The 57,671-nt window shown below is 48.7% G+C and carries 60 protein-coding genes (2 of these 60 running past the window's edge); all 60 read right to left on the bottom strand.

Annotated elements, in window-relative coordinates; translation table 11 throughout:
- Window positions 1-1,465, bottom strand: the 5' portion of a protein-coding gene (gene infB, locus AB4124_RS20520; RefSeq protein WP_441974017.1) for a translation initiation factor IF-2. 1,205 nt of this gene lie to the left of the window's left edge; 1,465 of the gene's 2,670 nt are visible here — the first part of the coding sequence; its start codon is at window positions 1,463-1,465; its stop codon lies off the left edge, out of view.
- Entirely contained in the window at window positions 1,458-1,781 is a 324-nt protein-coding gene (locus AB4124_RS20515) for a YlxQ family RNA-binding protein (RefSeq protein ID WP_179090708.1), read from the bottom strand. The genes infB and AB4124_RS20515 overlap by 8 nt, the downstream gene beginning before the upstream one ends.
- Window positions 1,774-2,085 (bottom strand): RNase P modulator RnpM, encoded by a 312-nt coding sequence (gene rnpM / locus AB4124_RS20510; protein WP_053492673.1) that lies wholly within the window; start codon window positions 2,083-2,085, stop codon window positions 1,774-1,776. The genes AB4124_RS20515 and rnpM overlap by 8 nt, the downstream gene beginning before the upstream one ends.
- Window positions 2,086-2,110: 25 nt before the next feature.
- On the bottom strand, window positions 2,111-3,208 hold the full coding sequence (nusA, locus tag AB4124_RS20505) for a transcription termination factor NusA (RefSeq protein WP_076324961.1): 1,098 nt from the start codon (window positions 3,206-3,208) through the stop codon (window positions 2,111-2,113).
- Window positions 3,209-3,240: 32 nt separating this feature from the next.
- Window positions 3,241-3,702 (bottom strand): ribosome maturation factor RimP, encoded by a 462-nt coding sequence (rimP, locus tag AB4124_RS20500; RefSeq protein ID WP_076324962.1) that lies wholly within the window; start codon window positions 3,700-3,702, stop codon window positions 3,241-3,243.
- Window positions 3,703-3,881: 179 nt separating this feature from the next.
- Window positions 3,882-8,198 carry a PolC-type DNA polymerase III gene (locus AB4124_RS20495; protein WP_441974016.1) on the bottom strand — a complete coding sequence of 1,439 codons (4,317 nt, stop codon included), beginning with the start codon at window positions 8,196-8,198 and terminating at the stop codon, window positions 3,882-3,884.
- A 42-nt stretch (window positions 8,199-8,240) separates the two neighbouring features.
- Window positions 8,241-8,363 (bottom strand): hypothetical protein, encoded by a 123-nt coding sequence (locus AB4124_RS20490; RefSeq protein ID WP_272914374.1) that lies wholly within the window; start codon window positions 8,361-8,363, stop codon window positions 8,241-8,243.
- Between the two features lie 90 nt (window positions 8,364-8,453).
- Window positions 8,454-9,911: a proline--tRNA ligase gene (gene proS / locus AB4124_RS20485; RefSeq protein WP_441974015.1), complete on the bottom strand. Its 1,458-nt coding sequence runs from the start codon at window positions 9,909-9,911 to the stop codon at window positions 8,454-8,456.
- 215 nt (window positions 9,912-10,126) lie between these two features.
- Entirely contained in the window at window positions 10,127-11,395 is a 1,269-nt protein-coding gene (rseP, locus tag AB4124_RS20480) for an RIP metalloprotease RseP (RefSeq protein WP_372238818.1), read from the bottom strand.
- A 137-nt stretch (window positions 11,396-11,532) separates the two neighbouring features.
- Entirely contained in the window at window positions 11,533-12,672 is a 1,140-nt protein-coding gene (locus AB4124_RS20475) for a 1-deoxy-D-xylulose-5-phosphate reductoisomerase (RefSeq protein WP_441974014.1), read from the bottom strand.
- A gap of 17 nt (window positions 12,673-12,689) precedes the next feature.
- Window positions 12,690-13,490 carry a phosphatidate cytidylyltransferase gene (locus tag AB4124_RS20470; RefSeq protein ID WP_098747006.1) on the bottom strand — a complete coding sequence of 267 codons (801 nt, stop codon included), beginning with the start codon at window positions 13,488-13,490 and terminating at the stop codon, window positions 12,690-12,692.
- 20 nt (window positions 13,491-13,510) lie between these two features.
- Window positions 13,511-14,278, bottom strand: a complete 768-nt coding sequence (locus tag AB4124_RS20465; protein WP_339266204.1) for an isoprenyl transferase — start codon at window positions 14,276-14,278, stop codon at window positions 13,511-13,513.
- 73 nt (window positions 14,279-14,351) lie between these two features.
- Complete coding sequence (frr, locus tag AB4124_RS20460; protein WP_071220110.1) at window positions 14,352-14,906, bottom strand: ribosome recycling factor; 555 nt, start codon at window positions 14,904-14,906, stop codon at window positions 14,352-14,354.
- Window positions 14,906-15,634: a UMP kinase gene (pyrH, locus tag AB4124_RS20455; protein WP_006211297.1), complete on the bottom strand. Its 729-nt coding sequence runs from the start codon at window positions 15,632-15,634 to the stop codon at window positions 14,906-14,908. Before pyrH ends, frr begins: the two co-directional genes overlap by 1 nt.
- A 297-nt stretch (window positions 15,635-15,931) precedes the next feature.
- Window positions 15,932-16,582, bottom strand: coding sequence for a translation elongation factor Ts (tsf, locus tag AB4124_RS20450; protein WP_076325251.1), 651 nt, complete (start codon window positions 16,580-16,582; stop codon window positions 15,932-15,934).
- A gap of 246 nt (window positions 16,583-16,828) precedes the next feature.
- Entirely contained in the window at window positions 16,829-17,527 is a 699-nt protein-coding gene (gene rpsB, locus AB4124_RS20445; RefSeq protein WP_036642081.1) for a 30S ribosomal protein S2, read from the bottom strand.
- A gap of 239 nt (window positions 17,528-17,766) precedes the next feature.
- A complete protein-coding gene (locus AB4124_RS20440) occupies window positions 17,767-18,375 on the bottom strand; it encodes an endolytic transglycosylase MltG (protein ID WP_441974013.1) in 609 nt (202 codons plus the stop codon).
- Window positions 18,372-18,917 (bottom strand): DUF6115 domain-containing protein, encoded by a 546-nt coding sequence (locus tag AB4124_RS20435; RefSeq protein ID WP_441974012.1) that lies wholly within the window; start codon window positions 18,915-18,917, stop codon window positions 18,372-18,374. The genes AB4124_RS20440 and AB4124_RS20435 overlap by 4 nt, the downstream gene beginning before the upstream one ends.
- A 25-nt stretch (window positions 18,918-18,942) precedes the next feature.
- A complete protein-coding gene (locus AB4124_RS20430; protein ID WP_441974011.1) occupies window positions 18,943-19,254 on the bottom strand; it encodes a hypothetical protein in 312 nt (103 codons plus the stop codon).
- A gap of 58 nt (window positions 19,255-19,312) precedes the next feature.
- Window positions 19,313-20,722, bottom strand: a complete 1,410-nt coding sequence (locus tag AB4124_RS20425) for a DUF342 domain-containing protein (protein ID WP_076324972.1) — start codon at window positions 20,720-20,722, stop codon at window positions 19,313-19,315.
- A gap of 30 nt (window positions 20,723-20,752) precedes the next feature.
- Window positions 20,753-21,541, bottom strand: coding sequence for a FliA/WhiG family RNA polymerase sigma factor (locus tag AB4124_RS20420; RefSeq protein WP_071220103.1), 789 nt, complete (start codon window positions 21,539-21,541; stop codon window positions 20,753-20,755).
- A gap of 15 nt (window positions 21,542-21,556) precedes the next feature.
- On the bottom strand, window positions 21,557-21,958 hold the full coding sequence (locus AB4124_RS20415; RefSeq protein ID WP_215156483.1) for a hypothetical protein: 402 nt from the start codon (window positions 21,956-21,958) through the stop codon (window positions 21,557-21,559).
- 3 nt (window positions 21,959-21,961) lie between these two features.
- Window positions 21,962-22,459, bottom strand: a complete 498-nt coding sequence (locus AB4124_RS20410; protein WP_006211305.1) for a chemotaxis protein CheD — start codon at window positions 22,457-22,459, stop codon at window positions 21,962-21,964.
- Window positions 22,452-23,045 (bottom strand): chemotaxis protein CheC, encoded by a 594-nt coding sequence (locus AB4124_RS20405; RefSeq protein WP_251035541.1) that lies wholly within the window; start codon window positions 23,043-23,045, stop codon window positions 22,452-22,454. Before AB4124_RS20405 ends, AB4124_RS20410 begins: the two co-directional genes overlap by 8 nt.
- 36 nt (window positions 23,046-23,081) lie before the next feature.
- The gene (locus AB4124_RS20400) at window positions 23,082-23,543 is read right to left on the bottom strand and encodes a chemotaxis protein CheW (protein WP_076324974.1); all 462 of its coding nucleotides are present in this window, start codon (window positions 23,541-23,543) and stop codon (window positions 23,082-23,084) included.
- Window positions 23,544-23,596: 53 nt separating this feature from the next.
- A complete protein-coding gene (locus AB4124_RS20395; RefSeq protein ID WP_441974010.1) occupies window positions 23,597-25,666 on the bottom strand; it encodes a chemotaxis protein CheW in 2,070 nt (689 codons plus the stop codon).
- 23 nt (window positions 25,667-25,689) lie between these two features.
- On the bottom strand, window positions 25,690-27,027 hold the full coding sequence (locus tag AB4124_RS20390; RefSeq protein ID WP_441974009.1) for a protein-glutamate methylesterase/protein-glutamine glutaminase: 1,338 nt from the start codon (window positions 27,025-27,027) through the stop codon (window positions 25,690-25,692).
- A 38-nt stretch (window positions 27,028-27,065) separates the two neighbouring features.
- A complete protein-coding gene (locus AB4124_RS20385) occupies window positions 27,066-27,956 on the bottom strand; it encodes a MinD/ParA family protein (protein WP_430105056.1) in 891 nt (296 codons plus the stop codon).
- Complete coding sequence (gene flhF, locus AB4124_RS20380) at window positions 27,953-29,401, bottom strand: flagellar biosynthesis protein FlhF (RefSeq protein WP_441974008.1); 1,449 nt, start codon at window positions 29,399-29,401, stop codon at window positions 27,953-27,955. Before flhF ends, AB4124_RS20385 begins: the two co-directional genes overlap by 4 nt.
- Entirely contained in the window at window positions 29,398-31,431 is a 2,034-nt protein-coding gene (flhA, locus tag AB4124_RS20375; protein WP_076324979.1) for a flagellar biosynthesis protein FlhA, read from the bottom strand. Before flhA ends, flhF begins: the two co-directional genes overlap by 4 nt.
- A 24-nt stretch (window positions 31,432-31,455) precedes the next feature.
- On the bottom strand, window positions 31,456-32,544 hold the full coding sequence (gene flhB / locus AB4124_RS20370) for a flagellar biosynthesis protein FlhB (RefSeq protein WP_441974194.1): 1,089 nt from the start codon (window positions 32,542-32,544) through the stop codon (window positions 31,456-31,458).
- Between the two features lie 20 nt (window positions 32,545-32,564).
- A complete protein-coding gene (fliR, locus tag AB4124_RS20365) occupies window positions 32,565-33,353 on the bottom strand; it encodes a flagellar biosynthetic protein FliR (RefSeq protein WP_441974007.1) in 789 nt (262 codons plus the stop codon).
- An 11-nt stretch (window positions 33,354-33,364) separates the two neighbouring features.
- Window positions 33,365-33,634: a flagellar biosynthesis protein FliQ gene (fliQ, locus tag AB4124_RS20360; RefSeq protein WP_009594725.1), complete on the bottom strand. Its 270-nt coding sequence runs from the start codon at window positions 33,632-33,634 to the stop codon at window positions 33,365-33,367.
- A gap of 39 nt (window positions 33,635-33,673) precedes the next feature.
- Complete coding sequence (gene fliP, locus AB4124_RS20355) at window positions 33,674-34,426, bottom strand: flagellar type III secretion system pore protein FliP (protein WP_076324981.1); 753 nt, start codon at window positions 34,424-34,426, stop codon at window positions 33,674-33,676.
- Entirely contained in the window at window positions 34,423-34,947 is a 525-nt protein-coding gene (locus AB4124_RS20350) for a FliO/MopB family protein (RefSeq protein ID WP_076324982.1), read from the bottom strand. Before AB4124_RS20350 ends, fliP begins: the two co-directional genes overlap by 4 nt.
- Window positions 34,948-34,958: 11 nt before the next feature.
- Entirely contained in the window at window positions 34,959-35,324 is a 366-nt protein-coding gene (locus AB4124_RS20345; protein ID WP_006211317.1) for a response regulator, read from the bottom strand.
- 29 nt (window positions 35,325-35,353) lie between these two features.
- A complete protein-coding gene (gene fliY, locus AB4124_RS20340) occupies window positions 35,354-36,613 on the bottom strand; it encodes a flagellar motor switch phosphatase FliY (RefSeq protein WP_441974006.1) in 1,260 nt (419 codons plus the stop codon).
- Complete coding sequence (gene fliM / locus AB4124_RS20335; RefSeq protein WP_076324984.1) at window positions 36,603-37,601, bottom strand: flagellar motor switch protein FliM; 999 nt, start codon at window positions 37,599-37,601, stop codon at window positions 36,603-36,605. The genes fliY and fliM overlap by 11 nt, the downstream gene beginning before the upstream one ends.
- 35 nt (window positions 37,602-37,636) lie before the next feature.
- Entirely contained in the window at window positions 37,637-38,095 is a 459-nt protein-coding gene (locus AB4124_RS20330; RefSeq protein ID WP_076324985.1) for a flagellar basal body-associated FliL family protein, read from the bottom strand.
- The gene (locus AB4124_RS20325; protein WP_009594749.1) at window positions 38,092-38,316 is read right to left on the bottom strand and encodes a flagellar FlbD family protein; all 225 of its coding nucleotides are present in this window, start codon (window positions 38,314-38,316) and stop codon (window positions 38,092-38,094) included. Before AB4124_RS20325 ends, AB4124_RS20330 begins: the two co-directional genes overlap by 4 nt.
- A gap of 51 nt (window positions 38,317-38,367) precedes the next feature.
- Window positions 38,368-39,192 carry a flagellar basal body rod protein FlgG gene (gene flgG, locus AB4124_RS20320; RefSeq protein WP_076324986.1) on the bottom strand — a complete coding sequence of 275 codons (825 nt, stop codon included), beginning with the start codon at window positions 39,190-39,192 and terminating at the stop codon, window positions 38,368-38,370.
- 74 nt (window positions 39,193-39,266) lie between these two features.
- Entirely contained in the window at window positions 39,267-39,656 is a 390-nt protein-coding gene (locus tag AB4124_RS20315) for a TIGR02530 family flagellar biosynthesis protein (protein ID WP_076324987.1), read from the bottom strand.
- On the bottom strand, window positions 39,653-40,306 hold the full coding sequence (locus tag AB4124_RS20310; protein ID WP_098747047.1) for a flagellar hook capping FlgD N-terminal domain-containing protein: 654 nt from the start codon (window positions 40,304-40,306) through the stop codon (window positions 39,653-39,655). Before AB4124_RS20310 ends, AB4124_RS20315 begins: the two co-directional genes overlap by 4 nt.
- A 20-nt stretch (window positions 40,307-40,326) precedes the next feature.
- Window positions 40,327-41,670: a flagellar hook-length control protein FliK gene (locus AB4124_RS20305; protein ID WP_441974005.1), complete on the bottom strand. Its 1,344-nt coding sequence runs from the start codon at window positions 41,668-41,670 to the stop codon at window positions 40,327-40,329.
- A gap of 47 nt (window positions 41,671-41,717) precedes the next feature.
- On the bottom strand, window positions 41,718-42,650 hold the full coding sequence (locus AB4124_RS20300) for a kinesin (protein ID WP_339266230.1): 933 nt from the start codon (window positions 42,648-42,650) through the stop codon (window positions 41,718-41,720).
- A gap of 39 nt (window positions 42,651-42,689) precedes the next feature.
- A complete protein-coding gene (fliJ, locus tag AB4124_RS20295) occupies window positions 42,690-43,133 on the bottom strand; it encodes a flagellar export protein FliJ (protein ID WP_098747053.1) in 444 nt (147 codons plus the stop codon).
- A gap of 9 nt (window positions 43,134-43,142) precedes the next feature.
- Window positions 43,143-44,462 (bottom strand): flagellar protein export ATPase FliI, encoded by a 1,320-nt coding sequence (fliI, locus tag AB4124_RS20290; RefSeq protein WP_379404699.1) that lies wholly within the window; start codon window positions 44,460-44,462, stop codon window positions 43,143-43,145.
- Window positions 44,446-45,300 carry a FliH/SctL family protein gene (locus tag AB4124_RS20285; RefSeq protein WP_441974004.1) on the bottom strand — a complete coding sequence of 285 codons (855 nt, stop codon included), beginning with the start codon at window positions 45,298-45,300 and terminating at the stop codon, window positions 44,446-44,448. Before AB4124_RS20285 ends, fliI begins: the two co-directional genes overlap by 17 nt.
- The gene (gene fliG, locus AB4124_RS20280) at window positions 45,293-46,309 is read right to left on the bottom strand and encodes a flagellar motor switch protein FliG (protein ID WP_071220479.1); all 1,017 of its coding nucleotides are present in this window, start codon (window positions 46,307-46,309) and stop codon (window positions 45,293-45,295) included. The genes AB4124_RS20285 and fliG overlap by 8 nt, the downstream gene beginning before the upstream one ends.
- Window positions 46,310-46,320: 11 nt before the next feature.
- A complete protein-coding gene (gene fliF, locus AB4124_RS20275) occupies window positions 46,321-47,901 on the bottom strand; it encodes a flagellar basal-body MS-ring/collar protein FliF (protein ID WP_379404704.1) in 1,581 nt (526 codons plus the stop codon).
- Between the two features lie 34 nt (window positions 47,902-47,935).
- On the bottom strand, window positions 47,936-48,244 hold the full coding sequence (gene fliE / locus AB4124_RS20270) for a flagellar hook-basal body complex protein FliE (protein WP_076324995.1): 309 nt from the start codon (window positions 48,242-48,244) through the stop codon (window positions 47,936-47,938).
- A 44-nt stretch (window positions 48,245-48,288) separates the two neighbouring features.
- On the bottom strand, window positions 48,289-48,738 hold the full coding sequence (gene flgC / locus AB4124_RS20265; protein ID WP_076324996.1) for a flagellar basal body rod protein FlgC: 450 nt from the start codon (window positions 48,736-48,738) through the stop codon (window positions 48,289-48,291).
- A gap of 5 nt (window positions 48,739-48,743) precedes the next feature.
- On the bottom strand, window positions 48,744-49,151 hold the full coding sequence (gene flgB, locus AB4124_RS20260; protein ID WP_076324997.1) for a flagellar basal body rod protein FlgB: 408 nt from the start codon (window positions 49,149-49,151) through the stop codon (window positions 48,744-48,746).
- 456 nt (window positions 49,152-49,607) lie between these two features.
- Window positions 49,608-51,014 (bottom strand): ATP-dependent protease ATPase subunit HslU, encoded by a 1,407-nt coding sequence (hslU, locus tag AB4124_RS20255; RefSeq protein WP_076324998.1) that lies wholly within the window; start codon window positions 51,012-51,014, stop codon window positions 49,608-49,610.
- Between the two features lie 49 nt (window positions 51,015-51,063).
- Window positions 51,064-51,606, bottom strand: a complete 543-nt coding sequence (hslV, locus tag AB4124_RS20250) for an ATP-dependent protease subunit HslV (protein ID WP_006211334.1) — start codon at window positions 51,604-51,606, stop codon at window positions 51,064-51,066.
- A 29-nt stretch (window positions 51,607-51,635) separates the two neighbouring features.
- Window positions 51,636-52,970 (bottom strand): FADH(2)-oxidizing methylenetetrahydrofolate--tRNA-(uracil(54)-C(5))-methyltransferase TrmFO, encoded by a 1,335-nt coding sequence (gene trmFO / locus AB4124_RS20245; protein WP_441974003.1) that lies wholly within the window; start codon window positions 52,968-52,970, stop codon window positions 51,636-51,638.
- Window positions 52,971-52,985: 15 nt separating this feature from the next.
- Window positions 52,986-55,085 carry a type I DNA topoisomerase gene (gene topA / locus AB4124_RS20240; protein ID WP_441974002.1) on the bottom strand — a complete coding sequence of 700 codons (2,100 nt, stop codon included), beginning with the start codon at window positions 55,083-55,085 and terminating at the stop codon, window positions 52,986-52,988.
- Between the two features lie 36 nt (window positions 55,086-55,121).
- Entirely contained in the window at window positions 55,122-56,297 is a 1,176-nt protein-coding gene (gene dprA / locus AB4124_RS20235; protein ID WP_441974001.1) for a DNA-processing protein DprA, read from the bottom strand.
- 131 nt (window positions 56,298-56,428) lie between these two features.
- Window positions 56,429-57,358 carry a succinate--CoA ligase subunit alpha gene (sucD, locus tag AB4124_RS20230; protein WP_071220478.1) on the bottom strand — a complete coding sequence of 310 codons (930 nt, stop codon included), beginning with the start codon at window positions 57,356-57,358 and terminating at the stop codon, window positions 56,429-56,431.
- Between the two features lie 97 nt (window positions 57,359-57,455).
- Window positions 57,456-57,671 carry the 3' portion of an ADP-forming succinate--CoA ligase subunit beta gene (sucC, locus tag AB4124_RS20225; RefSeq protein ID WP_441974000.1) on the bottom strand. The gene runs 945 nt beyond the window's last position, so 216 of the gene's 1,161 nt are visible here — the last part of the coding sequence; its start codon lies beyond the right edge, outside the window; it ends in the stop codon at window positions 57,456-57,458.

Below are 57,671 nucleotides of genomic sequence, written 5' to 3'. Positions count from 1 at the left end.
TCGCATGGTTAATCGCTTCGACTGTCTGTGGCATTACGCCGTCGTCAGCCGCAACCACGATGATCGTCATGTCCGTTACTTGTGCACCACGGGCACGCATAGCTGTAAACGCTTCGTGACCCGGTGTATCCAGGAACGTAATCTTCTTGTTATTGATCTCGACTTGGTAAGCACCGATATGCTGCGTAATACCGCCAGCTTCGCCACTTGATACGTTCGCGGAACGGATCGCATCAAGCAGCGTCGTTTTACCGTGGTCGACGTGACCCATAATAGTAACAACTGGTGGACGCTCTTTCAGTTCTTCAGGAGCATCGTTTTCTTCAACGGTCTCAAAACGATCTTCCTCTACCGGAATTTTCACTTCGACTTCTACACCGAATTCGCCAGCGAGCAATAGAATCGTATCGATATCCAGCTCCTGGTTGATGGTGGCCATCACGCCGAGGAAAATCAGCTTCTTGATGACTTCGGAAGCGTCCTTATGAAGCAGCTTCGCCGTTTCACCGACGGTCATGTTGCCACGGACGATAATTTTCTTCGGCGTGTTGTCGATTTTCTCGCGAGGCGGCTGCTGATTATATTGATTCCGGCCGCGGTTGTTCTTTCCACCGCGATTGTTGCCACGGAATCCTCCCTGACGGTTGTCATCAAAACGTTTGGAGTCTGAACGATTGTTATTGTTGTTTCTGGAATTGCGGTTCTGGCCATTGCTGTTATTGTTATTGTTATTGTTGGATCCTGAGAAACCGCCTCCGGTTCCACCCGGCTTGCTCTGTGGACGTGCTCCGCCTTGGTTGTTGCTGCCCTGCGGACGCGTTCCACCACCTTGATTATTGCCTTGCGGACGTGCGCCGCCTTGACCTCCGCCCTGAGGACGTGATCCGGTCTGCGTGCTGCCGCCTGGTCTGGATGATTGGCTACGATTGTTCTGCTGGCTTCCTTGTGTGGAGCCAGACTGAGTTCTTCGGGTATCCTGCCCTCCTTGGGGACGCTGGGAACCTGAAGTGTTCTGAGTGTTTTGATTCGTTCTACTATTCATACCTACCTGCTTTTCCTGTTGTTTTTTGGGCTGGCTTTGACCTTGTTGTCCTGGTGCTCTCTGTCCTGAATTACGCATACCGTCCTGCCCATTACGGTTGCCTTCGGCACTTACACTAACGGAAGTGCCTTCTGTTTTTGCATTGGATACAGTCGCAGCCGCATTGGCTCCGGAACCCGCTGGTTTACGGTTCTCGGTTCGGGAAGCGTCACCACTATCCCGCTTGGCTGCTGCATTGGATTTGATATCTTTGAAAAACTGCTCTACCTTGGACACCGTATCGTTTTCCATTACGCTCATATGGTTATTGACCGGAATGTTCAAACGTTTGAGGATCGTGATGATTTCTTTACTGCTCATGTTCAACGATTTAGCATATTCGTATACTCGAAGTTTATTGTCTTTGTTTTCCTGTTTACTCAATATACTCCACCTCCGACATTGTCTCCATTTTCTTGGAGATCATTTCTGCGAATCCTTGATCCGTAACTGCCAGCACAACCCGCTCGGGTTTACCTACACTTGTGCCCAGACTTTCCCGGTCAAATCCGATTACCAGAGGGATATTGTAAGTACCGCATTTATCGCGGAACTTCTTTGTTGTATTAACTGAGGCGTCACCCGCCAGAATAACCAATTTTGCATCAGAAGACCGGATGGCTTTGAGCACGATCTCATCCCCGGTAACCACCTTACCTGCCCTCATGGCCAGGCCGAGCTGAGAAAGCGCCCTATTCATCATCGGCAGCACTCTCTTTTGCAGCCAGGAATTCATCTTCCACCTTGATGAAATCCTGTGCCAACTGTTCATAGATCTCAGGTTTCACATGTTGTTTCAACGCTCGATCCAGTGCTTTATTTTTGTGTGCCAGCTTGAAGCAGGAAACTTTGCCGCATAAATACGCTCCCCGTCCCGATTTTTTGCCGGTGAGATCGATCAGGACAGCATCCTCGGGCGTCCTAACAATCCGGATAAGCTCTTTCTTCGGCATCATTTCCTGACACGCTACACATTTACGCAGCGGTATCTTTCTCTGTTTCAAGACGACAACCCCCTGTCATTTGGAATTAATCGACAGAGACGGAATCCTGGTGCATTTCACCTGATTGGGACTTCGGTCTGCCAAATTCCTGCTCCGCCTGACTTTCGCTCTTAATATCAATCTTCCAGCCTGTCAGCTTCGCCGCGAGACGAGCATTCTGGCCTTTGATCCCAATCGCAAGCGAGAGTTGATAATCCGGAACAATTACACGCGCCATCTTCTCATCTTCAAATACTTGAACTTCAAGTACTTTGGATGGGCTGAGCGCATTGGCCACGTATTCTTCAACCTGATCGGAATAACGCACGATGTCAATTTTTTCGCCGCGAAGCTCATTGACAATCGTCTGTACGCGCATACCCTTAGGTCCTACGCAAGAACCAACCGGATCGACTTCATCGTTGCGGGAAAACACCGCAATTTTGGAGCGGAATCCAGCTTCGCGCGCAACCGAGCGAATTTCAACGACGCCATCAAAGATTTCCGGCACTTCAAGCTCGAACAGGCGCTTCAAGAGGCCCGGATGCGTACGGGACAGCATAATCTGCGGCCCCTTGGTTGTGTTCTCAACCTTGGTAATGTAAGCTTTGATCCGGTCGCCATGCTTGAACTTCTCGTTAGGCATAAGCTCGGTAAGCGGCAAGGCCGCCTCGATCTTGCCAAGGTCGATATAGATGTTGCGTAAATCTTGGCGCTGCAGCGTACCCGTTACGATATCATCTTCCTTGTCAATAAAAGCGCTGTAGATCAGGCCTCGTTCGGCTTCTCTAATGCGCTGGGTAACAACTTGCTTTGCCGTTTGAGCTGCGATCCGTCCGAAATCACGCGGCGTAACCTCGATTTCCGCTATATCTTCAATCTGAAAATGCGGATTGATTTCCCGGGCCGCATGCAGCGAAATTTCAGTCCGCGGATCCAGCACCTCGTCCACAATCAGCTTCCGCGCGAACACCTTGATGACACCCGTATTGCGATTCATGTCTACCCGTACATTTTGCGCCGTGTTAAAATTGCGCTTGTAACTCGAGATCAGTGCCGCTTCAATGGCTTCAAACAGCACATCTTTGCTGATGCCCTTTTCTCTTTCCAACTCATTCATCGCTTCAATAAAATCCATACTCATTGAAAATCGGTTCCCCCTTTCAAAACTTCCGTTTAAAAAATGATGGCCAATCTGGCACTGGCTACTTTTGCATATGGAATCACGTGCTGCTTCTTGACGGTTTGAATGACTAGCTCCTCGTTATCGAAGGATTCCAGCTTGCCTTCAAACTCTTTCAACCCGTTAATCGGCTCGTATACCGTAACAAACACGTTCTTGCCGACTGACTTCGCAACATCCTCTTTTTTCTTCAGGGGACGTTCCGCGCCAGGAGAAGAGACTTCAAGAAAATAAGCTGTCGGAATCGGATCGTTCTCGTCCAGCTTCTGGCTCAGGTATTCACTGATTAAACCGCAATCGTCAATGTCAATGCCGCCGTCTTTATCAACAAACACGCGCAAGAACCAGTTGCTTCCTTCCTTAACGTATTCCACATCTACCAGTTCAAAGCCGTGTTCGTCCAAATACGGCTGCACCATTTCTTCCACAGTCGTTTTAATCTTTGATGTGCTCAAAGAACATAACCTCCAAGTTGATTTCCTATATACCAAAGAGTAAAGAGTGGGTTGCCCCACTCTTTACACAACGGTTTTATCTCCATGATTACCAAAAAAATTATAACATAGTCTGGTAATAGTGACAAGTATGACTCCTTGACTGTCAAGGCGTCACGGCCATGAAAGGATGACAAGAATCAGAACAATGACAACTGATTGCTCTCCGGCAGACCGCGGAAGCATCCCATTTGGGTCAACAGTTCCACGGCGGTTTTGCTTGCCTTCGATTTTTGCTGGAAATCCTCTATGGAGAGGAATTCACCGAATTCACGTGCGGCAGCAATATTGCGGGCGGCATTATCACCGATGCCCTGCAGTGCAGAGAACGGCGGAATGAGCGAATTTCCATCCACCTTAAATCGGAGCGCATCCGATTCATACAGATCGATGTTCTTAAACGAGAAGCCCCTTGCCGTCATCTCCAGCGCCATCTCCAGAATTGGCAGCATCCCTTTTTCCTTCGGGCTTGCTCCGAAGCCCAGCTGCTCAATCTCTTCAATTCGGCGATAAATCGCCTCATAGCCCTGACAGCATAATTCGATATCGAAGTCCTCGGCTCGAACCGAGAAGTACGTTGCATAATATTCTATCGGATAATAAAGCTTGAAGTAAGCCGTCCGCACCGCTGAGATAACATACGCAGCGGCGTGGGCTTTCGGGAACATGTACTGGATTTTGAGACAGGAATCAATGTACCACTGCGGCACTTTGCATTTCTTCATCTCGTCAATCCATTCCTGTGACAACCCCCGGCCTTTACGCACACTTTCTGTTATCTTAAATGCGAGGCTAGCATCCATGCCTGCCTTATAAATCAGGAACAACATGATATCGTCGCGGCAACCAATAACGGTTTTGATGTTGCATGTACCATTCTTGATGAGCTCTTGAGCATTGCCGAGCCAAACGCCGGTTCCATGTGACAGACCTGAGATTTGCAACAAGTCGGCAAAACTCGACGGCTGCGATTCCACCAGCATCTGGCGTACAAATTTGGTTCCCATCTCCGGAACGCCGAAGGTGGCCACCGGTGAGCGTATTTGCTCCGGCTTGACGCCCAGCGCTTCCGTTGAGTTAAACATGCTCATCACTTTCGGATCGTTCATCGGAATGGTCGTTGGATCCACGCCGGTCAAATCCTGAAGCATTCTCATCATGGTTGGATCATCGTGCCCGAGTATATCAAGCTTGAGCAAATTCGCTTCAAAGGCATGATAATCGAAATGTGTCGTTTTCCACTCGGCGTTGACATCGTCCGCAGGGAATTGTACCGGCGTAATCTCTTCTACTTCGATGTAATCCGGCACAACGACAATACCGCCGGGATGCTGGCCCGTGCTTCGCTTGACGCCGGTACAGCCTGACGCAAGCCGGTTCAACTCCGCGCCCCGCCAACGCTTGTTGTTGTGTTCCTCGTATTTTTTAGCGAAACCAAACGCCGTCTTCTCTGCCACGGTACCGATGGTTCCGGCACGGAATACATTCTCCTCGCCAAACATCTCTTTGGTGAAATTATGGGCATGCGGCTGATATTCACCGGAGAAGTTCAAGTCAATATCGGGAACCTTATCCCCTTTAAAACCCAGGAAGGTTTCAAAAGGTATATCCTGCCCCTCGCCTTTCATCATGTTTCCGCATTCCGGACAAGCTTTGTCCGGCAAGTCAAATCCACTCGGCACGCTGCCGTCCAGGAACCATTCGCTGTGCTTGCAGTCGCTGTTCAAGCAAATGTAATGGGCGGGAAGCGGGTTAACCTCGGATATGCCGAGGAATGTGGCAACGACGGATGAGCCTACGGAACCCCGTGAACCAACCAAATAGCCGTCCCGGTTCGATTTCTTCACCAGTTTCTCGGAAATCAAATAGTTCGCTGAGAAACCGTATTTAATGATCGGCTCAAGCTCTTTCTCCAACCGGGCCACTACGACTTCCGGCAAGTTCTCGCCATAAATGGACTTGGCCGTGTCGTAGCAGGTGTTGCGGATTTCTTCATCCGCGCCATCCAGAATCGGAGTAAACAGCTTATCCGGGAACAATTCCAACTCTTCAAAGCGGTCGGCCAGCTCGCTAGTGTTCGTTACAACAACTTCATAACATTTGTTTTGTCCCAAAAACTCGAACTCTTCGAGCATTTCTTCCGTAGTCCGAAAATGTGCGTCAGGCTTGCGCATATCCTTGAGCGGGCTGAAACCGGTAATCCCATGGATGGTAATGTCCCGGAACAGCTTATCCCGCGGTTCAAGATAGTGCACGTTTCCTGTGGCGATGACCGGCTTGTTCAGCTTTTCGCCGATGCGCACGACTTTGGAAATTGCGGTTTTGATCTCTTCGGGACTGCCCACCAAGCCCTTGTCCACCAAATGCATATACATCGTCAATGGCTGAATCTCCAGAACATCGTAGAAGTCCGCAATCTCTTCGGCTTCCTCCTCCGTCTTGTTCAGCACCGTTTCGAAAAACTCCCCTTTTTCGCAGCCGGATAGCACCATTAACCCATCTCGCATCTCTTGAAGCTTGGATTTAGGAATACACGGCACTCGCTTGAAATATTCGGTATGTGACATGGAGATCAGCTTGTACAAGTTTTTCTTGCCCGTCATATTCAAAGCATAAATGCCGCAGTGGAAAGGACGGGTATTAGACAGATCCTTACCGACGTAATCATTGAGGCGGTCCAGCATCTTGACGCCTTTGGTTTTGTCCACATCGCTAAGGAGCCCGTTCAGGATTCCAGCCAACGCAATCGTATCGTCAATCGCGCGGTGATGGCTTTCGAGCAGTACCTTATACTTATCTGCCAATGTGTTAAGACGATGATTTTTAAGTCCCGGATGCACCAGACGTGCAAGCTCCAGCGTATCCAGGTAGGGATTGTCAAGCGTATCCATCCCGGCATTCTTGAGTGCTGCCTGAATGAACCCCATGTCAAATCGAGCGTTGTGAGCCACAAGTACGGCATCCCCAACGAATTCAACAAACTCTTTCAATACCGGCTCCAATTCAGGAGCATCCTTAACCATATCGTCATTGATATTGGTCAATTGCTGGATATGATATGGAATTCGCTCATGCGGGTTAACGAAGGTTGCGTATCGATCAATCTCCTTGCCATCGTTCATCTTCACGGCAGCAAGCTCGATGATTTTGTTTGCGGTAATGGACAGACCTGTGGTTTCAATATCGAATACCACATAAGTGGCACTGCTGAGTTCAATCGACTGTGCCTGTTCCACGATGTTGACGGCATCATTCACGACATTGGCCTCAACGCCGTACATCATTTTAATCCCATGCTTCTTGGCGTTCTTTGCTGCATCAGGATAACACTGTACACCACCATGATCACTTACGGCGATGGCTTTATGTCCCCAGCTCGCCGCTGTTTTGATATAACGGTCGATCGGCGTGACCGCGTCCATCGTGCTCATGGTCGTATGCAGATGGAATTCCACCCGCTTCTCGGCCGCGTTATCCTTGCGCGAAGGAGGCGACGGTACTTCGTTGAGATCAGACGGAATCATCACCAGCTCAGGCACCTGCATAAACCGGTCGTATTCAACCCGTCCGCGAGCCTTCACCCACTTGCCGTTTTCAAGGAGGCTCAATACCTTAAGATCGTCCTTCGTCTTGCCAAACATTTTCATTTGCAAGGAATCGCTGAAATCCGTCAGATAGAATGTGAATAACGTACTGCCGTTACGAAGCTCCTTACGATCCAATCCGAAGATGGTCCCCTGAATCGTAATTTTCTTCTCTTCGTCTTGGATCTCCTGGAGCGGAACCGGTTGATCCTTGATATCATACCCAACCTGCAGCCGAACCGCGCCCTCTTCCTCATCCTCCGCGTCCAGCTCAGCTTCCATGCTGCTCATGATCTGCTCGATCACTTCGCGCTCTTCTTCTCGCTTCCTCTGCTCGAACTCCTCATAAGCTGCCTGACCATTATCACCAACCTGCATCTTCACACGCAGCGTCAGATCAAAATATTGTCCGAAAAAACGGGTAATGGCGGCATCGATCTGTTTCTTTCGGGCAAGCTCAAGTGACATGCCATCCGACATGGAGAGAAGGACTTGCCCATCCTCCACCTCGTATTTGGCCCTTGCCATCCATCCATTAACTGAAGGGATCTCCCGATGTGCCCACTCTAGAAACAAGCCCCAATATTCTTGCACGATATCTGCTTCGGGAACACCGCTTCCATATCGGAACACAAATTTGATCTTCGCGATATGCCCCATCTTCTCCTGAATTCTTAGACAAAATGTGCGATAGACCTCAGCTGGAACCAAGGTCTCCTTCAGGACGGTTATTCTCCAGTCCTTGCTGGCCCTGCTTGTCTCTACTTGCTCGATCACACCATCCAAAAAATAGGGTTCCACCAGATTGGCCGGAACATCTCCCTGCTTGACCAGCAGTTCAAATCGCTTCCTTTTATCTTCTGTTGTGTCCATGGTTCCCTCCCCCTGCATTGCACAAAGCTATAAGAAAAACTTCTATCGACGTACATCCACAGAAGACAGACTGCGTTTAGTCGATGTAAAAAAATAGAATAAAGCCTCCGCTGGCAGCACCCATTCGTCCTGCCCCAAAAAGAAGAGCGTCCGCCATACTGCCATCCGGAAGCTTACTCCAGATGATGAATCCCGGTTTTGGACGAAGGACTCCTCCCTCACCCAAACTTGCCGGGAACTCATAATATCGATTTACTAGTACGCTCTCGCGAACAGCACCGTATGTTTCGCATCATCACCGCATACGAGACACTTGGTTTTCTTCTCAGACGGTTCAAACGGAATGTTTCTGCTCGTAGCACCGGTTTCTTGCTTGACAGTATCTTCACAAGCTTCCGAACCGCACCATCCTGCCAAGGTAAACCCGCGTTTTTCTTCCATGCTTTCCTTCATTTCATCCAGCGATTCCACGGAATAGAAATGATCCTCACGGAACTGCTTCGCGCGCTCGAACATTTCCTGGTGCACCTGCTCCAGCATATTCTGTACTTCCTGTGTCAGATTAGCCTGTTCTACGATTTTCTTCTCACCTGTTATGCGGGAGACAAGCACGCACACGCCATTCTCCATGTCACGTGGCCCGATCTCCAGACGCACCGGAACTCCGCGCATTTCATACTCATTGAATTTCCAGCCTGGGCGCACATCCGGATTATCGTCAACGCGTACGCGGATGCCTGCCGATTTCAGTTCACGGAACAGCTCGTCCGTACGACCCACAACCGCATCTCTCGTCTTCGGTGGACCGATTGGAATCATGATCACTTGCGTTGGCGCGACTTTAGGAGGAAGCACCAATCCGCGGTCATCCCCGTGAACCATAATCAAGGAACCAATGAGACGCGTGCTGACGCCCCAGGATGTTGTATGAGCGTATTCCAGCGTATTTTCACGGTTCAAATATTGAATGTCAAAAGCTTGTGAGAAGTTGGTACCCATATAATGCGAAGTACCTGCCTGTACAGCTCGTCCGTCTTTCATCATCGCTTCGATCGAGAATGTATCCACGGCGCCTGCGAATTTCTCCGAAGGTGTCTTCTGTCCTTTGATTACCGGAATCGCGAGATAGTCCTCTACGAATTGCTGATAGATATCCAGCATTTGCATGGTTTCCCCTCTTGCCTCAACTTCCGTTTCATGAGCAGTATGGCCTTCTTGCCATAGAAACTCGCTCGTGCGAAGGAATGGCAGCGTGCGTTTTTCCCAGCGTACCACGTTGGCCCACTGGTTGATCAGCACAGGGAGATCACGATAGGATTGAATCCATTTGGAATACATATGCCCGAACATCGTTTCAGAAGTCGGACGGATTGCCAGACGCTCTTCCAGCTTCTCTCCTGCCGCTTCCGTTACCCATGGCAGCTCCGGATTAAATCCTTCGACATGCTTCTTCTCCTTCTGGAAAAAGCTCTCGGGAATGAACAGCGGGAAATACGCATTCCGATGGCCCGTCGCCTTAAAGCGCCGATCCAACTCCTCCTGGATATGCTCCCAAATTTCATAACCGTCCGGTTTGAAGACGATGCAGCCTCTGACTGGAGAATAATCCATCAGGTCCGCTTTTTTGATGACATCGATATACCAGCGTGAGAAATCTTCCGCTTGCGGCGTAATCTCCGTCACGAATTGTTTATCCTTCGATTCCTTAGACATATAAATCGTGTGCCTCCCATTAATAAAACGCATGGTCAAAGCTCCTGATTCAGGCGGCTCAACTGGCGTTATTGGCGATATGTTGAACGAGCTGCGGCTATAAAGCCAGCCCTTATAGTAACTCCATTTGCTAGATAGTGAAGCGTCATAATCTGCTAACAATAGAAAAGGTACGGCATTCGTTGCGGCTGGCGCACCGAGCCGTACCTTAGGGTTTATCCGTTGATCAAACGTAAAATATCGTTATAGGTTACGGCTATCATTAACAGGAACAGCATTGCAAACCCGATAAAATGAACCATGCCTTCTCGGTTCGGGTCAACTGGCTTGCCCCTTAAAGCTTCGATCCCTAAGAATACGAGTCGGCTCCCATCCAATGCCGGTATCGGCAGCAGATTGAATATGCCCAGATACAAGCTTAGAATGGCTGCCCAATAGGTCAGCTGTGCGATACCCTGTTTGGCGATTTGTCCCGTCACTTCGAACGTCCGTACAGGACCGCCAAGATCATCCATGGAGAACTTCTGAATCAACTGTCTGAAGCCCTGGAAAATAATATTCGTTGTATCTACCATCGCGGTCCCGGAACTGGTAATTGTCTCCCCAATCCCTGCGGATCGGGTAGGAAGCTTGGGAACAATCCCGACCTTGCCGCCTTCCTGACCCTCCATGGTCCGCGGAGTTAAGGTCAGATCAAATGACTCTTCACCCCGGCGTACCGTCCATTCCATCGGCTTGTCCTTGGAAGCCGCAATCAATTCGATCATCTTCTGATAATCGGCACCAATAGCGGTTCCGTTAATGCTCTCAATGATGTCTCCCTCTTTCAGATTGGCTTCATCTGCAGGCATGCCTTTGGTAATCTCGCCAATCTGTACATAGGTTGGATTCTCAACCGGTATACCGGCCATTTGGATGTGAAGAGCAAACAGCACGAAGGCCAGAATGAAGTTCATGACAGGACCTGCAAAAATCGCAAGCGCTCTTTGGCCCACGGTTTTGCTGCCGAATTGGCGGTCTCTCGGTGCGATCTGCGTCTCTACACCTTTGGCTACCGTTAAGGCTTGCGGATGGATTTCAAATTGCTGGAATTCACCATCCACATCAAGCCTAACCGACAAACGATCCACCATATCCATAAACTGGACTTCGCCGCGAATAACATTCTTACGGTTGTCGAGTTGATCCAGATAAATCTTTTTCACTTGATTCTCTGCATTCAATCGAACCGCAATCGTCTGACCGGGTTGAATCTCGACAAGTTCCGGATCTTCTCCGGCCATGCGGGCATATCCGCCGAATGGAAGTAGACGAAGCGTAAACTGCGTTTCATTGCGTTTATATGAGAACAGCTTTGGACCAAATCCAATCGCGAACTCGCGTACCAAGATTCCGGCACGCCGGGCAAAATAATAGTGACCCCATTCGTGCACGGTAACGATCACAAAAAACATGAGCACCGTTAAAAAAACGACCCGAACCATTTCCAATTCTTTACATCCCCCTTTTCCTCTGAGAACGCAGTATGTCCCTATAGATTATCATTATTCTCCTGTCGTCCACAAGAGAATCACAAGCTGTCCGCTTTTTTTCAAGGGAGATTTCAAAAACACTTCAAATCCTATAGTCGGGAAGCTAATTCACGTGCGATTCGATCATTCTCTTCAATCGTCTCCAGTGCCGGTTCCGGCACAGCATGATGGCTTTGCAGCACTTCCTCAATGATCTCTTCTATCCGCAGAAAAGAGATTTCGCCGCGGAGAAACCGGGCAACCGCAATTTCATTGGCAGCATTGAATACCGTTGGCGCTGTCCCACCCATTTTACCACATTCATAAGCAAGCCTTAAACAAGGAAAACGTTCAAGGTCCATCTCCCGGAAATGCAGCTTGCCCGCTTCTGCCAAAGATAGCCTTGGCGCAGGCGAAGACCAACGCTCCGGATAAGTAAGCGCATATTGAATCGGAACCCGCATATCCGGGTTGCCGAGCTGGGCAATAATACTCGAATCACGGAATTCCACAAAAGAGTGAATGATGCTTTCCGGATGAAGAAGCACGGAAATATTGTCATAAGGAATATCATACAACCAGTGGGCCTCCATCACCTCAAGCCCTTTATTGACCATGGTGGCCGAATCAATCGTGATTTTGGCACCCATGGACCAGTTTGGATGTTTAAGCGCATCCTCCACCGTAACGTCAACCAGTTGTTCACGGGTATAATCCCGGAATGAGCCTCCGGAAGCCGTCAGCGTGATCCGTTCAATATCTTCATGCCGCTCTCCGTTGAGGCATTGGAATATGGCGGAATGCTCACTATCAATCGGCAAGAGTTTTACCCCTTTTGCAGCCGCTCGAGCCGTAACCAGATGACCAGCAGTTACCAATGTTTCCTTATTGGCAAGCCCGATTGTCTTCCCCTCATCGATCGCTGCAAGCGTAGAGGACAGCCCCATGCTTCCAACGACCGCTGTAACCACCATTTCCGCATCCGTCGCTGCCGCAATCTCGATCAAGCCTTCATGACCATGGAACACTTCGGTTCCGGCAGGAAGATCATGCCTGATGCTGTCAGCAAGCTCTTTTGTGGCAACGGACACTTTACGCGGAAAAAACTCCTTGACCTGCTGAAGCAGCACTTCCTTATTGCTCCCTGCTGCAAGGCCCTCAATCTGAAAATGTTCCCGGTGTTTCCTCACGACATCCAAGGTCTGGGTACCAATGGAGCCAGTGGAGCCGAGTACGCTGATCTTCTTCATGCACATCTTTCCTTTCATCAGTAAGGCAGGAGACTCAATATATGTACAAACGGAAATACGACGATCCAACTGTCACATCGATCCAGTATCCCTCCATGGCCCGGCAGCAGTTTGCCCGAATCCTTGATGTCATACACCCGTTTATAAGCGGATTGCACCAAATCTCCGAGTTGACCGATAACAGCGCAGGAAAGTCCAATCAGAATCGCTTGTCCAGCCGTCAGGAATCCATCTGAGAAGAATGAAAAGAGCAGTGATGTGAACACGGCAATGACCACACCGCCGAGCGCACCCTCAACCGTTTTGTTCGGGCTTATGGAAGGCCATAATTTATGGCGCCCCATGGCGCGTCCGACAAAATACGCTCCCGCATCACTTGCCCAGATCGAGGCCAGAAGCAGAAAAGTCCAGAATACGCCATGGCCGTCAGGAGCATGTCGTGATTCGGCGATAAAGGAAAATCCGATTCCGATATACGCTGATGCCAAAAATAATAATGAAACCCGTTTGATATCAATTACATTCTTCGTCGTTACGGTCGCCAGCAAAAATAAAAGCAGCAGGAGCCAAAGTACATGTTCCCACGGGATCTGAATATTCAAATTAAGCGGACCCCATGGAAATACAAGCAGCAGCACCCCCGCGTACCCAATCCATGCCGTTCCCCCGAACGGTGCCGTATTGGTCATGCGCACAAACTCATAATAACCGATTAGCGCCATCGCCAGAATAAGAAGATGGTACCATAGACCGCCTATGAAACATAATCCTAAAAAGACCGCTCCCGCTATAATTCCGGTAATCAATCGCTGTTTCAAAACGTTCCATCCTCCATCGGCTACGAAAGTCCACCGTAGCGCCTTGTTCTTTGTTGATAATCGGCTATGGCCTCCACCAAATGATCTTTGGTAAACTCCGGCCAATAGGCATCCGTAAACCATAGCTCACTATACGCGAGCTGCCACAGCATGAAATTACTCAGCCGCAGCTCGCCGCTTGTGCGGATCAGTAAATCCGGATCCGGCAATTCGCCTGTGAGGAGCCGCTGGCCAATCAGTTCCTCTGTAATATCCTCAGGACGAAGAATTCCGTCTCGCACTTCTCGTCCGAGCGCCTTGACACTTTCGGTGATCTCTTTCCGGCTGCCGTAATTGAGCGCAAAGTTAAGCACGAGCCCGTCATTGCCGGCTGTCTTCGCAACTGCTTCTTCCATCGCAGACACGGTATGGGACGGAAGGTCTTCCGGATGCCCCATCATGCGGACCTGGACATTTTTTTCGATCAGCTCCTCCAGCTCAATAGCCAGGAACTCCTGAGGAAGCTTCATCAGAAAATCGACCTCATCCTTCGGACGCGTCCAATTTTCTGTCGAAAAGGCATACATCGTCAATATTTTGATTCCCAAATCATCGGCAGCAATGGCCGCTCTTTTGACAGCCTTCATGCCATTCTGATGGCCAACGATTCGCGGCATACCGCGCCGTTTTGCCCAGCGTCCATTACCATCCATGATGATGGCAACATGATGTGGGATGTTGTCCGGAGAGAGCTGATGCGTCTGCTGACTGTCCTCCTGATTCAACCACGATCGAACCCGTTTGATCATTCCATTTCCTCCAGGCATCTTTCTGCAAAAAAAGAGACAAACCCCACCATTGACAGGAGGGGCCACAAGTCTCTTATACTTCCATAATCTCTTTTTCTTTAGCAACGAGGACTTTGTCGACTTCTGCGATAAATTTATCCGTCGCTTTTTGGATATCTTCCTGATGTCTCCGGGACTCGTCCTCGGAAATATCTGTTTTCTCCAATTTTTTGATGTCGTCGTTGGCATCACGGCGAATGTTGCGGATGGCCACTTTCGCTTCCTCGCCGAATTTCTTCGTCATTTTCACCAGCTCGGTTCTGCGCTCTTCCGTCAGTGCAGGTACGACGAGGCGAATTTGATTACCATCATTCGCCGGCGTCAATCCGACATCCGATTTCATGATCGCTTTCTCGATATCGGCCAAGGACGACTTGTCCCAAGGCTGGATCATGAGCGTTCTGGAGTCCGGCGTGCTGATGTTAGCCAGCTGATTCAGCGGGGTTGGTGCTCCGTAGTATTCCACCGTGATCCGGTCGAGTAGCGCTGGTGCTGCCCGTCCTGCGCGCAGCGTTGCCAGGTCACGCTTCAAAGACAGGATCGCTTTTTCCATGCGTTCTTCTGCATTCTTTTTCACCGATTGCGGCATTAATCTACACTCCCTTTGACGATCGTTCCGATTTTCTCGCCCAGAACGACGCGCTTGATATTACCTTGCTCCGTAATAGCGAAGACGATGAGCGGGATGTTGTTGTCCATACATAACGATGAAGCTGTAGAGTCCATTACCCCAAGGTTTTTGTTCAATACGTCTAGATACGTCAGCTGCTCGTACTTCTCGGCAGTTTCATCCTTAAATGGATCAGCGGAGTACACTCCGTCCACCTTGTTCTTCGCCATGAGAATCACTTCTGCTTCGATTTCCGCTGCGCGAAGCGCTGCAGTCGTATCGGTGGAGAAGTAGGGGTTACCTGTTCCTGCCGCGAAAATAACGACACGACCTTTTTCCAAATGCCGAATGGCTCTACGGCGAATATACGGCTCCGCAATTTGCTGCATGGAGATAGAGGTTTGCACCCGAGTCGGCACGTCGATCTGCTCCAAAGCATCTTGCAATGCCAAAGAGTTCATCACCGTTGCCAACATCCCCATATAATCTGCTGTTGCACGGTCTATTCCGTTCGCGCTGCCAGCAATACCGCGCCAGATGTTTCCGCCGCCGCACACGATCGCGACCTCCACACCAAGCTCGACAACCTCACGAACCTGCTCAGCGATCGATGAGATCGTCTCAGCATCAATACCATATCCATTCTGCCCTGAAAGGGATTCCCCACTGACTTTCAATATCACTCGTTTATATACAGGCTGTTCCAAATGATAACCCTCCACTTTAAGACGGCGCCTAAGTATACGACGCCCGTTTGAAAAACGACAGACAGACACACCGGCACACTGCTTGACGGTTTATAAAAATCGGGTACACACATCCGTCTCAAGTAGAAACTTCTGGTCGTCTAATCAAGACTTAAATCCATACTTTCTTGTGAGATAAGGGTGCCTTTACTCCGAATTTATAACAATCTTATCTCTCTTATGCCTTTATATCTCTTAAAAAAGAAGGAACACAGGTGTGTTCCACTCTTTTCTATAACTTATATTAGCCTATTCGGCTTATTTATTCACCTGGGACATAACTTCTTCAACGAAGTTGTCTTGTTTTTTCTCCAAGCCTTCGCCCAATTCAAAACGAGCAAAACGACGGATGGAGATGTTCTCACCGATCGTGCTGATTTTTTCGTTAAGCAGCGTGTTGATCGTTTTGTCAGGATCTTTGATGAAGGATTGCTCAAGCAAGCAATACTCTTCATAGTATTTGTTGATGCGGCCTTCAACCATTTTTTCAACGATTTTTTCAGGCTTGCCTTCGTTCAGGGCTTGGTTTTTCAAAATTTCTTTTTCTTTCTCAAGCTCTTCCGTTGGCACTTCTTCGCGACGAACATATTTAGGGTTTGCAGCGGCAATATGCATCGCGATATCGCGAGCAAACTCTTTGAATTGATCTGTTTTACCTACGAAGTCGGTTTCACAGTTGATTTCAACGAGAACGCCGATTCGTCCGCCGCCGTGAATATAAGACTCGACAACGCCTTCAGTTGCAATACGTCCAGCTTTGTTAGCTGCTGCAGACAAACCTTTTTCGCGAAGTACTGCGACCGCTTTGTCGATATCACCATTTGTTTCATCCAGCGCTTTTTTGCAATCCAGCATGCCCGCGCCTGTTCTTTCGCGAAGTTCTTTTACCGCACTAGCTGTTACTGCCATTAGAATTCCCTCCAAATTGGTATGATGAAGTTTGCGTTTGAACCTCTCGAAAACCGTCATACGATTGTTCTCTCCAAGATTCAAACCGCGTTAAGTAGTTGTTCTTCCCCAGCGATGCCAGGCTCCAGATTCCACACGTTATTCGCACGTCACCCGTTCTAACATCTTAAAAAAAGGGCAGTGAGAGGTTATACACCTACCAACCACCCTTTTCATTTAATTCATGATTTATACGTTTAATCCTGATTACGCAGTTGTTTCTTCGCCTTGGTGAGCTTCAACAACAGCATCGGCCATTTTACCAGTCAACAATTTAACAGCGCGAATCGCGTCATCGTTACCTGGGATTACATAGTCGATTTCATCCGGATCACAGTTCGTATCAACGATACCAACGATTGGGATACCCAATTTGCGAGCTTCCGCTACGGCGATACGCTCTTTGCGAGGATCGATAACGAACAATGCGCTTGGAAGACCCTTCATGTTCTTGATACCACCCAAGAATTTCTCAAGACGATCTTTCTCTTTGCGGAGAAGGATAACCTCTTTCTTAGGCAATACTTGGAACGTGCCGTCCTCTTCCCAAGCTTCGAGCTGCTTCAAGCGGTTAATACGCTTTTGGATCGTTTCGAAGTTAGTCAAAGTTCCGCCGAGCCAACGTTGGTTGATGTAGTACATACCGCAACGCTCTGCTTCTTCCTTCACGGAATCTTGAGCTTGTTTTTTCGTGCCGACGAACAGGATTGTACCGTTCTCTCCAGCTACGTTTTTCACGAAGTTGAATGCTTCTTCAACTTTCTTGACCGTTTTTTGCAGGTCGATGATGTAGATACCGTTTCTTTCAGTGAAGATAAATTTATCCATTTTCGGGTTCCAGCGACGAGTCTGGTGACCGAAGTGTACGCCAGCTTCCAAAAGCTGTTTCATGGAAATTACTGCCATCTTCACGCACCTCCTAAGTTTGGTTTTTGTGTGTCCCTCCGCCAAGATCATTTTTCATTAAGACTCCCAATCCTGGAAGCACCCTCAACGAAATCACTCTAGCGTGTGTTTTAACACCGTCAATTACTATAACATAACCATGGGCAGGTTGCAATGTCTTTTGTGTACTTGATCAGGTCCATTCCATCAACGGCTGCAACCAGATCCTGTAAAGAAAAAAACCACTCTCAACCGAAGGGCTAGTTGGAGGGTTTTGCTGTGATTTTGGTTATGATCGAATTGTAGCTCTCGCCTGCTGTGAACGAATATGTACCGCTTTGGATCATGGTGTTGATCTTTTTCTCGGTTGCCTTATTAATGAATGCTTGTTTGTTATCAATGACGCCAGCATGCAAAAGACTGTTTGCCACATCACTGAGATTATTTCCAGCTGGAATATTCACTTTGATAGGCGCTTCCGCTTTGGCTGGCGTTTTCGGCTTCGCCGGATCCGTCACTTTGAGAGTAGATCCCTGTTTCTTATCCACGCCCGCTTCAGGCTTCTCCGGCTGCTGCGGTGCTTCCGGCTTGTCCGTTCCCGTCTTCCGTGCAGGATCGGCCCCTTCTTCGGACTCACCAGCGCTCTCACCAAGCCTCTTCTCTTCCCACTGCTCCGCCGTCATCAGCTCGTCCGAACCTTCGACAACTTGCATGTCCAAAGCTTCCGCTGCAGCCATCAGCTGCTCCTTCGTTAACTCCTGCGTCTCCGATGCGGCTGTGCCTTGACCGATCCACATCAGCTGAAGCAGCACCGCGCCGATCACGAGACCGCTCCCCAGGCCCATCATAAATGTACGGTTCTTGATCACACGGATTCCTCCTGTTTGGCCAACTGGATAATAAGTTGAACTTCGCCTCGCTGAAGACCCGTGGTCTTGGCAATCATATCGATGGACTTTCCTTGTTCATATAGATCAAACAGCTCCGCGTATCTGGATTTGATGGAATGGACAAGTGGTGCAGGCTCAGCTTCGGAAGCCGCTGCAGCCTCTCCTGCAGACAAAAAAGCGGCCGCAGTCGTTTGCGCCAGCTTCTCTTCCGCTGTTCGAAGACGCGTTTGCGATTCGGTCATTTTCTGCTCCATGGCCAGCATGCGCTCCCGCAAATCACTGACCTGCTCTTGATGTGCTTGCTGCTTGGCATCAAGCTCTTTCTTCATCTGACCAACCAGTTCCACCAGCTGTTCGTTCTCGTTCTGGATTTCCGCCATATATCCTTCAAGCGTGTTCTCCACTTCTTTTACAACCCGCTCGCTGGACACGGCCTCTTCACGGCGTTTCGGCAGCATAAATGCATACAGCACGGCGGCAATGCCAAGCAGCACGATATATATCCATGGTTTCAAATCCATTAACTCCTTTGTGCCTATAAATTATCTAGAGCGAAACATCGAAATTTTTGCCTTTATAGGGATGCTCTGCCGGCTGCTCCAATATCTCGCCCGTTTCCGTCGTTCCCCGACCTTGTTGCTGCCCAGAGGATTGACGGCTCCCGTCATCGCGCACGGCTGTTTCCGCCGTCTCACTCACTTCTGTACTTCGCTGGGCTTCCGCACGGCTGTTCTTGGATAACTCACCCGCAAGCAGCGTCTGATCATTCATCGGGCGCTGCTGGGATTCATTATGCATCTTGCCCGCTTCATTGGTTCTGGGGACGGCAATTTGCATCTCAACCGATTTCAAACTCAATGGAATCACCTCATGATATAGGATCATGTCCACAAGCATTTAAAACGTCTGTTCTGTCCTACAAGAGCGGTACCATAGTGATATCCCCTTCATGATAGTAAAAAGAAACCCGCTGCGTGGGATCCTTAACAAAGCGGGTATACCGCCCTATGACAATTTTGGCACCGCCGTAGATCGTCTTTACCACATTCACTCTTGCTTTGCCGGTATCCTCAAGCATCTTCTCGATTTCCAGCATTCGGTCCTTAATATCGGATTGTTCTGCCATGTTTGATTTTTTGGTGGCATTCAGTTTGATTCGCAGCGCCAGCTTGTCTGGCGACAATTGACCCGAGGAAGCTAACTGATTCAGAAGATAAAGCGCTTTATCGGTTTTATCCATACTTTCCAATGACTGTTTCAATTGGGCTCTAAGATCCGACAGTTCATTCCGCAGCTCGGGGAGAACACCAACTTCAATTACGGTAGCTGTCGACATGCTGTTTCCGATCGTTCGGGCAACCACTTTTTCCCCCGCCTGCAAAATGCCGCCTACCACAAGGCCCTTCATACCGTTGCATTCGATATTCCGGACCGCCCGGATATTGGAGTGCATGATGCTCTGCGAGACAAATACGCTAGCGCCGGCTATGACGTTTCCATCCTGGATGAACGAGCTTTTGACATCCTGACCCGCCTTGACATAACCCTTGTTATAACCGATGATTCCACCGGATATATCGATCGAGCCTTCAGCCTCCAGCTCGGCTCCTTCCACAAAGCCAGTGACTCGGATGTCCCCTGCTGCCTTGATTCTGAATCCGGTCAGCACATTGCCGCGAATGACCACCGTGCCGACAAAGTCGATATTGCCTATACTGTAATCAACATCTCCGTTAATCTCATATACCGGAAACACATTGATTTTTCCCTTTTCGGTTTTGGTGAGGAGTCCGTCAATTGCAGCGTACATGGCGGTTTTCTCGGCGTTAACAACGACGTTCTTCCCAACCTTGAAATGAGCTTCCTTTCCCGGTTTGCTCGGAATCTCCTCTCCGGTCACCGCCGTTCCAGGGACTCCCTTCGTTGGCGGGATTCGGGTGGCAAGCAGCTGCCCCTTCTTTACATTATTTAAACGAATCACTTCTTTATAATCCACTTTGCCATCTTCGATCTCAAGCGGCTTCAGATTCGTCTCATTCCCAAAATTAACGGTAAATTCGATTCTGCCGTTCTGTCCGTGCATAGGTTCCGTTCCCATTGCAATCGGCGTTCTACTATATTGATATTCCTCCGCATGATCTGCGATTCGCCGCAACGTATCATGTTGAAGTCCATATCGTATCTGGTGACTTCTCAGAAATTGTTCAAGAGCTTCTACAGAGCAAGAGAAATCCTTCTCCCATTTGGTGAACTGTATATAGGCGACGACCTTGTCATCCGATAGCGTAACGCTAAAGTACTGATCCAATGCATAATCTACAGACAATCCAGGAACCCCCTTCATATATGGCAAGCGTCAATCGTTTTGCATCAGCAAATCCCGATCTTTATCGAGCGCGCCCCGAAGTCTCAAAATCGCTTTGGAATGAAGCTGAGATATTCGTGAAGGTGATAGCGACATCACTTCAGCAATTTCGCTGAGTGATAAATCCTCATAATATAATAAGGAAACTACGGTCCGCTCTTTCGGGGTTAATTTACCGATACCCTTCATCAGGGCTTCTCGCAGGTAAAATTCATGGACCTTGTGATCCGGATTTTTCGCTTTCTCATCAACCAGGAGCGACATTCGGGTCTCAGACTCCTCCTCGCGGATCGGATCCTCCAGAGATGTCAATGTCATGACTGCTACTTCCTGCAGCATGTGCCGGAATTCCTTCTCGGTCACGTCAAGGTAATCACTCATCTCGGAATCACTGACGCTGCGTAAATACTTCTGTTCCAACTGCTGATATGCAGTTTCAATCTTCTTCGCCTTCTCGCGGACAGAGCGCGGCACCCAGTCCCCTTGGCGCAGCGAGTCCAGAATAGCCCCACGCACACGCCAAGAAGCATAGGTTTCGAATTGCAGGCCTCGTTTGTAATCAAACTTCTCGATGGCGTCAATCAGACCCATTACCCCATTGCTGGCCAAATCTCCCTTAGAAACGTTCTTCGGAAGACCGATGGCCAAACGGCTTGAAACATAGTCAACGATATGCAAATGATATTCGATTAGTTTCTTCTTCGCTTCATGGTCTCCATCTTCCTTCCATGCGCTCCATAAATCCGCATGGTTTAGCACAGAAGCTTTACGTTCGTCCAATTGCCTTCACCCTCCTTATTTTTCCGTAAGGTGACGAACGGCCTTGGCCAGTTCTTCGGGTTCTTTCGTTGAAACCAGCTTAGGAGGATTTAGCGGTACAAAGTCTCCATTCTCTTTGCTGCTGGATTCGGAATGGATTAAATCCATCAATTCCCGATCCTCATCAGGCGTGGATAAATCAAGAACAGTCCCTCGGTCTTGCTCCCGCTGCGTGTCGGCGTCCCCTTGAACAGTGGCTCGCGGACCCGTAATGGCACCAAACACCCAATTCAACAGGAACGCCAGAAGAAACCAAATCGCACATGCAAGGAGAGCCCGATACATGCTAGTCATCCACAGATTGTTACGTATGGAGAAAATAAATGTGAACACAAATCCGGCAATTCCAGTCATCAGATAAAAACGAAGTTTTCCCATTAGCTACAATTCCTTTATGCCCTTTTGTACGCTTCGTATTGTAAACTTACCCGTTGCACAGTCCAACTCAACGGTTCTTCCGTAATTTCCTCCGGTATCCTCGGCAATTAGCGTTATCCCCATCTGCTCGAGCCCAGCCTTGCAGGACTCCACATTACGAGGACCGATGCGCATGGTGTCACCGGAGCCGGCAAAAGCAAACATTTGAGCTCCACCGGCCATTTTGGCTACCATACGTGCCGGGGAAGCCCCCAAGTTCCTCATCTTGTTCAACAGAATCGGAAGAGCCGTATCGGCGTATTTTGCCAGGTTTAGCTGCCCTTCTCTGGCAATCGCTGAAGATGGAAGCATCACATGCGCCATTCCACCAATCTTCGTCACCGGATCATACAACGTCAGTCCGACGCACGAGCCGAGCCCCGTTGTACGCAAAATACCGTTTGGACCTGCGACGTTCAGATCCGCCATGGCTACTTTCACTATGCTTTGTTCTTCAATCATGCTCTAAAGGCACTCCTAAAGCTTCGAAAATTTGAGCAAATGATTGTGGATCAGGTATGAGGAAGAACTGGCCTTCCACCTCGTTCTGCCCTTCTAGGAACGTCGTGTTGATTAAGAGGGCATCGTCTCCCATTTCTCCGAACTGCAGCAGTCCATAACTTAAGATGGCACCTGCCATATCCATCGCGAGAGCCGGCACCGTAGGTGTCATGGACAGATTGGTCAAATCAGCGAGCGACGATAAGTACGAGCCTGACAATATATTTCCGATCTCGCATAATGCGGACTGCTCCATCTCGGAGAATTGCTCCTCATCCGACACTTCAAAGCCCGCCAGATTCTGCAGCAAATTCTTCCCGGCTTCCGGACTCATAATAAAGAAGAGATTTCCCGGCGCACTGCCTTCTACCCGTAAAAATACGGCAAGAACGAGTTGTTCGCTCCCTCCTACACTTTCGGCAATCTGTTCAAAAGGCAGGAGTTGAACCTTGGGAACAGCCATATCAATCGGTTTGTTAAGCAAGCGGGAGAGGGCGGTTGCCGCATTGCCCGCTCCGATGTTTCCAACTTCCTTCAAAACATCCATTTTGATTTCCTTGCCATGCTTAAACAGCTCCACTGTCTACTCCTCAAGGCCTTCCAGCTGAATAATCTCACTTTTGTTCAGCACTTCGGACAGATTCAGCATGACGAGAAGGCGCTCCTCTCCTACCTTCGCGACACCGCGAAGATATTTCGCTTTAATTCCGCCGACAACCTCAGGTGGATTGTCAATGCTGTCCGTATTCAGATCGATGACATCACTTGCGGAATCCACGATAAAACCTACCTGCATGTCATTGACCGCCACGATGATAACCCGCGTTTGATCGGTTGCTTCAACCTCTTCCAATCCAAAGCGGCCGCGCAGATTGATTACAGGAATGACGACGCCGCGAAGATTAATAACCCCTTTTACGAAAGCATAGGTCTTGGGAACACGCGTAATGGGCATCATTCGCTCAATGGTCTGAACCTTGTCTACCTCGATGCCGTATTCTTCCTCGCCAAGTCTAAAGACAATAACCTTGATTTCTTCTCCCATGAATAAGTCCTCCTTCAAAATGTGTGGCCTGCCGCCTGAGTTATAGCAACCTGTTATTTGATAAATGCATTTGCGTCAATAATGAGAGCGACTTGTCCATCCCCTAGAATGGTTGCTCCGGATACTCCCTGAATGGCAGGCAGATATTTACCCAAATTCTTAATGACGATTTCACTCTGTCCGATAAAATCATCGATAGTAAGTGCCGCCAGACGATCCCCTTTGCGGATTACAACGATCTCTGTTTCTTCTTCCAGCTCCTCATCAAAACCCGGAATTTCAAACAAGCGGCTGAGCGAGATGACCGGAATCAGCGATTCTCGGAACTGGATCATGCGACTGCCGTGAACATGTTTGATTTGGCCACGCTTGATGATGCCCGTTTCAACAATGGAGGAAAGCGGAATCGCATATTTTTCAGATCCCATCCGGATTAACATAGCTGCAATGATAGACAGCGTTAATGGAAGCTGAACGGAAAAGTTCGTGCCTTTCCCCGGTGTCGAGTAGATGGTGACGTTACCGCCCAGGGCAACTATTTTGGATTTAACAACGTCGAGCCCAACACCTCGGCCGGATACATCCGAAATTTTCTCTGCGGTGCTGAATCCCGGTGCGAACAGCAGTTGATTGACCTCGTCATCGGTCATGGTCGCTGCTTCGGCCTCTGTCACAACGCCTTTTGCCAGCGCGTTCTTCAGAATTTTGTCACGGTAAATGCCGCGTCCGTCATCTTCAATCTCAATGAAAACATTGTTGCCGCTATGAAACGCACGCAGATGCACGGTACCGGTCTCCGGTTTACCAGCAGCGATGCGGTCGGCAACAGGTTCGACACCATGGTCAGCCGAGTTGCGCAGCAAGTGGACCAGCGGGTCACCAATCTCATCAATAACCGTACGATCCAGCTCCGTCTCAGCTCCGGTAATAATCAAATCAATCTTCTTGTCCAGTGTTTTAGCAAGGTCACGCACCATCCTTGGGAAACGATTAAACACCGTATCTACAGGAACCATGCGCAGCTTCAGGACGATATTCTGCAAATCGCTGCTCACGCGGCTCATATGCTCAACGGTGTCCGTCAGCTCCTGATTCTTGGACTCACTGGCCAATTGCTCTAGCCGTACCCGGTCAATAAGCAGCTCACTGAACAGATTCATTAATACATCCAGCCGCTCAATATCAACCCGGATCGTTCTCGAAGGATTACCTCCCCCTGCATTTCGGGCAGGTGCCTTGGACTCTTTGGCAGGCGCTGAAGGACTCTTGGCTTCCGGTGAAGCCACAGCCGCTGGAGCTGCCTCTGAAACTTGCGGTTTGACAGCTTCTGCTGTAGCCGCGCTCTCCTGAACCATTTGCTGCAAAGATTCATGATCGAGCGCCACAACCGTAGTAGTCTCGATCTCCGAAACGCCCAGAATCTGGCTTTCAATGTCTTGCGTTTCTCTTTGCGTTATGTAATACAACGAAAATACGCGATCGAATTCACCTTGTTCAATCTCTTGAACGTCCGGATACGTTTTGACGATTTCCCCGGATCTTTCCAGCGTTTCGAATACCATGTAGGCACGAACCGCCTTGAGTTGGCAATCCTCTCGCAATGTCACTTGTATATATAAAACCTTATGTCCTTCCGAAATCGATTGATCAAGCACGGAAAATTGAAACTCATCCAATTCAATTCCTTGGACAGCCACAGCGGAGTTATCTCCTTCGGCAGCTCCCCCTCCAGTCGAAGCTCCTTCACCACGTACAATCGACTGCAAGGAAGCCACGATCGAGGAAACATCCGCTTTCCCGTCTCCGCCTTCGGTAATATCCTGCACCATCGATTCAAGAGCGTCCAAGCTTTTGAAGAGCGTGTCAAAGATGAAATCCTGCATCTTTAGCTTTTCGTTCCGGACAAGATCCAGCACGTTTTCCATCTGGTGGGTAAGTGAAGCCAGATCTTCGTATCCCATCGTTGCTGCCATACCCTTCAACGTATGAGCCGATCGAAAAATAATCTGTACGATCCCGATATCGTCCGGGTTGCTTTCTAATTGAAGCATGTTTTCATTTAATGATTGCAGATGATCATTTGACTCATCAATAAACATTGTCAAATATTGATTCATGTCCATTGAGAGACACCTCCTCTTCAAGTTCACTTTCCGTTATTTACAGCTTGAACCATTCTAGGTGCAATATCATGAAGTGGCAGAACGTGGCTTACGCAACCGAGCTCAACAGCTGATCTTGGCATCCCGTATACGACGCAGGTTTGCTCGCTCTCCGCATAGGTGGATGTCACTCCTGAATCGTAAAGCTTCTTCATCATTCTCGCTCCATCGCTTCCCATGCCGGTCATCAGCACCGCATGACGTTTGATCATGGTCAACGGCAGTAGGGATTCGAACAGCACATCTACAGACGGACGGTGACCATTGCGAGTCTCATCCTGACTGATCCTGATTTGGTAAGCGCCGCTGTCCGAGCGGTAAACCCTCATATGACTGCCCCCCGGTGCAATGTAGGCTTTCCCCGGTTCCAATACCATCCCTTGTTCTGCTTCCATGACATCCAGCTGACTGAATGAATTCAAGCGCTGTGCAAGCGATCTGGTAAAACTCGGCGGCATATGTTGAACGATGACAATCGGGGCACAGAAGTCGCCGGGAATGGGCTCGAGAAAAGCTTTCAATGCTCTTGGCCCGCCTGTGGAGCAGCCCACCGCAACCAAATCCGTCAATTCCGTTGTCTGCGGTATCTTGGCTTCACGGAGCTGACGACCCTCGTTCTCTGGAAGCACGACTGCAGCTAAGTCTGCAACAGGCTTACGATCTGCCCGTTTTCTCTTTGAACCGGAGGGCTCGGCGCCGTCCGTAACAGTAGGCATCTTCTTCTCAACAGTCCGAGATGACGGCAAACGAGGCGAATCCATTCGCTTGCTCCGTTGGTCAGTCTCGCGGACCGTCGTTCGCGTCTCAGTCAGCTGCGGCTTCTTGTTCAGCGTTTTGTCAGAAGGCTTTGGCGAAAGAGGAACCGTTATGTCCGCACTCCGTCGTCTCTGCTCTTCTTCTTCCCACAATGCCCTCCGCTGTTTAGCCTGCATCGCCGCATTCAGTTGCTTCATTAGTTCTGAACACACCTGCTCAATATCAAGCGCATTAGAAATGGAAGGCTTTCGTATAAAATCAAATGCTCCTGCCTCAAGGGCAAGAATGGTCTCTTTCATGCCTTGCTCATTAATGCCGGACAACATAATGACCGGACGGGGGCCCGATTCCATAATGAACTTCAGAGCATCCAGGCCGTTCATTTCCGGCATTTCTACATCCAGTGTAATGACATCCGGATTCAATTCCTTTACTTTCCGAACGGCGTCAAGCCCGTTATCAGCTGTTCCGACAACCTGAAAAGATGGGTCACGCTCGATGAAATCGGAAAAGATTTTCCTCATAAATGCGGAATCGTCAACGACAAGCACACGAAAAGGCTTCATAGATGTCCACCTCAGTTTCCATTAATCCAAGCAAAGAATCATTTCGTACGTTTGAGCCACCGATGCATAAATCCTTTGATTCCCTTCGGAGCTTTCGGCTCTGTGGCAGCAGGAACGGTCATGTAGCGAAGCGCGATCCGTCTGATATCACTAGAGGCGTTACATCGCGGATAAGCTGCTGTAAATGGGACCTGCCGCTTAACCGCCTGAACAACATGCGTATCATCGGCAATCGAGCCGAGCAGCTTGATGTCGATATCAAGGAAACGCTCGGCCGTCAAAATAATTTTGTTTGCTGCCTCCCGAGCCTCCTGTTCATCACCCGCACGATTGACAATTAGGCTGAACGGAACCTGGTTTTCCGTGCCGTGCACCACCTTGATTAAGGCATAAGCATCCGTAATGGATGTCGGTTCCGGCGTCGTGACGACAAGGCATTGATCAGCGGACGTAATAAACCTCATATTTTCCTTGGACAAGCCAGCTCCCGTGTCAAAAATGATATAGTCCATTTCCGAGGAAATAATTTCAATCTGTGAAATAAAATAATTCATTTCCTCTTCAGACAGGGACATCATGTCAGCCAAACCGGAACCTCCGGCAATGTAAGGAAGCTTGTCCGGTCCATATTGAATTACTTCTTCAATGCTCTTCTCCCGGCGAATGAGATGATACAAGCTGTACCGAGAGCTCACGCCCATAAGAACGTCAATGTTTGCCATCCCGATATCGGCATCAAACACCAATACCTTTTTGCCCATCGACTGTAAAGTCAGCGCAAAATTCAGTGTGAAATTGGATTTCCCAACCCCGCCTTTACCGCTGCTGACCGTAATAATCTTGGCCGTTCTTGGAGATGCTGCCTTACCGCTGTTCCCTGATTGCTGAGAAGAAACAAGCTGGCGGAGCGATTGAGCTTGATCCGTCATGTACGAATCTCTCCCAGCAGTAGATGGCATAACCGCTCGCTGTCGGCCATCAACAGATCATCCGGCACATTTTGACCATTGGTCATATAGGACAAGCGAAGGTTATGCGCATCTATCAGATTAAACAAGGAGCCGTAACTGCCGGTCTCATCCATCTTCGTGAAGATGACCTTATCGAGTTCGTATTTGCTGAAATGATCCGCGATTTCGATCATATCGCTGCTCTTGGAGGTCAGGCTGAGCACAAGATAGGTTTCGCTTTGATCGGAATGGGAGAACAGGCTTTGAAGCTCGGAAACGAGCAACTCGTTCCGATAGTTCCGACCTGCTGTATCCATCAACACCAAATCACAATCCTGCAGCTTCTGAAGGGCTCGCTGCATATCACCAGGCGATTGCACGACTTCCATCGGCACATTGAGAATGGATGCATAAGTACGCAGCTGTTCAACGGCAGATATCCGATACGTATCGGAAGTAATAAAACCTACCTTGCGTTGGTTACGGAACAGCTGCTCTGCAGCGATCTTCGCGATCGTGGTAGTCTTACCGACCCCTGTCGGTCCAGCGATATATACAATCCGCGTCTCGGGTTGAACGCCGCCGCCGATACGCCCCTCAAGGAACGCCTCAGCTTGCTTGTAAATCACGTTCTGCAGCTCGGCCTCACTCATCTGCATATGATTAGCTTTCCAGGCTTCCTCCGCGGTCGTGAGCCACTCTTCCGTCAGTTTGGCCGAAAGATCCTGTTTGAGCAGCTGATCCCGAATGAAATGCAGCGGCTCAGGAAGATGCTGCGCTTCAAGATTTTGCCTGGATAATCGGGCAATCCATTCCTTCATTTCCTTAAGTTCTTCAAGGACTCTTTGTTCGGATTCGCTAATTCCTAGACGGGAACTTAAAGACTCCTCCTGTCCCCCACGGGATGATTGAACCGATTGAACAGATTTAACGGAAGCTGCTGTTTCCGTTTGATCGTTTCGCATCGCTGCTTGTGCAGCTGCTGCAGGCTGTTGCACATGGCCCACTTCGTTCTTTTGCCTGTTAACTTCCTCCTCGGAAGCTGCAACCTGGCTCAGAATCTCGGCAAAACGACTATAGTCATCCTCATGCTGTACACCGGAAGCTGTATCCGTGTTACTCGCAGAGTTCGTGGAGGTCTGTGTACCGGGCTTCGAGATTTCAGCCGTCCGTTGATAAGCCTTGGGTACAGCACCAGAAGGTACAGCAGGCAGAACTTTGGACTTCATCGAAGCAGAACCTTTGGATTTCTCCGCTTGCTCTACTGCCGCGATCACCTCGATCTTCTTACGGGTAAACATCCCCAGGAATCCGCCTACCTTGGTTTCCTTCGTACTCAGTATGACGGCATCCGCACCCAAATCCGTACGAATGTGCTGCATCGCCTCAGGCATCGTGTCGACGATATACCTCTTCACTCTCATAAGTTCACCACTCCGACACTTTGAATTTCGACGTTCGGCTCCAGCTCACTATAGGACAACACCGGAATATCCTGCATGCTTCGTTCAATGACCTGCCTTAAATACATTCTTATGGCCGGTGAGGTAAGCAGAACAGGCTGCTGTCCCATCTGAATGATCCGGTTAACCTGTTCACTGAGCTTCTGAAACACACTCTGTGTCGATGCCGGGTCCATGGCGAGATAGCTTCCTTGGTCACTCTGCTGGACGCTTTCGGCGATCTTCTTCTCCAGCTGCGGTCCAACCGTGATAACCCGCATGGCCTCGCCCTCTTGAGCATATTGCTGTGTAATTTGGCGAGAGAGGGCTTGTCTAACATATTCGGTAAGGACATCGGGATCTTTCGAATAATGTCCGTAATCCGCAAGGGTCTCGAGAATTGTGACCATGTCCCGGATTGAGATTTTTTCGCGGAGCAGCTTAGCCAATACCTTCTGTACTTCTCCAATGGTCAGCACAGAAGGAATAAGCTCGTCCACAAGGACCGGATAGCTTTCTCTAATATTGTCAACCAATGCCTTGGTCTCCTGGCGCCCAATCAGCTCATGGGCATGTCTCTTAATTAACTCAGTCAAATGGGTAGCCACAACAGATGGTGGATCGACAACCGTATAGCCGGCAAGATCCGCTCGCTCTTTCATGGCTTCATCTATCCAAAGAGCAGGAAGCCCGAATGCCGGTTCGGTCGTTTCGATCCCCGTTACGGAATCATCCTCGTACCCAGGGCTCATGGCGAGATAGTGATTTAATAATAATTCACCACCGCCGACAGCATTCCCTTTTATTTTTATGACATATTCATTCGGTTTTAGTTGAATATTGTCGCGAATTCGGATAACCGGTACGACGAGTCCCAGCTCAAGTGCGCATTGTCTCCGAATCATAATGATCCGGTCCAATAAATCTCCACCTTGCTGCGCGTCTGCGAGCGGAATCAACCCATACCCGAATTCGAATTCGATCGGGTCCACCTGAAGCAGGTTGATCACACTTTCCGGACTTCGAACCTCTTCGATTTGCTGTTCCTCCTCCAACTGCTCCACTTCGACCTGCTTGCGATCCAGATTGTTCTGCATCCTCCGTGCCGCAATGAATAGGATGAGAGCAATCGGTGCGGTCGTAATCAGATGAATGGGTGTGAAAATCCCTAGCAACAGAACGGTACCTGAAACAATGTACAATAGATGAGGGTAGGAGAAGAGCTGCCCTGTTAGATCCTCCGCCAGGTTCCCTTCCGAAGAGGCTCTTGTAACAATCAAGCCCGCTGCAGTGGAAATCAGAAGCGCTGGAATCTGACTGACCAATCCGTCCCCGATCGTCAGGATGGAGTAAGTGCTCATCGCGTCTCCGAATGACATTCCATGAATCGAGATCCCGATGATAAACCCGCCGATCAGGTTGATCAGCATGATGACAATCGTGGCGATGGCATCACCCTTAACGAATTTACTTGCACCATCCATAGCCCCGTAAAAATCGGCTTCCCGCTCGATTTTTCTTCTGCGCTCCCTGGCTTGCTGCTCATTGATCAAACCTGCGTTCAAATCCGCATCGATACTCATCTGTTTACCAGGCATCGCATCGAGCGTAAATCTTGCCGCAACCTCGGCTACCCGCTCCGAGCCTTTGGTAATGACGATGAACTGTACGACAACAAGAATCAAAAAGACGATGAAGCCAACCGCAATTTCACCATTCGCTATCCACTTACCAAACGTGGCTACAACCTCACCCGCGCTAGCTTCCGACAGGATCAGCTTCGTTGTCGAAATGTTAAGCGCTACACGAAACAATGTCGTGATGAGCAATAAGGAAGGGAAAATGGAGAAGTCCAAGGCTTCCTTCGTATTCATGGCCACCAGCAAAATAATAAGCGCCAGCGAGACATTGATAATCAGGAGTACATCGAGCAGCCATACCGGGATCGGAAGAATCATCATGAGTACGATGCCAATGACACCCGCAAGGACAGATAGATCTTTTATTTTCACTGCACTGACGCCTCCGGTCCCTAATTATTTCACTTTACCTTTTAGTTTATATACATAGGCCAGCACTTCCGCTACGGCCTGGAACAGGTCTCCCGGAATCGAATCCCCGATTTCCGACCGTTGGTACAAAGCGCGTGCCAGCGGCTTGTTTTCCATCGTTATAATTCCGTGTTCCTTCGCTATTTCTTTAATCCGCAAGGCCATGAAATCCTGGCCCTTCGCAATGATCTGCGGAGCTTCCATCATGGACCCGTCATATTTGATCGCCACTGCAAAGTGGGTCGGGTTTGTGATGATAACGTCGGCATTCGGGACTTCCTGCATCATCCGCTGAAGTGCCATCCGACGCTGGCGTTCCCTGATCTTTCCCTTAATCAGCGGATCGCCCTCCATCTTCTTGAACTCGTCTTTGATGTCCTGTTTGGACATTCGAATGTTTTTTTCGTAATCATATTTCTGATACATATAATCCAGAATGGCTAGAATAATCAGCCCGATGGCAATCTTGAAACCCAGTGACATGGTGATATCGGCCACGAAATGAAAAATGGTGTCGGGTCCCATCGTTGACAAGGAAGATAGTCCTTCCCTCGCAGCCCACAAGGTGGTGTACACGAGGTAACCGATGATGGTCAATTTAATGACCGATTTCAAAAATTCGACCAAGGAACGCATCGAGAATATGTTCTTGAACCCTTTGATGGGATCGATTTTACTGAACTTCATTTTCAAAGTCTCGCCCGTCAGCATAAACCCGACCTGCAAATAATTAGCCACCAGCGCAATAACGAACACCGAGATAAACAACGGAGCCAGCAGAAGCAAGATTTGGACACCATACTCCCCAAATAACTGCATCACATTGTCTTTCGTAACGTCCATGGAGAGCCGATTAATATAAATGTCGGTGAATAATCGAACGATGCGGTCTCTCATATACCCGCCGAAAATTAACAAGCAAAAGAATGCGGCCAGCAAAACCGATGCACCCGATACCTCCATACTCTTGGCAACTTGGCCTTTCTTACGCGTATCCTGGCGTTTCTTCGGTGTGGCTTTCTCCGTCTTTTCACCAGCGAAAAGCTGTAAGTCGACCGGATACCGGTATGACATCTGCTTCACCTCCATCCTCCTTAAGTCGGCCCGTCTCCAATAACGCCGAGCAACTGCCGGAGTGCTTCAAACATTTTGGCAAACAGATGATCAAATAGTGATACCAGCATCGGCATGAGCAGCATCAGCAGCACGAGTCCAACGATGATTTTGATGATAATACCTATAACAAATACATTGAACTGCGGTGCCGTCCTTGCCAGAAAGCCAAGCCCGACATCGGTCAGGAACAGGGCTGCTACCAGCGGAGCGGCCATTTGAAGTGCCAATACAAAAGAGTGCGAGAATGTCCGTACGAGAAAATCCGTTACATCGCCGTCATGGATCTTCCCAAACACATCACCCGTAATCGGAATCCAATCATAGCTGTACATGATCGCATCGAGCAGATAATGGTGACCATTCATGCTCAGGAATACCAGTAGAGCCAGATAATACTTGAAGGTACCGATTAATGGGGTTGAAGTCCCTGTAAATGGATCGATGACATTGGCCATGCTGAACCCGATCTGAATATCAATTAATGCTCCTGCCGTTTGGACGACGGTCATAATAAGATAAGCAGTGAAACCAAGAAGCAGTCCCACCAATACTTCCTGGACAATCAATATGACATAAGACAGATCTTGCGGAACCACTTCTCCGAGCCCGAACGAAAAATATACGATCAGGGCAATGATGGCCGAAAGGCCTATTTTGTAAGAAGCAGGTATACCGCGTGAAGTAAACACTGGCGATATTACAAAAAAAGCTGTTATTCGACAAAAAATAAGCATGAAAACAGGTAAACTTTGCTGTAACCATTCCATGGACACTCAGCCTATCCGATATATTTGTAGAGATTGTCCAAAATCCCGTGGGTAAAATCCACTAACGTCGTTAATATCCAAGGACCAAACAGCAGTAATGCTACAAGAACAATAATAATTTTTGGTACGAAAGCCAGCGTCTGTTCCTGGATTTGTGTTGTCGCTTGAAAAATACTGATGATAAGTCCGACAACCAGTGCGAGAACCAGCATCGGTGCGCTCACCTGGAGCACAATATAGACCGCTTGTCCTGCCAGACCGATAATAAATTCAGCGCTCACGGCGAGTCCCCCTGTATTCGAATTACTTGCCGCTTATTGCTACGTGTTAAAGCTCATCAGCATGGATTTCACGACCAGATACCAGCCGTCTACCAAAACGAAGAGCAAAATCTTGAATGGCAGCGAGATCATGACCGGCGGCAGCATCATCATACCCATCGCCATCAGCACGCTGGCAACCACGATATCGATGACCAGAAACGGAATGAAGATCATAAAGCCCATTTGAAAGCCGGTCTTCAGCTCACTAATGGCAAATGCCGGTACCAAAACCGTTAATGGAATATCCTCGTAAGATTCGGGTTTCTCTGCGCCTGTGTAATTCATGAACAACAATAGATCCTTTTCCCGTGTGTGCGCGAACATGAACTTCTTCATTGGATCTTGAGCCTTATCCAGCGCTTCCGCTTGGGTAATCTCACCTTTAAGATAGGGCTGGAGCGCTACATCATTCATCGACGACAACGTTGGAGCCATTACGAATAAGGTAAGAAACAGGGCCAGGCCGATCAACACTTGGTTTGGCGGTGTTTGCTGTGTGCCGAGCGAAGTGCGGACAAAGCCAAGCACGATAACAATCCTTGTAAAACTAGTCATCAGCACCAGTATCGCCGGTGCAATGCTAAGAATGGTGATCAGGAGTATCAAGGACAAGGAGCTTGTCCCCGGTGTGTCTCCCTCATTGCCGATTTGAATATCGATGTTTGGAATCGGATCCGCAAATGCCGTATGGGAAAACAGAAATCCAAACAATATGAAAATCGCGATAGCGTACGAGATCTTTTTATTCATGAATCTTTTTGATCCTCCCGCAGCAATTCTTCGACCTTTTCTTTCCGGTTCGGTACGCTGCGCAGCTTGGATTCGAACACTTCATGGAAAGAAGATGTATCGTCCAATTCCATTTCTTCCGGTGGTTTGCCTTTACGGAGTTTTGCCGCCAATTTCGTTATGAAAGGCGGCAGTGCCCCATTATGTATTCCAGAATCCTGTTCAAATGCAGCTTGGATAAGCGCAACTTCAGCTGGATCAGAAATTTTGTCCACCAACCGGACGTCTTCGCCAACTCCGATCACATAGATGATGCCCCCAATTTCGACGAGCTGAAGGGACTTGTTAGGGCCCATCCCAACCGCACCCAAAGTACGAATGGAGCGGCCCTGCATCCAGCTCTGATTCTTTCTGCTGAGAAAGCGAATCAGGAACACGATCAACGCAACGATGATGGCAAGTACGATAAAGACATAAAATAACTGTAAATAATACCCGGTAGTACTACTTGAGCTTAATCCGTCAGAAGCTGCCATCATCATAAGAAGAATCCTTATACGCCAAGCGTCTTATTGATGGCTTCAATGACTCTGTCCGATTGGAACGGTTTAACGATAAAGTCCTTGGCTCCAGCTTGAATCGCATCAATAACCATCGCTTGTTGGCCCATGGCAGAGCACATAATGACTTTTGCGTTGGCATCGACTTTTTTAATCTCTTTCAGCGCTGCGATACCATCCATTTCCGGCATCGTAATATCCATCGTAATCAGATCTGGACGAAGTTCTTTAAATTTCTCGATTGCTTGCGCACCGTCCTGCGCTTCTCCCACAACCTCGAATCCGTTCTTGACCAATATGTCACGGATCATCATTCTCATAAATGCAGCATCGTCCACAATCAGAATTCGGTTAGCCATTGATAAAAATCCTCCCTAAAATGTTTGTGCTATTGTAATTTTTGAATCCGGTCCCATTGGCTTACGATATCCGTCACGCGTACACCAAAGTTCTCATCGATGACAACGACCTCGCCTTTGGCAATCAGTTTATGATTGACAAGGATGTCTACAGGCTCACCGGCAAGCTTGTCCAGCTCGATGATCGAACCTTGTGACATTTCCAGGATATCCTTAATTTGCTTTTGAGTCCTCCCTAATTCTACGGTGACTTTAAGGGGAATGTCCATCAGTAAGTTCAGATTGTTTTCATCCACCTGGGTGTATGGCGCAGATTGCAGATTAGCGAACTGTACGGGCTGTACATTCACATTGCGATTTGGCATGCCGCCATACTGTTGCGGCTGCCCTTGGTAAGGCATCTGCGGCTGTCCATATGGCATGGATTGCGGGATCTGTCCTCCCTGTCCTTGCACTGGCTGGCCGTAGCCTTGTCCGTAGTCGAATCCTTGGCCCATGTCATTGCCATTAGCAGGGTTAGCCGGTGCTTGAGCCGGTTCCTGTGTACTGACAGGTGCTTCCACCGTCGGCGCGGCTTCCTGCTTCGCAGGCTGCGGCTCTTCCGTCCCGTTGATAAGCATGTGAACCATATCCTTGGAAAAATGAACGGGAAGCAGCTGCATAATGGTTGAATCAATAAGGTCACCGATAATTAATCGGAATGAAATCTTAATCAATGTTTCATCCGGCGGAAGGTTGTTAACCCCTTCACCATTGGCCATGTTCAGAATGTCAATGCCTGGCGGCGATATATTGACAAATCGGTTAAAAATCGTTGACATGCTCGTTGCGGAAGAGCCCATCATCTGGTTCATCGCTTCCTGAACGGCACTGATATGAATCTCGTTGAGTTCCTCTTCCACGGGGTTGCCTTCCCCGCCTAACATCAGATCAGCAATGACCTGAGCATCACGTGTTTTAATGACTAGAGAGTTAATTCCTTCAAATCCATCCACATAAGTAACATGTACCGCTACATGCGGCTTCGGAAATTCTTCCTCAAACTCGCTTCGCTTAATGATCGACACTTTGGGTGTCGTGATATCCACTTTTTTGCCCAGCAAGGTAGACAGAGCGGTTGCAGCACTTCCAAAGGTAATGTTACCAATCTCACCAAGCGCGTCCTGCTCTAGAGGTGTTAATACATCATCGACAGTCGCCGCCGAAGGAATTGATGCTGGTGATGCCATTTCCGACTGTTTTAACAAAGCGTCGATTTCTTCCTGGGATAAATAGTCTTTACTCGTCAAATTCTTCAGCTCCTTCGATGACAATTTCATCGATTTGTACAGCAACCCGGTCTTTTATCGTTCCGGGACTGCCAATAAACTTTAATCTGTCCCCAACCTTTATGGAAAGTCCATCATGCATCGGTTTGTTTAATGAGATGACGTCGCCGACACTCAGTCCTAAAAATTCGGACACCGTAAGCTGTGAAACGCCCAGCTCGGCAACAATCGGAAGCTTGGCTTTACTTACACGCTGCTTAAGAGCATCTACTTCCTCTGGAACACTCGCTTTTTTCTCCGAGATAAACCACTGATGCGCCGATAGCTTGGACATGATCGGTTCCAGCACCACATGCGGGATACACAGATTAATCATCCCCGTGGTATCGCCGATTTTGGTGCTAAGGGAAATTAGCGCAATGGTTTCGTTCGGAGAAACGATCTGCATAAATTGCGGATTCGTTTCCAATGCCTCAAGGCGCGGTGAGATGTCCAGCACCGTTTTCCACGCTTCCTGCAGACTATCGAATGCCCGGCTGAAAATGCGCTCCATGATGATTGTCTCGATTTCGGTCATCGAGCTGACGGAAGAAGGAGCAATACCCGTTCCTCCCAGCAAACGGTCCAGCATCGCGTAAGCAATGTTCGGATGGACCTCAAGCACCATACGCCCGACAAGCGGTTCCGCCTCGAATATATTAAGAACTGTCATTTTGGGTATGGAGCGAATAAATTCATCATATGGAAGCTGTTCAACCTGCACCACATTGATTTGCACAAAAGTACGTAATTGCGCTGAGAAATAAGTAGTCAGATATCGTGCGAAATTCTCGTGAATGCGGGTCAAGCTCCGAATATGATCCTTGGAAAACCGGAGTGCCCTCTTAAAATCATAAGAACGAATTTTCTTTTGCGTTTCCTCTTTTTTCAGTTCTTCAGCATCCATTTCCCCTGAAGATAGAGCGGCCAATAAGGCATCGATCTCATTCTGCGATAAAACATCAACCATCTACTCACCCCCTTACAGGTCGTCCGACGAACAGTCTAGATACCTACGATCATTACTTCTGTCATTTCGATTTGAATTAACTGCCCGGACGTTAACGACTTATTGATCAGGTTCTGCAGCTTGCCAATAAACTGTTCGCGCCCTTTGGAGTCATTAAGCAACTCGGGTTTCGTGTCGGCCAACGTTTTGATAATAATCGGTTTGATTTTAATCTCCTTGATTTTATCGAATTCTTCCTTTGCTTTTTTGTCATTAAGCTGAAAAGCAAAGGCCATCTGGGCAATATGTTCAGGATCAGCGAGATTCGTCTTGATCCCGGTGATTTCCGAGGTCATCTTGACGATCTCATCGGCTGACAACTTGGATAAAGCCGCTGCATTAGCCGAAGCCTGACTTTTACTGTTATCGAATTTGTCCGACAATAGGAAAATCGCTACAACAATCAACGTAATAGATAACAGGATCGTAATTAACCAGGGGAGCATCTTTTTCATGAAGGTTCCTCCAATTGCTGCACTTTAATGGTAGCTTGATGAATGCCTACCTCGTGATGATAAGCCTTAACGGAAGCGATGATTTCATTTGCACTTTCAAGCACAATCATGCGCTTTCCATTAATCAAAGTAATGTAGGTGTCAGGAGTCTCCTCAACCATTTCTATCAACAGCGCGTTAAGCCACAACTGCGAACCATTTAACCTCGTTACCGATATCATGGACAGCCTCCTTGTTTAATGAGGGAGGGGGCTCCCCCTCCCTCTCCATCCTTATCGTTTCAGATTGACAACTTCTTGAAGCACTTCGTCCGAAGTCGTGATAATCCGGGAGTTGGCTTGGAAGCCGCGCTGTGAGACAATCATTTCCGAAAATTCGCTGGTCAGGTCAACGTTGGACATCTCGAGCTGACCAGCAATAATAGCCCCGGTTCCTTCTTCGGCGTTGTTCGCTTCAAACCTTACGGCATCCAAATCGCCGTCCGGGATTGCATTCAGAGTTACGCGATACAAATTGCCGCCGATTTTCTCCAGGCCTTCCGGATTCGGGATTTTCGCAACGCCGATGATGGCTCCCTCTTCCGTTGTCCCGTCACTCATCTTCTGAATGATGGCGCCATTCTGCGCAATCGTGAATGCCGTTACATCATCGTCCAACTGGATAGGATCACCGTTCGAATCAAGAACGAGCATACCGTCCGAAGTTACCAGGTTACGCGCTACGTCTACATGAAAGTCACCTGCGCGGGTCAAGAAAGCCATATCTTGATCCTCGCTAAGCTTCACCATGAAAAATCCGTCTCCGTCAATTCTCAGGTCCGTCGGATTATTGGTTGTCATTGCGCTACCTGGAGTATGCAATGTATCGATCGAGCCGATCGATACACCAAGACCGACCTGCTTCGCGTTTACACCACCGGTAGGATCGTCGGTTCCCGGTGTAACACCGGACATCGTTTGGCTGAGAATATCTTTAAACATGACACGTCCCGCTTTAAACCCAACTGTGTTTACGTTGGCAATGTTATTACCAATGACATCAAGCTTGGTTTGGAAACCTCTCATTCCGGAAATACCGGAATACATGGATCTTAACATCGATTTTCCTCCTTTTGTTATGGACCGCTTCTGTCGATCAGCGGCCGCCTGGCTTCCTCACGGGCCAGCCAGATTTATGAGATAATAACTGCACTATCAATTTGCGTGAATACGTTGTCCTTCATCGCTTTACCATCCATCGCAGTGACCACGGTCCGATTCGGAATATTTACAATGAGAGCCATATCCTTCATCAGAATGAGTGATTCCTTACTCCCCTTCGCAGCAGCTTTGTCCACCGCGCTCTGGATCTGCGCAAGCTGATCACCCTTTAATTCAATGCCGCGCTGCTGAAGTCTCTTCGCCGCATGATTGCTGATTTTAAGCAGATTCTCATTTAAAAGTTCCTGGAACGTCCCGGCGGGTGGATAAGCCTGAGCTTGTCCTATCTTTCGCTCATTATGAAGAGCCGCGGGATGTATTTTTCCAGGGTATAGATGGCCTATCATCATGCGGTCACTCATGGCGCTGTTCCCCCAGGCTCTTCTCCCCCTTGTCCGGGATCTCCGGCTTCAGGAACTGACGGATCGGGATTGCCTGTTTCGGGTACGGAAGGATCCGGATTGTTTGTTACAGGATCTGTTGGGCCCTGATTACTGGTGTCAGGTACAGAAGGACCCGGATTGTTTATTTCAGGATCTGTCGGACCTGAATTCAATGCATCTGGATCATTCTCGGTTACAGCGTTCTCGATTTTCACAATCTGGTCAAGCGATACTTCACTGTCACCGACTTTGGCATAATGGACGCCTTCACGAACAATGATGGAATCTACGATACCGCTCTTCATGACGGACTCCGAACCATCCTCCGGCTTGAACATCCAGCTGATCTGTTTACCGATCAAACTTGAAGCAGCGCCCAGAGACTGACTCATCGCCGTTAATTGAGTATTGATATTCATCAGCTGCTCCAGGGAAGTAAACTGGGCCATTTGGGCAATAAACTCCCGGTCCTGCATCGGCTGAAGCGGATCCTGGTGCCTTAATTGCGTAATCAGGATGCTCAAGAACTGATCCTTTCCAAGCTCCTGGCCGTTTCCGTTTTTACTGCTGACATTCCCTTTAGCATAGTTGGGCCACATATTTTTCGTAGATACCGGATTAGTTGCCATCCAAGCTCACCTCCTCACTGTTAGGCTTTCGCGGTAAATGTTCCTGCTTGTACAAGTTCATCGTCGGCTTGATGCTCAGCAATCCAATCGTTCAATTCTTCCGTCAGATTTGCGGCCAGCACGGCATCATCGGAAGGTCTATCCTTCTCCTTTGAGCGGTGCTGCGGCTGCTGCTGGCCTGATCCAGGCTGACGGCCGTCTTGATAAAGATTCGCATTGGAAGGCTGGCTGCTCTGCGTAACTTCAATTTTCTCGATCTGCAGCCCTTGAGCTTGCAATGCGCTTCGAAGCTGTGCCATTTGCTGGTCAATCAGCTCTTTAGCATCCGTCGAACGTGTCATGAACTGGGCGATTAATTGGCCATTCTGCATCGTAAGTTTGATATCTACTTGACCCAGATGTTCCGGATTCAAGGAGATTCTCGCTTCCGTAAAACCGGTTTGTTTCACGATTTCGAGCTTATTAATAATGAAGGAAGTCATTTCGCTTCCAAAGTTCTCAACAGGCACCGGCGGAGCTGCAGGCTTTACTGCAACTTGCGTACCTGAACGCAGGGCTAGCTGACCGGCAGTGACCGTTCCTTGCTCCAACAGCGAATCGCCTTCGTTAATCACGAACTCAGTTGCTGTACCATCAACGTCGGTACTTGACGTCAGCGATGACCACTTGGCATTCGCTTGGCCCGTTGTTTGTGATGAAGCCGACTGTCCTGAAGTATTCGTGGATACGTTAGACTGAAAGGCATCCGGTTGCTTTTGGGCCAGAATGTTATCAAAACTGCCGCTTGCCTTACTCTCCCCGGTCCCTGTTCCTTGACCAAGCAGACTATGGAAAGATTGGACAAGCTGTTTTACAGCAGCTTCGGTAGTCAGATCCACCTGACCAGATTTGGACAGCATCGATGCCAGCTGGCTGATCGTATCCTGTACTGCAAATCGAATGGTCTCTGGTCTGGAAGCCAATGGAGATATCTCATTCCCATCCGAATTTTCTTGTGCTTGAGGAGAAGCTCCGCTCAGCATAAGATTCGCTTGCGTTAGCCAGTTCTGCAGCTCTTGCAAAAGGGAGGGATCCTCCATTAATGCCTGATCCATGGTGTCCAGCTCCTGCAGCAAACCTTGGAGCAATTCCATCAAGCCTTCAAGTGATGCATCGGTTTCCGAAGAATACTGCGCAAGCAAGGATTCCAGCTTGGCAGCGACTTCCGTCGAAGTTGTTGAAGCGCTGTTACCGCTGCTGTTCATCTGGTAAGCCAGTGTCGCATCAAAGGAAACAGCCGCTGTCGTTTGACCCGCCGCGCTTGTCTTTCCGCTTCCCGAGGGACTGCTCACGGATGGAGACATGTTTTGTACCGTTATTGTCATCGTCTTATTTCACCTCCTTTCCTGGGGATGGAGATTCATTTCAGAGCTTATTTAGAGCCCATCAGGCGATTCAATATCTTTGCTGCCAGCTCCGCATCTTTCGAGGACATCGCATTTAAAATCCGTGAACGAGTAGCATCATCCACTGTATTTAAAATGGTCATGGTCTTAGCGGGACTGATCTTGTACGTTTGCATCAGCAGCTCGGCAGCGTTGGCGGGTGTCATTCCGGCAAAGGTCTGATTCAACTGGTTTTTATCCAGATTGTCGGATGACTTCTTCTGCGCTGCCTCCGTTTCGTTCTTCTTGAGTCTGGATTGCAAAGCCGCGATGGCCAAATCTTCAGAAGTCTCAGCATCTTTAAGCATCATGGTTGCATCCGCTGCCGTTTTCGGATCCATTTTCTGCAGAATGGCAACCCGGTTGCTGCTCTTCATCTGACTAAGCATAAGCACCATTTCTTCCTGCGTAAGGTTTTGCATAATCGGTGCGGCTTTGCTTGGACTCATGTCGGCGTAGAGCTTGGACAGTTCACGAATCTGCTTGGTATACGCGTCTTCCTCTTCTGTCTCACCGCTTGTCGGTGTGCTCTGCATCGAATCAATCTGGGTTTCCAGCTCTTTCACCTTGTTTTCCTGTGCTGCCTTTTGCTCTGATACTTCATTTAATGTTTCTTCACGTTCGGCAAGCTGCTTCTTGAGTTCAACAATCGTTGCTTCCGCGCTTTCTTCCTGCTGCTTCGCTTCTTTGAGTTTCTGCTCTTCCGGGGTCAGCACCGGATCCGGGACCCAGTTCTTGATAACCGGAATTTTATTAGCTACATCGATTAGTCCATCCCTCACATCGGCTCTAAAAAATACGGCAAGCGCCCCGAGCAGAACAATCGTGAATATAGCAGGTACCAAAATCAACAGTATCCGTTCAAATCCTCCGCCTGATTCTTCCTTATCAAGCGGCATGTCTTTTCGTGCCACTCTCATTCCTCCTTCGCGGTCATAACCCTTCGGTGTTTGCAAACCTTATCGGGCTTTGATCGCAAAACGTACCGTCGCCATCTCGTCCAGCTCGTTTTGTTCCCGAAGGAGACTTTCATGCCGGAACTTTTCTTGGGATTTATCTCTTGCCTTTAACCACACTTTTTCGTCAAGCATCTTATCAGACAATACCTTTTGTTTCTTCGTTACATTGACATGAGCGATTCGTATGTCATCCCGTTTCCGCTCAATGCATTCTTCCAAGTACTCTGCATATACCTGAATGTTTCGGATCTCAGCAACCGGAACGCATCGCGATGCCACTTCCTGCTGAGCACGATACATTTGATCCCGCATCTCATACAGCTCATTCAGACTTTTCTCTTCTGCCTGCAGCTTCCCGATGGCACTTGACAGCATCCATTCGGCTTGCGTTTTCTCGTTGCTTTTCAGGTCTACGATTTTCTGGAATGCATAATGAAATTTCATTCTTCAAAGTCATCTCCTTGAAAACTCGGAAATCAAACGTTCCTGAACCTCATTCAATGTTGTCTTCTCATTCACTTTTTGCTTCGTGAAATCCCATATTTGGCCGATATATTCAATCGATTCATCGATATCAGCATTCGAGCCCTGTTGATATGCTCCAATATTGATCAAATCCTCCGAGTCCTTGTATATCGCCATCAGCCGCTTTACGTTCTCGGAAGCATCGATTTGTTCCTCCGGCGAAATATCTTTCATTACGCGGCTAATGCTAGCCAGCACATCGATAGCCGGGAAATGCCCTTTGTTCGCTATATTCCGGTTTAAAACGATATGACCATCGAGGATCCCCCTGACCGCATCCGCGATCGGTTCGTTCATGTCATCACCGTCTACCAGCACCGTGTAAAAAGCGGTAATCGAGCCCGTTGGCCCTGTGCCTGCGCGTTCCAGAAGTTTCGGCAGACTTGCAAAGACAGACGGAGTATAACCACGCATGGCCGGCGGTTCTCCTACAGCAAGGCCTACTTCACGCTGCGCCATCGCATAGCGGGTAACGGAATCCATCATCAGCATCACATTCAGGCCGCGATCCCGGAAATATTCAGCGATCGTTGTAGCAATCAAGGCTCCCTTAATACGGATGAGTGCCGGTTGATCCGAGGTCGCTACAATCACGACGGACCGTTTTAACCCCTCGGGGCCCAAATCCCGTTCTATGAAGTCCAGCACCTCGCGTCCACGTTCTCCGATCAAAGCAATGACATTGACATCGGCAGATGTGTTTCGAGCGATCATTCCCATCAGAGTACTCTTCCCGACACCAGATCCGGCGAATATGCCGACCCGCTGGCCTTTGCCGATAGATAGCAATCCATCAATCGCGCGGACGCCGATGCTGATCGGCTCCTGAACCCTCGGCCTATTGAGCGGGTTCTGGGGGACATTATGGGTTGAATAATGCGGCATACGCGCCGGAATGATAGATCCGTCCAGTGGTTGTCCCAATCCGTCGAGCACTTTGCCCAGCAGTTCGGAACCTACCTGCACGCTCAGGGGTTTGCCGGTACCGACTACATCACAGCCGGGACCAATAGAGTGAAGCTCGCCGAGAGGCATTAGCAACACTTTGTTGTCTCTAAAACCCACAACCTCCGCTTTGAGCGGCTTGGATTGCTTCGTGGGATAGATGTAACAAACATCGCCGATGCTTGCATCCGGACCTTCGGACTCCACCATCAACCCGATAACCTGCGTTACTTTGCCGTTGATGCGAACGGGGTCCAGATGTTTCAGATAATCCATATACCGCGCGCTATTCAGCTTCTTCATCTTGATTTCTCCGTTCCTCATCATCAAGAGCGAACCGCACGAGTTCTTTTTTGATCTCGGCTAGCTGTGTATCGATGCGGGCATCCACGCTTCCGAAGGAAGACCTGATCACGCACCCGCGATCTTTAACCGTGGAATCCGGCAAAATTTGAAGTTCTGCCTGAGAATCGATCGATAATCCGAGCTCTTCCCGTGCTGCGTATACAAATTCGAATTGCTCAGGAGCTACGCAAAGGGAGATAACTCCTTTTTCCCGCTTGCGTGCCAGGTTCTTTCGAATCAACTCCAGCGTGAAATCAGGTTCAATCGCAAGCTGACGATCCAGTACTTTTTCCGCTATGCTGCAGCTGAGCTCCACCAAGAACGGCTCCGCTTCCTGAATTAAATCATCCTTAGCTTGATGGGCGAGCTGAAGCAATTCACTTGCTTGTAAAGTCGCTTGCTCCATCAGTTCCTTCATCTCAAGTTCTGCCTTGGCTGAGCCCTCGGCGTATCCTTGGTTAAATCCTTCCATCTTCAGCGTTTCAGACAAATCCTCGTCCTGAAGCCTTCTTTCGGCCCACCACGCTTCAATCTGCTGCTGCGCTTCACTCAACAGCCGCTCCGCCTCTTCCGAAGCCTCACGGATTTGCCTTTCGGCAAACTCTTGAGCATCCTTCAGCATCTCATGCTTTAAGCGTTCAGCTTCAGCCAGCGTCTGTACAACAGCCGGCTCGGCAGTCGGGGGAGTATATTCCTCGACCGTTTCCTGGGTTGGTGACGCGTAACGACGAGCAAGATCCAACTCTTTCAACACATCCATCGGTTTATAGTGGGACGATTTGATCAAGTTAGACAATGATGTCATCTCCTCCGCCGCGAGCAATAATGACCTCGCCCGCTTCTTCGAGTCTTCGGATCGTGCTTACAATCCGCGTCTGAGCTTCCTCTACATCACGCAGCCGCACCGGCCCCATGTATTCCATTTCTTCGCGGAAGGTTTCGGCCATACGCTTGGACATGTTGCGGAAAATGACATCCCGTACCTCTTCGCTTGCCACTTTGAGTGCAAGCTGTAAATCGGCGTTCTCGACATCGCGGATAATACGCTGTATCGAACGGTTGTCCACGTTGACTATATCTTCGAATACGAACATCCGCTTCTTGATTTCTTCTGCGAGCTCAGGATCCTGGATTTCCAGGGAGTCGAGGATTGTTCGTTCCGTTCCTCGGTCAACGCCGTTCAAAATTTGAACGATGGATTCAATGCCACCCGCACTGGTGTAATCCTGCGTAACCGTCGCCGACAGCTTCTGTTCCAGCACGCGTTCCACCTGGGCGATGACTTCTGGTGAAGTACTGTCCATGACTGCAACCCTACGCGCTACTTCGGCCTGCTTCTCTTGCGGAAGCGAAGATAGGATCGCGGATGCCTGCTCGTATTGAAGATAGGACAAGACGAGTGCAATGGTCTGTGCATTTTCGTTCTGTATAAAGTTCAGGATTTGGCTTGGGTCCGCTTTGCGGGCAAAATCAAACGGTCTTACTTGAAGCGTTGCTGTCAGTCTGTTGATCACTTCCATCGCTTTTTGCTGTCCAAGTGCCTTTTCCAAAATCTCTTTAGCGTAATTAATACCGCCTTGCGAGATGTATTCCTGGGCTAGACAAATTTGATGGAATTCCTGAATAATGCTATCTTTCTCATCACTGTCGACTTTGCGAACATTCGCAATCTCCAGCGTTAATTGTTCGATTTCTTCATCTCGAAGATGCTTAAATATTTGAGCGGACACTTCCGGGCCAAGTGTAATGAGCAGTATAGCCGCTTTTTGACGTCCGCTTAACATTTGGTTATTTCCCTTAGCCAATGCTTCCACCTCTATTCCTCAGCTAGCCATGTGCGAAGTAAATTCACGAATTCATCTGGCTTCTTCTTCGCCAAGGTTTCGAGCTGCTTACGAACCTGGCTTTCATTGGTTATACTTTCGAGATTAATCGATGGGAATTCCGTAACTGGCGGAAGCTGAATGTCATCTTCAAATTCTTCCTGCTGCTGTCTGCGTCTGCGGATGATGAAATAGGCTCCTCCAGCAATTAACGCTAACGCAGCGATGCCAATCCCCCATAATACAGGTTTTGAAAAAACGGTTTTCGGATTTTCATCCGCATTTACATTAAATACCTGTGAAATAACCGAAACTTTTTTGGACAAATCAGCGTCTGTATAAGTAGAGTCTGTATCCGAGAGCGACGCTCGTACAATATTAACCAGAATGTTCTGTATTGCCGTTCTTGTTGCATCATCCAAAGTTTGTTGTCCGGCAGGTGGTTCAACCGACACATTAATGGTTAAATCTTTAACAGTATATGGACTTGCTATGATATCCTTCGTAATCCGGTTAACTTCATAGTTAACGGTTTTGGAGAGCTCTTCCGAGTTCGTTTCTCCACTTCCAGAATCGCTAGGATATCCCGGAACAGCTTCTTCGCCTACACCGGCCACTCCGCCGGTTGGACTACTGGTTCCCGAATAGTTCTTCTGGATCTCCTGAACACTGAGCTCAATCCCCTTCATTTCTTCTTCATCAACAGGGGTTACGATGTTTTCTTTGCTCTGCACCTGATCAAAGTTCAGCTTCGAGGCAACCAGGACATTAACTTTATTCGATCCCATGTATTGCGAGAGAAACTGCTGAACATTTTGCCTAACATCGCTTTCGAATTTTTTCTGAAGCGCGAAGTTTTCTTCCACCTTGCCCATCAATCCACCTTGACCGCCTTTAGCTGTTGCGAGCAGCTCGACTTCGTCATTGGTGATTGTAATGTTCTCAACCGGCAAGTTTGGAATGGCTGTCTTCACCAGGTTGTAGTACCCGTCAATGACTTCTTGATTAGGACGATAGCCCGGTTTGAATTGCACAACTACGGAAGCACTGGCTTGATCTTCGTTTCCGTTCTTGGCAAATACACTTTCTTTTGGCAGATTTAATAATACCGTTGCATCTTGGACGCCCTGCATTTTCTCAAGCAGTCGTTCTACTTCGCCATTCAGTGCATTTACATATTTCACTTCGAATTCGTTATCTGTCATCCCGATGGCCGATGCGTTCTTCTCGAAGGTTTCGAATCCGATCGTACCATTCTGTACAAGTCCTTGAGACCCTACATCAATCTGGACTTTAGCTGCGCTCGTACTCGGAACCAGTATGCTTCTGCCATCCTCGCTCAGCTTGTAGGAAATCCCTTGAGTCTCCAGGTGGCTGATGATTCCTGCGGCATCGCTGGAATTTAGATCCCGGAATGCTACTTCGTACTTCGTCTTAGAGAACTGCATCGTTAGTACGATTAGAGCAATCAAAACAAATGCTATTGTAGCGATTAACATTATTTTTTGTTTGTTGCTGAATTGGTTCCAATACTGGGTCATTCTCTCCCTATATTGGGTAATTCTCTCGTTCACATTGTCACCCCATCCGAAACTTTGCTAGAAACATTTAGATTTGCGTGCGCATGATCTCTTGATAGGCTTCTACCACTTTGTTTCGGACCTGTGTTGTGAGCTGAATGCTCAACAGAGCCTGTTGGGCGGATATCATCGCCTGATCTACGTTTACTTGTCCAATCATTAATTTATCGCTCATGACATGAGCATTTTGTTCCTGTGCTGCCACAGAGTTCAGTGCTTCATTCAGGTAAGAGCCAAAATCGCGAATCGATTCGGAAGGAGTCGCTCCATTTTTCACTTGCTCCTGCAGTTGAAGCGGCTGTACGCCCTGAACACTGAACATTGCATTTTGAATCATCTCTTTCTCTCCTCCTACAATATGGGCTTATGTATTTTCACTTGTTATCTACCGATCTCCAATGCCTTCATAATCATCGCTTTCGAAGCATTTATCGCAGTAACGTTAGCTTCGTAAGAACGTGTAGCCGCTAGCATATCCACCATTTCCTTCGTAATGTCCACGTTAGGCATAAAGACATAGCCTGCCGCATTCGCATCAGGATGTGTAGGGTTATATACCTGTTTCAGCGGGGTTTGATCTTCCCGTACCTGGGCAACCTTTACCCCTTGTCCCACATTCTGTCCATTCATCTGTGCTCTAAGAAGCCCTTCAAACGATTCCTGCTGCGGCTGTAACACAACTGTTTTTCGGCGATACGGAACGGCTTGGCCATTCTCGATTCGTGCGCGTGTAGTTTCTGCATTGGCTATGTTGGAGGAGATGACATCCATTCGAAGCCGTTGTGCTGTTAGAGCTGATGCATTAATACCGAAACTATTGCTAATATTCATGAACCCTATCTCCCTTCAATAGCTGTACGCATCATTCGAATCTGCTCATTTACAGCTTGTATGTATGAATTATAACGGAGCTGATTCTCTGCAAGCAGCGACATTTCTCTGTCTGCATCGACATTATTCTGGTTGTTATTCATGGAGCTGCTGCCATCCTTCATGACCGAAGCATCAGGAATCCCCCCGGTTGGACCAATGACAAAATGCCTGGGATCTGTTCTTCTGCCCTGAAGTGACAATTGGGCCCCATCCATTTCTTTTTTCAGAAGACTCTCAAAGGATACCTCGGATCTCTTAAAATGAGGAGTATCCACGTTGGCGATGTTGTTTGCAATCACATTGTTTCTGAGATTTGCTGCATCCAAACCGCTTTGAAGCCGTTGAAAAGAACTATTATTCAACAGGTTCACTAGCTCATTCCTCCTGACTGGACTTTGCAGAAAGGTATTCCACTCTTCCTAGCTAAATCCTCTTTTTTCGACAAATCATATAATCCGTATGAACTAACCTAGGTCTTAAGTAGAAAAAGACAACATGATGTCACATAAACTAAGTTTCTTAAAGATTGGGACTTTTTACAATAAGAAAAAAGCCCTATCTTTTACCAAAAAGAAGGGCTTTGTGTTCATTTTTATCCGATTTTTTTCTATATTATTGCAAATCGTACCACTAAATCTGTAAAATTTAAGCGATTTTTCCCGAAGGGTAGGTCCTGCTACGACCCATAAAATTCACAAAAAATTACGAATCCGTCCCGATCCCTTCCAACATGCGAAATCGCTTCGACAACTTGCTAGTAGGGTCATGATGAATATCGACAATTATTTCCTTTCGCATACCCGGAAGATAGACCTATATGCATGCAACTACAGAATATACTGGCTCAGATCCCGGTCCTGGGCGATGCCGGCAAGTTTCTCCCGGACATACTGCGGCGTGATCACCATGCGGTCCAGCGTCAACTCAGGCGCTTCAAATGACAGGTCTTCGAGGAGCTTCTCCAATATCGTATGAAGTCTCCGCGCGCCTATATTCTCCGTGTTCTGGTTAACCGAAGCCGCGATTTGGGCGATCTCCCGTATTGCTTCTGGGGAAAACTCAACCTCAAGATCTTCAGTACGCAGCAGATTGACGTATTGCTTGGTTAGTGCATTTTTCGGCTCGGTCAAAATGGATACAAAATCGTCGAGTGACAAGCTGCTGAGCTCCACCCGAATCGGAAAACGCCCCTGAAGCTCGGGTATCAAATCCGATGGCTTCGCAATATGAAAAGCACCGGCAGCGATAAAGAGGACAAAGTCCGTTTTTACCGGCCCGTATTTCGTCATAATCGTGGAGCCTTCAACGATAGGCAAAATATCGCGCTGCACACCTTCTCTGGACACATCTGGACCTGATTGACGGCCCTGGCTGGCAACCTTGTCGATCTCGTCGATAAAGATAATACCGGATTGCTCTGCCCGACGAATAGACTCCTGAATGACATCATCCATATCGATAAGCTTGCCAGCTTCCTCTTGCGTCAGCACTTTCCTGGCTTCCTTGACGGACAGCTTGCGGCGCTTTGTGCGCTTTGGCATCAGATTACCGAACATTTCCTGCATGTTCATCCCCATCTGATCATTGCCCTGCCCTGCAAACATATCAAACATGTTCGGAGCAGCATCCTCGACATCAATCTCAATCGTTTCATCTTCAAGCTTACCGGACAGCAGGTTAAAACGAACTTGTCTCCGTTTCTCTTTGAGACTAACGTCCTTATCGTCCGCATCCTCATCTTCGGCCTGGGTATCGTTATTGGCACCGCCAAACAGCATCTCAAAGGGATTGCGCTGACTTTTCTGTCCTTTGGTTGAAGGTGCCAACAGCTGAACGATCCGCTCGTTCGCCATTTCCTCGGCTTTGTCCTTTACCTTCTCGGTACGTTCCAGCTTCACCATCCGGATCGCGGTTTCCACAAGATCACGTACCATGGATTCCACATCACGCCCAACATAACCAACCTCGGTAAACTTTGTCGCCTCGACCTTGACGAACGGTGCATGGACCAGCTTGGCAAGCCTTCTTGCAATCTCCGTTTTGCCGACGCCGGTAGGACCGATCATCAGAATGTTCTTCGGTACGATTTCATCCCGCTCGTCATCTGTAAGCAAACTCCGGCGATAGCGGTTCCGAAGGGCTACAGCGACCGATTTTTTAGCGTCCTTCTGCCCTACGATGTATTTATCCAGCTCGGATACAATCTGTCTTGGCGTCATCGATTCTTTACTCATCGCGAATACCTCCACCCCTGATATGGCTATATGTTACTGTATGGCATCCTTACAGCTCTTCGACAATAATGTTGCTGTTGGTATAGACACACACCTCAGAAGCGATCTGAAGCGCCTCTCTGGCTATATCCTTTGCTTCCATATGTCCGGCATGTCGCTTAAGCGCCCGACCTGCCGACAAGGCAAAATTGCCGCCTGACCCTATGGCCAGGACATCATCATCGGGCTCGATGATTTCGCCGCCGCCTGAAATCAGGAGCATTCCTGTTTTATCCATAACAATCATCAAAGCCTCAAGTTTGCGAAGCACACGGTCTTGACGCCAGTCCTTCGCGAGCTCAACAGCGGCACGCTGCAGGTTTCCATGGTGCTCTTCCAGCTTACCTTCGAATTTCTCAAATAACGTAATTGCATCCGCCACAGAACCGGCAAAACCGGCGACAACTTGTCCCCGGTAAAGACGGCGCACTTTCTTGGCGGTCTGCTTCATGACTACACTTTCACCAAATGTAACTTGGCCATCGCCGGCAATAGCTGCTGTGCCATTATGCCGTACTGCGCAAATCGTCGTGGCGTGAAAAGTCATTTCCATGATGGCAAGACCTCCCTAAGAAAATAAGATTAGATTGTATTTAGTTCGTTAGCATTAATAAATATTCGCACTCCGTCAAGAGCTCGGCTCGCAAGCGCTTCGTTTTTTTCCTTTTTGTTGCGAATGCGCTTCTCGAGACTCGGAAGAAGACCGAAGTTCGCATTCATCGGCTGGAAGTTATCGGGATCTGCATGGGTGATGTAGTAGGCCATACTTCCGATGGTTGATTCCTGAGGGAATACAATCCCCTTTTGCCCCTGAGCTGCTCTTGCTGCATTGATTCCAGCAATCAATCCGGATGCCGCCGATTCAACATATCCTTCAACACCCGTCATTTGTCCCGCCAGATACAGATTAGGCCGTGTTTTCACCTGATAGGTTTGTTCCAGCAGTCTAGGCGAATTAACAAACGTATTGCGGTGCATGACGCCGTAACGCACAATTTCGGCGTTCTCGAGTCCCGGAATCATGGAAATGATCCGCTTCTGTTCGCCCCACTTCAAATGAGTCTGGAAACCGACAAGGTTGTAGAGAGTACCTGCCGCATTATCCTGACGGAGCTGCACCACAGCGTGTGGCAGCTTGCCTGTATGTGGGTTCACCAATCCAACAGGTTTCATGGGGCCAAACAAGGCCGTTTGTTTACCACGCTTCATCATAATCTCGATCGGCATGCAGCCTTCGAAATAAATCTCCTTCTCAAACTCTTTCAATTGAGCGACTTCGGCATTGATAAGAGCGTCATAGAAAGCGTCAAACTCTTCTTCCGTCATGGGACAATTCAGATATGCCGCTTCGCCTTTATCATAACGGGATGCCAGATAGACCTTGCTCATATCGATGGAATCCTTTTCCACGATTGGAGCAGCCGCATCGTAAAAATAGAAATAGTCCTCACCCATCAGCTCACGAATCTGTGATGACAATGCGGGCGAAGTCAGCGGCCCTGTGGCAATAACAACGATGCCTTCTTCAGGTATATGCTGAATTTCTTCATTTACAACCTCAATTAAAGGATGCTGATGCAGGGTTTCCGTAATTTCTCCTGAAAAACCGTCGCGGTCAACTGCCAATGCGCCCCCAGCCGGGACGGAATTACGGTCTGCCGAACCGATGACAAGCGAGTTCAGCATCCGCATTTCTTCCTTCAATACCCCGACTGCATTGGTTAAACCGTTCGCGCGAAGCGAATTACTGCATACAAGCTCAGCGAACTTGTCCGTATGATGAGCCGGCGTCTTCACGACCGGCCGCATCTCATATAATGTAACGGGTACGCCACGGCTAGCGATCTGCCAAGCAGCTTCACTGCCTGCAAGCCCTGCACCGATAACCGTAACCCTCTGTGAATCTGTCAAAGTCATTACCCCCTGTATGCCTTACAAATCTGCTGCATCGTCCTGTTCCTCGACCATTTCGGAATAATCACAAGAAGTACATTGAAGCTTGATGCCTTGCTTGCTCTTCTTCTCTACCATCAAACTACTGCAATTCGGACATGGCTTCGTTGACGGTTTATCCCATGATACAAAATCACATTCGGGATAACGATCACACCCAAAGAATACGCGCCCCTTCTTGCTCCGGCGTTCCACGACATGACCTTCCTTGCATTTCGGGCACGCCACGCCGATATCTTTCACGATCGGCTTGGTATTCCGGCAATCCGGGAAGCCTGAGCATGCAAGAAACTTACCAAACCTGCCCAGCTTATACACCAATGGCTTACCGCATTTTTCGCAGATCTCATCGGAAACTTCATCTTCGATTTCGATTTCCTTCATTTCTTCCTCTGCTACTTCAAGGCGCTTTTCAAAGGATTCATAGAACTCTGCCAATACTTTGACCCAATCTTCGGAGCCCTCCTCCACATGGTCGAGGTCCTCTTCCATGTTCGCCGTAAACTCCACATTGAGAATTTCCGGGAAGAACTGCTCCATCTGTTCGATGACAAGTTCACCGAGCTCGGTTGGCATGAATTTTTTCTCTTCGATGGCAACGTAGCCTCTCTTCTGGATCGTCTCCAGCGTCGGTGCATACGTACTAGGACGCCCTATACCGAGCTCCTCCAGCGTTCGGACAAGACGTGCTTCCGTATAACGCGGAGGCGGCTGTGTGAAGTGCTGTTTCGGCTCAATATCCTGCTTCTCCAGAATGTCGCCACTATGAAGCTCTGGCAGGTATTTATCTTCCTCAGTCGTCCCGTCGTCGTTGCCTTCAACGTAGACCTTCATAAATCCAGGGAAACGAACCTTCGAACCCGTTGCGCGGAAGACTGTCTTGCCCGCGGTAATGTCCACAGAAAGCGTATCCAGCACAGCAGAAGACATCTGACTCGCCACAAAACGCTCCCAAACCAGTTTATACAGGCGAAGCTGATCACGACTCATGAACGGCTTCACGGATTCAGGATCCCGCAGCACCGATGTAGGTCGAATCGCTTCATGCGCGTCCTGAGCATTGGCCGCTTTTTTCGAGTATTGTCTCGGGCTCTCCGGAGCGAACGGATCACCATACTTCTCGGTGATGTATTCTTTCGCTTCTTCTTGAGCCGTGCCTGAAATGCGCGTGGAATCCGTACGCATATAGGTAATCAAACCGACGGTGCCTTCCTTGCCAAGCTCGACGCCCTCGTACAGCTGCTGGGCAACGGACATGGTCTTGGCAGCCCGGAAACCAAGTTTACGTGCAGCTTCCTGCTGCAAGGAACTCGTCGTAAACGGTGGAGACGGGTGGCGCTGACGTTCGCGTTCTTTTACTTCGCCGACTTGGAAGGAAGCATCCCGAATCGCTTCGAGAATTTCATTGACTTCCTGTTCATTGGTCAGCTCCTTCTTCGCGCCGTTAAGCTGCGTGAATTTGGCTTCGAATGCGGATCCTTTAATGGCCAGCTTAGCCGTAATGGTCCAATATTCTTCCGGAACGAAAGCGCTTATCTCATTCTCACGGTCGAGAATGATTTTGACGGCTACCGATTGAACGCGGCCGGCAGAGAGTCCCTTTTTTACTTTTTTCCATAGAATAGGGCTGATCTTATAACCAACCAAACGGTCGAGGATACGTCTTGCCTGCTGCGCGTTAACCAAATCCATGTTAATTTTGCGCGGCGTCTTGAAGGCGTCCTTCACGGCCGTTTTCGTTATTTCATTAAATACAACCCGCAGGCTTTGAGTATCATCCAGCTCCAATGCATGCGCAAGATGCCATGCAATGGCTTCCCCTTCGCGATCGGGGTCAGCTGCGAGGTACACTTTTTTCACCTTTTTGCTAGCATCCTTAAGTTCCTTTAAGACAGAACCTTTTCCGCGGATCGTAATGTATTTCGGATTGAAGTCGTTTTCCACTTCAACCCCGATCTGGCTCTTCGGCAAATCGCGAACATGACCCATCGAAGCCTTCACGATATACTTGCTGCCGAGATATTTGCCAATCGTTTTCGCCTTAGCAGGCGACTCTACGATGACGAGTGAATCCGCCACAGGTTCATCCTCCTCTCCAACATTCAAACTTTCCCATTAAATGATCTTATATATAGCACCGGGTAATTGGGTAATCTGCTTTTTTATGATTAAAGATAACAGAACTGAATGCAAATGTCCAAAATCCCACCGGGTGCGCTCGATCATCTCATCCAGCGACCCGGGACCCTGTTCGAGCATATGGTATATTTGTCGTTCGTCATTTGTCAACCCGGCTAGTTCATCCGGATGCTCCTGACGAGGGGCCCGCCGCTCCTTATTGTATGTATCCGAAGCCACTTTTGGCAACCAGGAATCATATTCTTCTATTATATCACTAGCTTGCGTGACCATCTTGGCCCCTTGCTTGATCAAATCCAAGGTCCCTCTACTCTTGGGTGAAGTGAGAGGTCCCGGAACGGAGAACACGTCCCTTCCTGCCTCCAGGGCTAAATCCGCCGTAATCAACGATCCGCTGCGGGCATCCGCCTCTACCACCACGGTACCTAGCGTGAGTCCCGCAATAATCCGGTTTCGCTGCGGGAAGAATCCCGGGAGCGCCTTGGTGCCAGGCGGGTATTCGGAAATGATAAGTCCCTTTGCCGCGATTTCTTCATACAGCGATCGGTTCTCCGGTGGATATATCACGTCAATGCCGGCTCCGAGAACCGCTACTGTCGGTCCCCCGCTTCGCAAAGCCGTATCATGGACTACGCTATCAATGCCTCTGGCCATGCCGCTGACAACCATGAACCCTGCCCCTGCCAACTCCTCGGATAGCATCGTTGCAATCTTGCGCCCATATGCAGTAGGCATTCTTGTACCTACCATCGCAATCCCCGGCCTCGACAGCAGATGAGGATCGCCTATGCAATACAGTACCCAGGGTGCCTGTGGTGAAGATTTTAACATGTCCGGGTAGATATCATCGAGGGCTGTTATAATACGTATTTTTGAACGGTTTGTCAAATTCCATACCCCGGCTTCATGTTGTCCAAACCCGACATCATCCGCACTCGAAAGATCAATCTGCTTTCTTTCGACAACGGAAGAAAAATCTTTGGCCAGTTTATTCGCTTTTTCGACAGATAAACCACAGGCTCTCCAATCATTTGCATCATATGACAGCAGCCCCTGATGCAGTTCACCGTTCAATATGATTCGATTAATGGTCTTCCATCCGATACCTTCGCTTTCATGCAATGCGATGAGCAGTAAGCTATCCAGCTTCATAAACGGGACCTCCTTAAAATATAAAATCAAAAGCAAAAAAGCAACCCTTCATTTCCTATTCAGGAAATAAAAGGTTGCTTACCTTAAATTATAACCATAGGCTTAGCCTAGGATTGCATAAGAATCTAGTTCTAGTGAGTCGTGCAAGACTCCAAAAGACCTTTCTCCTCAAGCACGCTAACCAGGGTTGAGCCCATTTCAGCAGGTGTAGGAGCTACCTTGATACCGCAAGCTTCAAGTACAGAGATTTTCTCCTTGGCTGTTCCTTTGCCACCAGAAATAATCGCGCCTGCGTGGCCCATACGTTTTCCTGGAGGCGCCGTTGCGCCGCCAATGAAGCCTACCACTGGTTTAGTCATGTTCGCTTTGATCCATTCAGCCGCTTCTTCCTCTGCGGTACCGCCGATCTCACCGATCATAATAACCGCTTTGGTGTTAGGATCTTCATTAAAGAGTCTCAATACATCGATAAACTCCGTCCCTTTAACCGGGTCGCCGCCAATCCCTACGGCGGAGGATTGTCCGATGCCGCGAGCTGTCAGCTGATGAACGGCTTCATATGTCAGGGTACCACTGCGCGATACAACGCCGACGTGTCCTGGCGTATGGATGTAGCCAGGCATGATGCCGATTTTGCATTCACCCGGTGTAATGACACCAGGACAGTTAGGACCGATCAGACGAGTTTTCTTACCTTCCATATAGCGGGATACTTTTACCATATCCAGCACCGGAATGCCTTCCGTAATACAGATAACCAGATCCATCTCGGCATCAACAGCTTCCAGAATGGAATCGGCTGCAAAAGCCGGAGGCACATAAATTACGCTTGCGGTTGCGCCTGTTTTGGCTTTGGCTTCCTCAACGGTGTTGTATACCGGCAATTTGACGGTTTCGCCGTTCTCAAGCGTAATCTCGACTTCGGTTCCTCCTTTGCCGGGTGAAGTTCCCCCGACCATCTGTGTACCGTAATCCAGGGCGCCTTTTGCATGGAAAAGGGCTGTTTTACCTGTAATCCCTTGCGTGATAACTTTTGTATTTTTATCGATCAAAATACTCACGATTGATTCACATCCCCTATTGTTATTTGAAAATGAAAGCAACCGCACGGCAGGGCTTTCGAAGCCCATCGTGCCGTGCCCCTTCAGGAATGAAATATTACTGAACGAGGGAGACGATCTTCTGTGCTCCGTCGGCCATGGAATCAGCAGGTACGATATTAAGACCGGACTCAGCCAGAATCTGCTTGCCGAGGTCTACGTTCGTTCCTTCCAAGCGTACAACAAGCGGACGAGTTAAGCCCAGCTGTCTTGCAGCTTCGACAACACCGGTAGCGATAACGTCGCAACGCATAATACCGCCGAAAATGTTGAC

Source organism: Paenibacillus sp. 2KB_20, assembly GCF_052115765.1.
Lineage (GTDB): Bacteria > Bacillota > Bacilli > Paenibacillales > Paenibacillaceae > Paenibacillus_AQ.
This window is presented reverse-complemented; position numbering and strand designations above follow the sequence as displayed.

Excerpts from the sequence above, each read along its gene's own strand:
- AB4124_RS20515 (WP_179090708.1), bottom strand. The coding sequence starts at position 1,781 with ATGAATAGGGCGCTTTCTCAGCTCGGCCTGGCCATGAGGGCAGGTAAG.
- nusA (WP_076324961.1), bottom strand. The coding sequence starts at position 3,208 with ATGAGTATGGATTTTATTGAAGCGATGAATGAGTTGGAAAGAGAAAAG.
- AB4124_RS20495 (WP_441974016.1), bottom strand. The coding sequence starts at position 8,198 with ATGGACACAACAGAAGATAAAAGGAAGCGATTTGAACTGCTGGTCAAG.
- AB4124_RS20490 (WP_272914374.1), bottom strand. The coding sequence starts at position 8,363 with ATGGCAGTATGGCGGACGCTCTTCTTTTTGGGGCAGGACGAATGGGTG.
- proS (WP_441974015.1), bottom strand. The coding sequence starts at position 9,911 with ATGTCTAAGGAATCGAAGGATAAACAATTCGTGACGGAGATTACGCCG.
- rseP (WP_372238818.1), bottom strand. The coding sequence starts at position 11,395 with ATGGTTCGGGTCGTTTTTTTAACGGTGCTCATGTTTTTTGTGATCGTT.
- AB4124_RS20475 (WP_441974014.1), bottom strand. The coding sequence starts at position 12,672 with ATGAAGAAGATCAGCGTACTCGGCTCCACTGGCTCCATTGGTACCCAG.
- AB4124_RS20465 (WP_339266204.1), bottom strand. The coding sequence starts at position 14,278 with ATGATCAAACGGGTTCGATCGTGGTTGAATCAGGAGGACAGTCAGCAG.
- frr (WP_071220110.1), bottom strand. The coding sequence starts at position 14,906 with ATGCCGCAATCGGTGAAAAAGAATGCAGAAGAACGCATGGAAAAAGCG.
- tsf (WP_076325251.1), bottom strand. The coding sequence starts at position 16,582 with ATGGCAGTAACAGCTAGTGCGGTAAAAGAACTTCGCGAAAGAACAGGC.
- rpsB (WP_036642081.1), bottom strand. The coding sequence starts at position 17,527 with ATGGCAGTAATTTCCATGAAACAGCTTTTGGAAGCTGGCGTACACTTC.
- AB4124_RS20435 (WP_441974012.1), bottom strand. The coding sequence starts at position 18,917 with ATGGATTTGAAACCATGGATATATATCGTGCTGCTTGGCATTGCCGCC.
- AB4124_RS20415 (WP_215156483.1), bottom strand. The coding sequence starts at position 21,958 with ATGGGAAAACTTCGTTTTTATCTGATGACTGGAATTGCCGGATTTGTG.
- AB4124_RS20410 (WP_006211305.1), bottom strand. The coding sequence starts at position 22,459 with ATGATTGAAGAACAAAGCATAGTGAAAGTAGCCATGGCGGATCTGAAC.
- AB4124_RS20405 (WP_251035541.1), bottom strand. The coding sequence starts at position 23,045 with ATGGATGTTTTGAAGGAAGTTGGAAACATCGGAGCGGGCAATGCGGCA.
- AB4124_RS20400 (WP_076324974.1), bottom strand. The coding sequence starts at position 23,543 with ATGGGAGAAGAAATCAAGGTTATTGTCTTTAGACTTGGCGAGGAAGAA.
- AB4124_RS20395 (WP_441974010.1), bottom strand. The coding sequence starts at position 25,666 with ATGGACATGAATCAATATTTGACAATGTTTATTGATGAGTCAAATGAT.
- AB4124_RS20390 (WP_441974009.1), bottom strand. The coding sequence starts at position 27,027 with ATGAAGCCTTTTCGTGTGCTTGTCGTTGACGATTCCGCATTTATGAGG.
- AB4124_RS20385 (WP_430105056.1), bottom strand. The coding sequence starts at position 27,956 with ATGACGGATCAAGCTCAATCGCTCCGCCAGCTTGTTTCTTCTCAGCAA.
- flhF (WP_441974008.1), bottom strand. The coding sequence starts at position 29,401 with ATGAGAGTGAAGAGGTATATCGTCGACACGATGCCTGAGGCGATGCAG.
- flhB (WP_441974194.1), bottom strand. The coding sequence starts at position 32,544 with ATGTCATACCGGTATCCGGTCGACTTACAGCTTTTCGCTGGTGAAAAG.
- fliR (WP_441974007.1), bottom strand. The coding sequence starts at position 33,353 with ATGGAATGGTTACAGCAAAGTTTACCTGTTTTCATGCTTATTTTTTGT.
- fliP (WP_076324981.1), bottom strand. The coding sequence starts at position 34,426 with ATGAATAAAAAGATCTCGTACGCTATCGCGATTTTCATATTGTTTGGA.
- AB4124_RS20350 (WP_076324982.1), bottom strand. The coding sequence starts at position 34,947 with ATGATGATGGCAGCTTCTGACGGATTAAGCTCAAGTAGTACTACCGGG.
- AB4124_RS20345 (WP_006211317.1), bottom strand. The coding sequence starts at position 35,324 with ATGGCTAACCGAATTCTGATTGTGGACGATGCTGCATTTATGAGAATG.
- fliM (WP_076324984.1), bottom strand. The coding sequence starts at position 37,601 with ATGGTTGATGTTTTATCGCAGAATGAGATCGATGCCTTATTGGCCGCT.
- AB4124_RS20330 (WP_076324985.1), bottom strand. The coding sequence starts at position 38,095 with ATGAAAAAGATGCTCCCCTGGTTAATTACGATCCTGTTATCTATTACG.
- AB4124_RS20325 (WP_009594749.1), bottom strand. The coding sequence starts at position 38,316 with ATGATATCGGTAACGAGGTTAAATGGTTCGCAGTTGTGGCTTAACGCG.
- flgG (WP_076324986.1), bottom strand. The coding sequence starts at position 39,192 with ATGTTAAGATCCATGTATTCCGGTATTTCCGGAATGAGAGGTTTCCAA.
- AB4124_RS20315 (WP_076324987.1), bottom strand. The coding sequence starts at position 39,656 with ATGAGTGACCGCATGATGATAGGCCATCTATACCCTGGAAAAATACAT.
- AB4124_RS20310 (WP_098747047.1), bottom strand. The coding sequence starts at position 40,306 with ATGGCAACTAATCCGGTATCTACGAAAAATATGTGGCCCAACTATGCT.
- AB4124_RS20305 (WP_441974005.1), bottom strand. The coding sequence starts at position 41,670 with ATGACAATAACGGTACAAAACATGTCTCCATCCGTGAGCAGTCCCTCG.
- AB4124_RS20300 (WP_339266230.1), bottom strand. The coding sequence starts at position 42,650 with ATGAGAGTGGCACGAAAAGACATGCCGCTTGATAAGGAAGAATCAGGC.
- fliJ (WP_098747053.1), bottom strand. The coding sequence starts at position 43,133 with ATGAAATTTCATTATGCATTCCAGAAAATCGTAGACCTGAAAAGCAAC.
- fliI (WP_379404699.1), bottom strand. The coding sequence starts at position 44,462 with ATGAAGAAGCTGAATAGCGCGCGGTATATGGATTATCTGAAACATCTG.
- fliE (WP_076324995.1), bottom strand. The coding sequence starts at position 48,244 with ATGATTCAAAATGCAATGTTCAGTGTTCAGGGCGTACAGCCGCTTCAA.
- flgC (WP_076324996.1), bottom strand. The coding sequence starts at position 48,738 with ATGAATATTAGCAATAGTTTCGGTATTAATGCATCAGCTCTAACAGCA.
- hslU (WP_076324998.1), bottom strand. The coding sequence starts at position 51,014 with ATGAGTAAAGAATCGATGACGCCAAGACAGATTGTATCCGAGCTGGAT.
- hslV (WP_006211334.1), bottom strand. The coding sequence starts at position 51,606 with ATGGAAATGACTTTTCACGCCACGACGATTTGCGCAGTACGGCATAAT.
- trmFO (WP_441974003.1), bottom strand. The coding sequence starts at position 52,970 with ATGACTTTGACAGATTCACAGAGGGTTACGGTTATCGGTGCAGGGCTT.
- dprA (WP_441974001.1), bottom strand. The coding sequence starts at position 56,297 with ATGAAGCTGGATAGCTTACTGCTCATCGCATTGCATGAAAGCGAAGGT.